The organism is Micromonospora sp. LOL_024 (assembly GCF_048060415.1).
In the GTDB taxonomy this organism is placed as follows: Bacteria; Actinomycetota; Actinomycetes; order Mycobacteriales; family Micromonosporaceae; genus Micromonospora.
In genome coordinates, this window is record NZ_JBHMIS010000012.1 from 55,201 (window position 1) to 112,871 (window position 57,671).

At 71.8% G+C, this 57,671-nt stretch carries 47 protein-coding genes and 2 pseudogenes (1 of these 49 running past the window's edge); 21 read left to right on the forward strand and 28 right to left on the reverse strand.

Going from position 1 to position 57,671, the window contains the following annotated elements:
• Window positions 1-273: 273 nt before the first annotated feature.
• Together ACFHWY_RS15145 and ACFHWY_RS15150 are read right to left on the reverse strand one after the other, a co-directional pair.
• Window positions 274-528 carry a hypothetical protein gene (locus ACFHWY_RS15145; protein WP_416580824.1) on the reverse strand — a complete coding sequence of 85 codons (255 nt, stop codon included), beginning with the start codon at window positions 526-528 and terminating at the stop codon, window positions 274-276.
• A 33-nt stretch (window positions 529-561) separates the two neighbouring features.
• Window positions 562-3,360, reverse strand: coding sequence for a BTAD domain-containing putative transcriptional regulator (locus tag ACFHWY_RS15150; RefSeq protein ID WP_416580825.1), 2,799 nt, complete (start codon window positions 3,358-3,360; stop codon window positions 562-564).
• Window positions 3,361-3,762: 402 nt separating this feature from the next.
• Between ACFHWY_RS15150 and ACFHWY_RS15155 the strand changes: the two genes are divergently transcribed.
• Complete coding sequence (locus ACFHWY_RS15155; protein WP_416580826.1) at window positions 3,763-4,404, forward strand: nitroreductase family protein; 642 nt, start codon at window positions 3,763-3,765, stop codon at window positions 4,402-4,404.
• Between the two features lie 74 nt (window positions 4,405-4,478).
• Here ACFHWY_RS15155 and ACFHWY_RS15160 read toward each other — a convergent pair whose 3' ends face one another.
• The 8 genes from ACFHWY_RS15160 to ACFHWY_RS15195 all read right to left on the reverse strand — a co-directional run bounded on the left by ACFHWY_RS15160 (window position 4,479) and on the right by ACFHWY_RS15195 (window position 15,631).
• Complete coding sequence (locus ACFHWY_RS15160; protein ID WP_416580827.1) at window positions 4,479-5,387, reverse strand: aminoglycoside phosphotransferase family protein; 909 nt, start codon at window positions 5,385-5,387, stop codon at window positions 4,479-4,481.
• Window positions 5,388-5,558: 171 nt separating this feature from the next.
• Window positions 5,559-7,127: a pectate lyase family protein gene (locus ACFHWY_RS15165; RefSeq protein WP_416580828.1), complete on the reverse strand. Its 1,569-nt coding sequence runs from the start codon at window positions 7,125-7,127 to the stop codon at window positions 5,559-5,561.
• A 111-nt stretch (window positions 7,128-7,238) separates the two neighbouring features.
• Window positions 7,239-8,639 (reverse strand): pectate lyase family protein, encoded by a 1,401-nt coding sequence (locus ACFHWY_RS15170; RefSeq protein WP_416580829.1) that lies wholly within the window; start codon window positions 8,637-8,639, stop codon window positions 7,239-7,241.
• Window positions 8,640-8,849: 210 nt separating this feature from the next.
• The gene (locus ACFHWY_RS15175) at window positions 8,850-10,052 is read right to left on the reverse strand and encodes a Gfo/Idh/MocA family protein (RefSeq protein ID WP_416580830.1); all 1,203 of its coding nucleotides are present in this window, start codon (window positions 10,050-10,052) and stop codon (window positions 8,850-8,852) included.
• A gap of 19 nt (window positions 10,053-10,071) precedes the next feature.
• The gene (locus ACFHWY_RS15180) at window positions 10,072-11,562 is read right to left on the reverse strand and encodes a mannitol dehydrogenase family protein (protein ID WP_416580831.1); all 1,491 of its coding nucleotides are present in this window, start codon (window positions 11,560-11,562) and stop codon (window positions 10,072-10,074) included.
• Complete coding sequence (locus ACFHWY_RS15185) at window positions 11,553-12,854, reverse strand: enolase C-terminal domain-like protein (RefSeq protein ID WP_416580832.1); 1,302 nt, start codon at window positions 12,852-12,854, stop codon at window positions 11,553-11,555. The genes ACFHWY_RS15180 and ACFHWY_RS15185 overlap by 10 nt, the downstream gene beginning before the upstream one ends.
• On the reverse strand, window positions 12,851-14,278 hold the full coding sequence (uxaC, locus tag ACFHWY_RS15190) for a glucuronate isomerase (protein WP_416580833.1): 1,428 nt from the start codon (window positions 14,276-14,278) through the stop codon (window positions 12,851-12,853). Before uxaC ends, ACFHWY_RS15185 begins: the two co-directional genes overlap by 4 nt.
• Before the next feature lie 24 nt (window positions 14,279-14,302).
• On the reverse strand, window positions 14,303-15,631 hold the full coding sequence (locus tag ACFHWY_RS15195; protein WP_416580834.1) for a Gfo/Idh/MocA family protein: 1,329 nt from the start codon (window positions 15,629-15,631) through the stop codon (window positions 14,303-14,305).
• A 235-nt stretch (window positions 15,632-15,866) separates the two neighbouring features.
• Here ACFHWY_RS15195 and ACFHWY_RS15200 point away from each other — a divergent pair, with 235 nt between their 5' ends.
• From ACFHWY_RS15200 to ACFHWY_RS15225, 6 genes are read left to right on the forward strand one after another with little or no spacing between them, the layout of a single operon-like run.
• A complete protein-coding gene (locus ACFHWY_RS15200) occupies window positions 15,867-16,997 on the forward strand; it encodes a LacI family DNA-binding transcriptional regulator (RefSeq protein ID WP_416580835.1) in 1,131 nt (376 codons plus the stop codon).
• Window positions 16,998-17,017: 20 nt separating this feature from the next.
• A complete protein-coding gene (locus ACFHWY_RS15205) occupies window positions 17,018-18,358 on the forward strand; it encodes an ABC transporter substrate-binding protein (protein ID WP_416580836.1) in 1,341 nt (446 codons plus the stop codon).
• A 30-nt stretch (window positions 18,359-18,388) separates the two neighbouring features.
• Window positions 18,389-19,372, forward strand: coding sequence for a carbohydrate ABC transporter permease (locus tag ACFHWY_RS15210; protein WP_416580837.1), 984 nt, complete (start codon window positions 18,389-18,391; stop codon window positions 19,370-19,372).
• Window positions 19,372-20,256 (forward strand): carbohydrate ABC transporter permease, encoded by an 885-nt coding sequence (locus ACFHWY_RS15215; RefSeq protein ID WP_416580838.1) that lies wholly within the window; start codon window positions 19,372-19,374, stop codon window positions 20,254-20,256. The genes ACFHWY_RS15210 and ACFHWY_RS15215 overlap by 1 nt, the downstream gene beginning before the upstream one ends.
• Window positions 20,240-20,872, forward strand: a complete 633-nt coding sequence (locus tag ACFHWY_RS15220; RefSeq protein WP_416580839.1) for a hypothetical protein — start codon at window positions 20,240-20,242, stop codon at window positions 20,870-20,872. The genes ACFHWY_RS15215 and ACFHWY_RS15220 overlap by 17 nt, the downstream gene beginning before the upstream one ends.
• A complete protein-coding gene (locus ACFHWY_RS15225) occupies window positions 20,869-21,717 on the forward strand; it encodes a PmoA family protein (protein ID WP_416580840.1) in 849 nt (282 codons plus the stop codon). The genes ACFHWY_RS15220 and ACFHWY_RS15225 overlap by 4 nt, the downstream gene beginning before the upstream one ends.
• Before the next feature lie 104 nt (window positions 21,718-21,821).
• Here the strand turns inward: ACFHWY_RS15225 and ACFHWY_RS15230 are convergent, their stop codons facing one another.
• Window positions 21,822-22,847: a LacI family DNA-binding transcriptional regulator gene (locus ACFHWY_RS15230; protein ID WP_416580841.1), complete on the reverse strand. Its 1,026-nt coding sequence runs from the start codon at window positions 22,845-22,847 to the stop codon at window positions 21,822-21,824.
• A 138-nt stretch (window positions 22,848-22,985) separates the two neighbouring features.
• On the opposite strand from ACFHWY_RS15230, the gene ACFHWY_RS15235 reads away from it, so the two are divergent.
• Genes ACFHWY_RS15235 through ACFHWY_RS15250 form a run of 4 tightly spaced genes read left to right on the forward strand, consistent with a single transcriptional unit; the run spans window position 22,986 to window position 28,527 of the window.
• Window positions 22,986-24,293, forward strand: a complete 1,308-nt coding sequence (locus ACFHWY_RS15235) for an ABC transporter substrate-binding protein (protein ID WP_416580842.1) — start codon at window positions 22,986-22,988, stop codon at window positions 24,291-24,293.
• Complete coding sequence (locus tag ACFHWY_RS15240; protein ID WP_416580843.1) at window positions 24,290-25,288, forward strand: carbohydrate ABC transporter permease; 999 nt, start codon at window positions 24,290-24,292, stop codon at window positions 25,286-25,288. Before ACFHWY_RS15235 ends, ACFHWY_RS15240 begins: the two co-directional genes overlap by 4 nt.
• A 2-nt stretch (window positions 25,289-25,290) precedes the next feature.
• Window positions 25,291-26,151 (forward strand): carbohydrate ABC transporter permease, encoded by an 861-nt coding sequence (locus ACFHWY_RS15245; protein ID WP_416580844.1) that lies wholly within the window; start codon window positions 25,291-25,293, stop codon window positions 26,149-26,151.
• Between the two features lie 36 nt (window positions 26,152-26,187).
• Entirely contained in the window at window positions 26,188-28,527 is a 2,340-nt protein-coding gene (locus ACFHWY_RS15250) for a glycoside hydrolase family 3 N-terminal domain-containing protein (RefSeq protein ID WP_416580845.1), read from the forward strand.
• Window positions 28,528-28,615: 88 nt separating this feature from the next.
• Here the strand turns inward: ACFHWY_RS15250 and ACFHWY_RS15255 are convergent, their stop codons facing one another.
• The 9 genes from ACFHWY_RS15255 to ACFHWY_RS15295 all read right to left on the reverse strand — a co-directional run bounded on the left by ACFHWY_RS15255 (window position 28,616) and on the right by ACFHWY_RS15295 (window position 37,025).
• Window positions 28,616-29,230: a hypothetical protein gene (locus ACFHWY_RS15255; protein ID WP_416580846.1), complete on the reverse strand. Its 615-nt coding sequence runs from the start codon at window positions 29,228-29,230 to the stop codon at window positions 28,616-28,618.
• Window positions 29,231-29,398: 168 nt separating this feature from the next.
• The gene (locus tag ACFHWY_RS15260) at window positions 29,399-29,851 is read right to left on the reverse strand and encodes a hypothetical protein (RefSeq protein WP_416580847.1); all 453 of its coding nucleotides are present in this window, start codon (window positions 29,849-29,851) and stop codon (window positions 29,399-29,401) included.
• Window positions 29,848-30,771 carry a hypothetical protein gene (locus ACFHWY_RS15265; RefSeq protein WP_416580848.1) on the reverse strand — a complete coding sequence of 308 codons (924 nt, stop codon included), beginning with the start codon at window positions 30,769-30,771 and terminating at the stop codon, window positions 29,848-29,850. Before ACFHWY_RS15265 ends, ACFHWY_RS15260 begins: the two co-directional genes overlap by 4 nt.
• Window positions 30,768-31,280 carry a phage tail protein gene (locus ACFHWY_RS15270; RefSeq protein ID WP_416580849.1) on the reverse strand — a complete coding sequence of 171 codons (513 nt, stop codon included), beginning with the start codon at window positions 31,278-31,280 and terminating at the stop codon, window positions 30,768-30,770. Before ACFHWY_RS15270 ends, ACFHWY_RS15265 begins: the two co-directional genes overlap by 4 nt.
• On the reverse strand, window positions 31,261-33,858 hold the full coding sequence (locus ACFHWY_RS15275; RefSeq protein ID WP_416580850.1) for a putative baseplate assembly protein: 2,598 nt from the start codon (window positions 33,856-33,858) through the stop codon (window positions 31,261-31,263). The genes ACFHWY_RS15270 and ACFHWY_RS15275 overlap by 20 nt, the downstream gene beginning before the upstream one ends.
• Complete coding sequence (locus ACFHWY_RS15280) at window positions 33,855-34,316, reverse strand: GPW/gp25 family protein (RefSeq protein ID WP_416580851.1); 462 nt, start codon at window positions 34,314-34,316, stop codon at window positions 33,855-33,857. The genes ACFHWY_RS15275 and ACFHWY_RS15280 overlap by 4 nt, the downstream gene beginning before the upstream one ends.
• Window positions 34,313-34,651, reverse strand: coding sequence for a hypothetical protein (locus ACFHWY_RS15285; RefSeq protein WP_416580852.1), 339 nt, complete (start codon window positions 34,649-34,651; stop codon window positions 34,313-34,315). Before ACFHWY_RS15285 ends, ACFHWY_RS15280 begins: the two co-directional genes overlap by 4 nt.
• Complete coding sequence (locus ACFHWY_RS15290) at window positions 34,651-36,246, reverse strand: phage baseplate assembly protein V (protein WP_416580853.1); 1,596 nt, start codon at window positions 36,244-36,246, stop codon at window positions 34,651-34,653. Before ACFHWY_RS15290 ends, ACFHWY_RS15285 begins: the two co-directional genes overlap by 1 nt.
• Window positions 36,243-37,025, reverse strand: a complete 783-nt coding sequence (locus tag ACFHWY_RS15295) for a hypothetical protein (RefSeq protein ID WP_416580854.1) — start codon at window positions 37,023-37,025, stop codon at window positions 36,243-36,245. Before ACFHWY_RS15295 ends, ACFHWY_RS15290 begins: the two co-directional genes overlap by 4 nt.
• 234 nt (window positions 37,026-37,259) lie before the next feature.
• Between ACFHWY_RS15295 and ACFHWY_RS15300 the strand changes: the two genes are divergently transcribed.
• Window positions 37,260-37,544 carry a hypothetical protein gene (locus tag ACFHWY_RS15300; RefSeq protein ID WP_416580855.1) on the forward strand — a complete coding sequence of 95 codons (285 nt, stop codon included), beginning with the start codon at window positions 37,260-37,262 and terminating at the stop codon, window positions 37,542-37,544.
• Window positions 37,545-37,853: 309 nt separating this feature from the next.
• Here the strand turns inward: ACFHWY_RS15300 and ACFHWY_RS15305 are convergent, their stop codons facing one another.
• Window positions 37,854-38,834 carry a LacI family DNA-binding transcriptional regulator gene (locus ACFHWY_RS15305; RefSeq protein ID WP_416580856.1) on the reverse strand — a complete coding sequence of 327 codons (981 nt, stop codon included), beginning with the start codon at window positions 38,832-38,834 and terminating at the stop codon, window positions 37,854-37,856.
• 157 nt (window positions 38,835-38,991) lie between these two features.
• Here ACFHWY_RS15305 and ACFHWY_RS15310 point away from each other — a divergent pair, with 157 nt between their 5' ends.
• A complete protein-coding gene (locus ACFHWY_RS15310; RefSeq protein WP_416580899.1) occupies window positions 38,992-40,257 on the forward strand; it encodes an MFS transporter in 1,266 nt (421 codons plus the stop codon).
• Between the two features lie 10 nt (window positions 40,258-40,267).
• Here the strand turns inward: ACFHWY_RS15310 and ACFHWY_RS15315 are convergent, their stop codons facing one another.
• Entirely contained in the window at window positions 40,268-41,026 is a 759-nt protein-coding gene (locus ACFHWY_RS15315; protein ID WP_416580857.1) for a class I SAM-dependent methyltransferase, read from the reverse strand.
• Between the two features lie 225 nt (window positions 41,027-41,251).
• Here ACFHWY_RS15315 and paaI point away from each other — a divergent pair.
• Together paaI and ACFHWY_RS15325 are read left to right on the forward strand one after the other, a co-directional pair.
• Window positions 41,252-41,614, forward strand: a pseudogene (paaI, locus tag ACFHWY_RS15320) (hydroxyphenylacetyl-CoA thioesterase PaaI); the annotation flags it as partial.
• Window positions 41,615-41,762: 148 nt separating this feature from the next.
• The gene (locus ACFHWY_RS15325) at window positions 41,763-42,329 is read left to right on the forward strand and encodes a dienelactone hydrolase family protein (protein WP_416580900.1); all 567 of its coding nucleotides are present in this window, start codon (window positions 41,763-41,765) and stop codon (window positions 42,327-42,329) included.
• A 708-nt stretch (window positions 42,330-43,037) separates the two neighbouring features.
• Here the strand turns inward: ACFHWY_RS15325 and ACFHWY_RS15330 are convergent.
• Window positions 43,038-44,174: pseudogene (locus tag ACFHWY_RS15330) on the reverse strand (adenylate/guanylate cyclase domain-containing protein); the annotation flags it as partial.
• A 192-nt stretch (window positions 44,175-44,366) separates the two neighbouring features.
• Between ACFHWY_RS15330 and ACFHWY_RS15335 the strand changes: the two are divergent.
• The 5 genes from ACFHWY_RS15335 to ACFHWY_RS15355 all read left to right on the forward strand — a co-directional run bounded on the left by ACFHWY_RS15335 (window position 44,367) and on the right by ACFHWY_RS15355 (window position 52,642).
• Entirely contained in the window at window positions 44,367-47,240 is a 2,874-nt protein-coding gene (locus ACFHWY_RS15335; protein ID WP_416580858.1) for a helix-turn-helix transcriptional regulator, read from the forward strand.
• A gap of 106 nt (window positions 47,241-47,346) precedes the next feature.
• A complete protein-coding gene (locus tag ACFHWY_RS15340) occupies window positions 47,347-48,117 on the forward strand; it encodes a DUF5995 family protein (protein ID WP_416580859.1) in 771 nt (256 codons plus the stop codon).
• 257 nt (window positions 48,118-48,374) lie between these two features.
• Entirely contained in the window at window positions 48,375-48,770 is a 396-nt protein-coding gene (locus tag ACFHWY_RS15345; RefSeq protein WP_416580860.1) for a hypothetical protein, read from the forward strand.
• 65 nt (window positions 48,771-48,835) lie between these two features.
• Entirely contained in the window at window positions 48,836-50,926 is a 2,091-nt protein-coding gene (locus tag ACFHWY_RS15350; protein ID WP_416580861.1) for an amino acid transporter, read from the forward strand.
• A gap of 168 nt (window positions 50,927-51,094) precedes the next feature.
• A complete protein-coding gene (locus tag ACFHWY_RS15355) occupies window positions 51,095-52,642 on the forward strand; it encodes a hypothetical protein (RefSeq protein WP_416580862.1) in 1,548 nt (515 codons plus the stop codon).
• Window positions 52,643-52,756: 114 nt separating this feature from the next.
• Here the strand turns inward: ACFHWY_RS15355 and ACFHWY_RS15360 are convergent, their stop codons facing one another.
• The 5 genes from ACFHWY_RS15360 to ACFHWY_RS15380 all read right to left on the reverse strand — a co-directional run bounded on the left by ACFHWY_RS15360 (window position 52,757) and on the right by ACFHWY_RS15380 (window position 57,086).
• On the reverse strand, window positions 52,757-52,963 hold the full coding sequence (locus tag ACFHWY_RS15360; protein ID WP_416580863.1) for a hypothetical protein: 207 nt from the start codon (window positions 52,961-52,963) through the stop codon (window positions 52,757-52,759).
• A gap of 549 nt (window positions 52,964-53,512) precedes the next feature.
• Window positions 53,513-54,226, reverse strand: coding sequence for a helix-hairpin-helix domain-containing protein (locus tag ACFHWY_RS15365; RefSeq protein ID WP_416580864.1), 714 nt, complete (start codon window positions 54,224-54,226; stop codon window positions 53,513-53,515).
• 219 nt (window positions 54,227-54,445) lie between these two features.
• Window positions 54,446-55,795, reverse strand: coding sequence for an FAD-dependent oxidoreductase (locus ACFHWY_RS15370; RefSeq protein WP_416580865.1), 1,350 nt, complete (start codon window positions 55,793-55,795; stop codon window positions 54,446-54,448).
• A gap of 11 nt (window positions 55,796-55,806) precedes the next feature.
• Complete coding sequence (locus ACFHWY_RS15375; protein WP_416580866.1) at window positions 55,807-56,154, reverse strand: TcmI family type II polyketide cyclase; 348 nt, start codon at window positions 56,152-56,154, stop codon at window positions 55,807-55,809.
• 122 nt (window positions 56,155-56,276) lie between these two features.
• A complete protein-coding gene (locus ACFHWY_RS15380) occupies window positions 56,277-57,086 on the reverse strand; it encodes an AfsR/SARP family transcriptional regulator (RefSeq protein ID WP_416580867.1) in 810 nt (269 codons plus the stop codon).
• Window positions 57,087-57,486: 400 nt separating this feature from the next.
• Here ACFHWY_RS15380 and ACFHWY_RS15385 point away from each other — a divergent pair, with 400 nt between their 5' ends.
• Window positions 57,487-57,671, forward strand: partial view of a TcmI family type II polyketide cyclase gene (locus ACFHWY_RS15385; protein WP_416580868.1) — the 5' portion only. Its footprint extends 142 nt past the window's final position; the window shows 185 of its 327 coding nt (coding positions 1-185); it begins with the start codon at window positions 57,487-57,489; its stop codon lies off the right edge, out of view.

The following is a 57,671-nucleotide window of genomic DNA, read 5'->3' on the forward strand; positions in this document are numbered from 1 at the left end:
GTGTCGTCGACCGCTCCGACGGTGATGTCGGGTTACCTCAGCGGAGCGTCTTAGCTGCTCGTACGGGCTTCAAGGCGACGATCCTCCATCAGCTCCCGCTCCCCGTTTATTGCGCCGTGAACCCAGTTCAAGGCTGGGCAATTCACCTGTCTCCTGATCTGGCCGGCCCTCCAATCGCACGATTACATGGCTATGTTCCGGCCAGGAGCAGACCGACTGAAGCGCCGCTTTATTCCGGCGATCCGGCCGGCGGCGCGCTGGGTAGGTGCGCACCTACGAGTTGGTGGAGCAGACGAGCGGGGCCGCACTGATCCCCGCCGCGGTCAGCGCCCGCGTGTACCTCGCGGCTGTCGCGTCGTCCACCACGCCGTGCACCAGCGGCCACCCGCGGCGACTCGTCCCGCAGTTCCCGGAAGGTGACCGTTCGTTCGTGCCGTCCTCGCGTAGGTGCGCGATGGCCTGGTCGGGTGTCCGGTCGGCGGCGTCGAGTAGCGTCCGTCGGTCGCCGAACCCGCTCGCTGCCCGCACGAGGCCAGTACGGACCGCCGCTGTCCTAGATCATCATTGGGGTACGAGGTCGAGTTCGGCGAGCCTGCGCCGGGCGTCGTCGGCAGCCGGGTCACCCAACTCGTCGTAGAGCGACGATGCCAGGTGCCAGGCCGCGGCGGCTGCGGCGACATCGCCCATCACGGCCCGGGTCTCGCCGAGTCGGGTGAGGGTCTCCGCCTGGTGGTAGCGGTCGGCGGAGTCCCGGAACAGCTCGACGGACTGTTCGTAGCAGGACACCGCCTGCTGGTGGTCGCCCAGCCGGTGGTGGGCGAAGCCGAGGCTGTCCAACGTCGCCGCCTGGCCGTTGCGGTCGTCGATCAGTCGTAGCTGGGTCAGGGCCGCCGTGCAGTCGGCGATGGCCTGCGCATAGTCGCCCTCGACCGCGTGGATGTAGCCGATCGCGTTCAGTGCCCGACCCTCTCCGGCCCGGTTGCCGGCCAGCCGGCACAGCCGCAGGGCCTCGCGGGCGTGCGTCAGCGCCTCGTCGCGGCGCCCGAGCAGGAAGCAGTGCTCGGTGTAGTTGTGCAGGGTCTGCGCCAGACCACCCTGGTCGCCGAGCTGCTCGTACAGGCTGATCGCCCGCAGCAGCCGCTCGCCGGCGGCGTCGTGCTGGCCGAGCCGGGAGGCGGCCCGCCCGAGCAGCCGGTTGGCGATGGCCTGCGCGTCGAGGTCGCCGAGGCGTTCGGCCGCGTCGAGCGCGGCCTGCTGGGCGGCCAGCTGGTCCTGCCAGAGTCCCCGGGGGGCGAGGAAGGTGGTCAGTGCCCAGGCCAGCTGCCAGGCGTACCCGTCGAAGCCGGTCACGGCCGCCTGCCGGATCACCCGCAGCAGCACGTGCCGTTCGGCGGCGAACCACACCAGCGCGGCATCCTGGTCGCCCAACGGCACGTGGATGTTGCCGGCAAGTGCCGGCGACGGCGTCACGGGTGTCCACTGCGGCTGGACCAGGCGGGCGGCCGGGTAGGCGCTGTGCAGGTAGTGGTCGTACAGCCGGCGGTGGGCCTGGTGTCCTTCGGCCTGATCGGCCTGCTGCGCCAGCTCGGCGGCGTACGAGCGCAACAGGTCGTGGAAGGCGTACCGGTCGGGGTGGTGCTCGGTCAACAGGTGCAGCCGGGTCAGTTCGCGGACCACCGGGGTGACGGCGGCACGAGGCCAGCCGAGCAGCGCGGCCGCGGCGGCACCGCTCAACTCCGGTCCCGGATGCAGACCGAGCAGGCGGAACAGGCGTGCCGCGTCCGGGCCCAGAGCCTGGTACGACCAGGAGAACACCCGTCGCACGTCGCCGTCGGCCAGCACCTCCAGTCGGGTTCCCGGCGGACGCAGCTCGGCGGCGATCGCGTCGAGCGGGAAGGTCGGTCTGATGGCCACCCGTGCCGCCACGATCGACAGGGCGAGGGGGAGGCGGCCGGCAGCCTCGATCATCTCGGCGACGGCGGTGGGCTCGGCATCCAGCCGGTCGGCGTCGACCCGGTTGCGCAGCAGGTGCATCGACTCGGTGTCGGTGAGCACGTCCAGGGTCAGCAGTCGGGCGCCCTCGGCGGCGACCAGGGTGCTGAGCTGGTCGCGGCTGGTCACGACGACGACGCACCGGCCGGCGCCCGGCAGCAGTGGACGTACCTGGTCGGCGTCGCGGGCGTTGTCCAGCACGATGAGCATCTGGCGGTTCGCCAGCAGGCTTCGGTAGAGGCCGATCCGGGCGTCCAGGCTGCTCGGTATACGGGCCAGCGGCACGTCCAGCGCCTCGAGGAAGCCGAGCAGGGCGTCGGCGGGGGAGACGGACTCAGCCCCGTCGTAGCCGCGCAGGTTGACGTGCAGCTGGCCGTCGGGAAAGCGGCCAGCCACCCGATGCGCCCAGTGCAACGCCAGCGCGGTCTTGCCGATACCCGCCATGCCGCACACCGCGGAGATGACCACCGTGGTCGGTCCGTCGGCTGGTTCTCCGATGGCCGCGTCGAGGCGGGCGAGCTGCGCGTGCCGGCCGACGAAGCCGGGCGCGGCGATCGGCAGCTGCTCCGGTCGAGTGCGGGGCGGGCGGGCCGCGGGTCGGTCGACACGCGGCGACGCGACGGTGGGCAGGAAACGGTGGTGCAGGATGTCGTCGTGCAGGCGGATCAGCTCGGGCCCCGGGTCCATTCCGGTCTCCTCGGCGAGGACCTGTCGGGCCCGGCGGAACGCCGCCAACGCGCCGGCCACGTCACCGCTGTGGTAGAGGCCGGTCATCAGATGCCCCCACGCGCGTTGTCGCAGCGGGTGCCGGTCGAGCAGAGCGCGGAGCCGGGGGATGACTTGCGCGGACGCGCCGAGCGCGACCTTCGTGCCAGCGTGGTCCTCCTCGGCCAGCAGCCGTCGCTCGGCCAGCTGTCCCACCCAGCGGGACAGCGGCCGGGGTAGCGGCAGCCCGGCCAGTGCGGGGCCCCGCCACAGGGCCAGTGCGTCAGCCAACTCGGCCTCGGCCCGCGCGGGGTCGCCACTGGTGAGAGCGTCCCGCCCGCGTGCGGCCGCGGAGTCGAACCGGTCGAGGTCGCGCTCGTCGGGCGCCATCCGCAGCAGGTAGCCGCCGGACGTGGTGGCGATCCGTCCGTCGTGGTCGAGCGCCTGCCGCAGCCCCCGCACGTAGGTGCGGATGTTGGCACCGGCGGAGGCCGGCGGCTGGTCGCCCCAGAGCGCGTTGACCAACTCGTCGGCGCGGACGGCCTCGCCCGGGCGGGCCAGCAGGAAGGCGAGCAGCAGCCGTTGCTTCACAGAACCGAGATCCAGCGGCTGGCCCTCCCGGGACACCGTCAGCGGGCCGAGAAGATCGAAGCGGAGCAGCATGACTCACTTGTACACCGATTGTGCACGGTTGATACGGCGGTGACCGTACCATCACCGCGAATCGGTGATCTTCCCAGATGGTGGCGGTCGAGGTGCTCATGCGGGAACGGATCCAGGCGTACGGCGGGCCCTCAGCGCCACGGTCGGTGCCAGCACGGGCACCACGCAGGCGCCGCTGGGCTGGGGGCAGCGCGTGTCCCGACGACGTACGCGTGGCCACGGTGCTTGATTTTCGGTGGACGGCACGCCTTTCGTTCACCCGCTGACCCGGTGCTCGGTTTACTTCCGAGCACCGTGACTGGCGTGCTGGTTCGGAGCGTAGGCGTCGGGATGGTCGACGCTCCGGACCAGCACGCTGCGCCGGGATCGCGTCGCCGCTTCTCGGGTGGCAGGATCCACGGCATGGAGTTCGCAGAGGTGATCCGTCGCCGTCGCATGGTGCGGCACTACGCCGACCGGCCGCTCAGCGCCGAGGCCGTCGAAAGGATCCTGGCCAGCGCGCTGCGGGCACCGTCGGCCGGCTTCTCGCAGGGCTGGGCTTTCCTCGCACTCACCAAGCGGGAGGATCGGGCCAGGTTCTGGCCGTTCGTCCCGACCCGTGTCGCGCAGACGCCGAGCATGCAGTACGCGCCACTGGTGGTGGTGCCGCTCGCACACCAGGCGGCCTACCTCGCCCGGTACGCCGAGACCGACAAAGGCTGGACCGATCGGTCCGCTGCCCGCTGGCCGGCACCGTACTGGTACGTCGACACGGGCATGGCCGCACTGATGATGCTGCTCACGGCCGTCGACGAGGGCCTGGGTGCCTGCTTCTTCGGCATCACGCCGGCGGCTGGGAACGATTACGATCCTGAGGTCGACGTCCCCGCGCACACCGCCGCCTTCAAGGCCGAGTTCGGAGTTCCCGACGAGTACTCGCCGATCGGTGGCATCTGCATCGGCTACCGTGCCGAGGATCTGCCACCCCAGAACCCGGCCGTCGCGGCGCGTCGACGCGACGGCGACGCGGTCATCCACCGCGGGCAGTGGGGTACCTCTTCTTGAACCGGCGCCCCGGTCGTTGCCCGGCGTGGTAGGCCGGACACCGGAACCAGGCGAACTGAGCGGGCCGCGGAGGTTCAGCGCGAGGCGGCGTCGGAGAGGATCGCGGTCAGGCGGTTTCGGCATTCGGCGACGAACGCGGGGTAGGTGTGCCAGTAGTAGGAGATGCCGGACGCGCCCACCGCGACGGCCCAGGCGCGGGCCCGGTGCCAGCCCTGGTCGTCGAGTCCGGCCGCCGCCCAGTAGGCGTGTCGGGCGGCGGGCGGCAGATCCCAGACCGTGGCGTGTTCGGCGTCGGGCAGGCCGACCGACAGGGCACCGAAGTCGATGACCGCGTGCAGCCGGCCGTGGCGCGCCAGGAGGTTGGTGGGCTTGAGGTCGCCGTGCAGCCACACGTGCGGCCCGGCGGATTCGGGCAGGGTCAGCGCCGCCCGCCAGATCCGTTCCAGGGCCTCGACGTCGATATCCTCGCCGACGGTGGCCCGGCAGTCCGCGAGCGACCTGCTGATCCATTCGTCGCAGGCGCGCAGGTCTCCACCGCGGTACCAGCTCAGGTCGCCGGTGCGGGTCGCCCCCATCAGGTCGCCGCGGTGCAGATCCCGCACGACGGCCGCCAGGTCGACGCCGAACGCCGCCCAGTCCCCGACGGTGCCCGGCCCGACCTCGTCGCCGTCGATCCACCGGTAGACCGCCCAGGGCAGCGGGAACGCGGCGGCGGGCCGGCCGGCGTGCCGCGGCTCCGGGATCCGGCACCCGAGCAGGGGCGCCAGCCGGGGAAGCCACTCCTGCTCCTTGTGCAGCGACCGCGCCTTGTCGGCGGTGCGCGGCAGCCGTACCAGCAACTCGTCGCCCAGCCGGTACATGGTGTTGTCGGTGCCCGCGCCGGCCGGCGACAGGGACAGCCGGGCCCACTGCGGGCACTGCTCCCGCAACAGCGATCGGATCGTCTCCTCGCCGACTGGGATCTCGTTCTGGTGTAGCGCCACTTTGTCATTGTTGCGCGCCGGCGCTGGCGGGCCAGCCAGTTTCTCTGCGGGACGGCGGCCCGGCGACGGCGGTGGGGACCGTCAGCTTCGACGGTCCCCACCCAGGGGATGCGACCCTGCGGTCACGTCGGGTCTGGCGGGACGGCAGACCCGACGCTACCGGTGGAGGTGTTACCCGGCGTAGGTCTCGAACTCGGCGACCCTCGGCGTGCCGGACGAACTGGTGATCTCGAACGTGACCTTGCGAAGTGAGGTCGGTGCGAAGGTGATGACGCCCGCCCCGGTGCCCGTGGCAAGTACCGCGCCGCTGTCGTGGTCGAGGACCCGCCAGTCGCGGATGTTGCCGGTGGCGCCGGAGGCCTCACGGATGTTGATCTGGGAGATGCTGGTGGCGGAACCCCACTTGATCGAGATGGAGCCGGTCGAGCCGTTCGGCGACCAGGCGGTGCTCATGTCGCCGTCGCGCACGTCGCCGTAGCTGGTCCCGCTGGCCTTGCTGGAGCCGTCGGAGCCGGCACCGATGCTGAGGTTGGTCCCGCTGGGCTGGCTCGGCGTCGGGGTGGGGCTGGTCGGCCCCGGGGTGGGAGTGGTCGGGCCCGGCGTGGGGGTGGTCGGCCCAGTGGTCGGGCTCTGCGGCGTGCAGTTGCCGTTCGACGTCCGGTTCCCCTTGTTGGCCCCGGCCGTCTGGCTGACGACGCTGGGCACGCAGCTAGCCGAGTCGAGGCTGAAGGAGTAGGGAATGCTGACGCTGGTGTTGGACGTCGGGTTGGGGCCGGCGGGGTTGGTGTCGCCGCTGCGGCTCGACCAGGTCACGTTGTCGAAGATGTTGCCGCTGACCTGCCAGTAGCCGGCCTGGTCGGTGTAGAACGTGCCCAGCACGTCCTTGGAGTTCTGGAAGTAGTTGTTGTCCACCTTGGCCTGCGCGCCGGCCCGGGAGTTGATGCCGGACTTGTTGAGCCGTACGTAGTGGTTGTTGTAGATGTGTGAGACACCGCCGCGCAGCAGGGGAGTCCGGGAGTCGATGTTCTCGTACAGGTTGTGGTGGAAGGTGACGAAGCCGTTGGACCGGTCGCTCTCGCTGGAGCCGATCAGGCCGCCCCGGCCGGAGTTCCGCAGGATGCTGTACGACAGCGTCACGTACTGCGTGTTGTTCTTCATGTCGAAGAGGCCGTCGAAGCCCGCCGACTCACCACCCGACGCCAGCAGGGTGACGTGATCGACCCAGACGTTGCGGACGGTGGCCTCCATGCCGATGGCGTCGCCGCCGTTGGACGTCGGTGAGCCCGACTTCTTGACGTTCCGCACCGTCACGTTCTGGATGATGATGTTGCTGGCCTCGCGGATGTGGATGCCCAGCTGGTCGAAGACCGCTCCGTTGCCGACCCCGAGGATCGTGACGTTGCTGATCTGCTTGAGTTCGATCACGTCGGCGGCGGTGTTGCAGCTCGACCCCGACACCTTTGTGGTGTTGCCGTGGTTGATGGTTCCCTCGACCTGGATGATGATCGGGGTGCTGCTGCTGGCCCGGTTGCAGAGGGCGGCATGGATCTGGGTACCCGTGGTGGCCCGCACCGTCTGCCCGCCCGCCCCGCCGGTGGTGCCGCCGTTACGGGTGGCGAAGCCGGTGGCGCTGCCGACCGCTGCCGATGCCTGGGGCGTCGTCAGGGCCACGCACACCGCGGCGCCCATGGCCGTCGCGGCCAACGTCGCCAGGAGTCGCAGGGTGACTGGTCGTTTCATCCTCGTCTCACCTTCCTTGCTGTCGGTGGTGGTACTGATTGCCGTCGGGAGTAAGGAAGGGCCCCGGTTGATGCTGGGGTGGAGCAGGGGCCCCCTGTCAACAGAGCCGGACTAGAGCGGCAGGCGGTCGGCGCCGGCGAGCGGGCCGACGACCAGCGGCACCAGAGGGGCTGGCAGCACCGGGCCGCGCCGCAGCGTCGGCGTCCAGCCGGCGTCCGGACTCAGCTGGGGCTCGTGTGTGGCGTTGTACGCGGCCACCAGGTCGACCGGGCGGGGTAGCCCGCCCGCCTGCCTGACCCAGTTGCCCCGGGTGGTGATCGCGGTGCCGCCCCAGTCGAAGAGCAGGTCGGCGGCGGCGACGCCGGCGCCGAGGGTGAAGTGGTTGTTCTCCGCGTACACGGCGGACTGCACGCCGACACCGATGGCGTACTCGAAGCCCTCGCCGTCGAGCCGGTAGGCGTTGTTGTAGACGTCGACCTGGCCGAAGCGGACCCGGGGCAGCCGCTGGAGTACCCGGTCGAACAGGTTGTGGTGCAGGGTGACGTCGAGCCGGCCGACATCGGGGCCGACGGTGTTGGACGAGCCGATCAGCATCAGCTTGTCCCGCCCGACGAAGCGGTTCCAGGAGGCGGTGACCAGGCTTGCGGTGTGCGTGATGTCCAACGAGCCGTCGTGGGCCTGGTACGGACGCCCGAAGTGGATCGGTTGGGCGCTGTCGGGGTTGTCGCCGTCGGTGAACGTGTTGTGGTCGATCCAGACGTTCTCGCTGCGACGCACCGACACCTGGTCGTACTGGGAGTTCCAGTTGCCGGTGTCGCCGTCGGTGGGGGACCAGGCGGGGAAGCAGTCGCGGGCGTCGTCGAAGGTGATGTTGCGGACGATGACGTTCGGCGCGCGGTCGATCATGAGGGTGAGGCCGGTCAACCGGGCACCGCGCAGCCCGATGATGGTGGTGTTCGGTCCGACGTTGATCTGGGTCTGCCGGGTCTGGTTGGTCACCGACCGCACCCGGGCCTGTTCCACCGGCCCGCTCGGCGTGACCCGACCCCACACCACCGGGTCGTACGCGGCCAGGTACGCCGTCAGCGAGTACCCGGGGTCGGCCAGGTCGGTGCAGTCGAGCAGTCGGCCGTCGGTGTCCTCGAACCCGTCGATGGTGCCCTTGACGTACACGATCTTCGGGGTGGTGTTGCTGGCGTTGCTGGCGTTGTCGCCGCCGAGGGCGGTGACCAGCTCGGTGCGGCTGCCGACCAGGTGGACCTGGTCGGCGGTGGCGGTGGCGCCGCCGGTGGTGCCGGGCCCGGCGGCGGCCCAGCCGTCGCCGGTGGGCAGTGTCTGTCGGCCGAGCTGGCGGGCCAGCGGTGACGGGCCGGTCCCGCCACCGGGCGCGGTGCGGGTGGTCGACAGTGTGACCCCCCCGCCGTTGCCGGTCGGTGGATGTGCCGCCGCCGGGGTGGGGGCGACGGTCAGGGTAAGAGTGATCAGTGCCGCGCCGGCGGCGATTCTGCGCATCGGCTCATTCCTTCGTCGTTGTTTCGTATCAATGACGAAGGTTACGGTTATGCTTTGATGGAGGTCAATATAAACGATGTGCAGAATTGTTGCAGTAAATGGCTTCGGGTGGCATCGTCCCGACCTGTTGCGGTCGGGAAACCGCTGGTCATCGCATCGGCCTCGGTCCTGGCCGAATCGGGGATTTGCAGTCCGTTGCGGCGATGCCTCCTATTCTGGCTTGGTCAGGTCGATCCGCCAGGGAGCAACCGCCCACGGCACCCCGAGCTCCGACGGCAGCGCGCCCGCCACCGCGGCCCGCCGCAGCACCTCGTTGACCCCCGGTATCCGCAGCACCCGCTGCGGGCCGGCACCGACCGTGTCGAGCAGGTCGTCCCCGAGCAGCGTCGGCTCGGGTGCCGCCTGTAGGGCGGTCAGCACGGCGGTGAACGGCGCGGTCCGGGCCAGCGGCACGATCAGCGGTACCCGGGGATCCGCCCGGTGGGCGAGCAGATTCTCCAGCAGTCCGCACCGGCCCGGCAGCTTCTGCGCGGCCGCCTCACCGGGCAGCAGCAGCCGGTCGGTCGGGTACTCCAGCACGGCCTGCCCGGCGTCGCCGGCAACCAGCACCTCTCCGGCGACGAAGTCCTCGCCGACCAGCGTCACCGCCGCCACGATCGGCGGACCCCGGCGTGGCCGTACCCGCAGCACTGCGGTGTCGTCGACCTCGATCGGCCGTAGGCGGTACCGCTCCACCTCGATCGTCGCCAGTTCCACCGGCCCGCCGCCGACGGCCTCGGCGACCGCCAGGCACTGCATCACCGCGTGCGCGAAAGGATTGGCCAGTGCACCGTCGAGCACCGGTCGGCCGTCCAGCAGACGTCGCCCGGCCCAGGGCGCGCGGACGTAGTAGGCATCCGGGCGCTGCCACGCGGCTACCGCGGCGATGCCGCCAACCGCACCCAACCGGCCCGCGGACACCGCGTCGGTCAGCGCCGTCAACGCCGCCGAACCGAGTGCCTGGAATCCGACCTGCGCCACCCGGCCGGTGGCGGCCAGCACTCCGGCCAACTCCTCGTGTTCGGCGGTGGACAACACCGGCGGCTTCTCCAGCAGCACGTCGGCGCCGGCAGTGACCGCATCCCGTGCGATCGTCAGGTGCGTGTGCGGCGGCGTGCAGATGACCACCACGTCCGGCGCGACCTCGCCGAGCATCGCCCGGTGATCGGTGAACATCCGCACGTCGGCCGGCACCGGCGCCGCCGGCTCGGGCTCGATCGGTCGGGTGTCCACCAGCGCGACCAGGCGTATCCGGCCCGCGTCGTGCAACGCGCCGATCACCCGACGGTGCCATCGCCCGTGCCCGTTCGCGCCGACCAGGGCCACGCGCGGAACGTTGAGCGAGGTCCCCTGCTCACCCGCAGGCGTCAACACAAGGAGCCCCTCCCTACTGTCATGACGCAGCGGCCAGGGTGGCGGGGACGCCGTGGCGGTGCAGGGCGGTGAGCCAGGTGACCACGTCGGCGCGTACCTCGGCGTCGGTGGCCACCTCGGGTGGGACGACCTCGTCGAGGGCGAACACCGCGTCGACCGCACCGGCGGGGGTCTGCGGCGCGGCGGCGAGCGCCACCCTGATCCGCCCGGCCAGCGGATCGTCCAGCGGCAGCGACCGGCCGTCGTCGGCGGTGCCCTGGGCGAAGCGGATCCAGGCGGCGACGGCCAGCGCGGCCCAGCGGGCGGGCCGACCGGCCGCCCGCAGGTCGCCGACGGTGTGCAGGATCCGCTGCGGCAGCTTCTGTGACCCGTCCATCGCCACCTGCAGGGTGCGGTGCCGGATCGCCGGGTTCTCGAAGCGCTCCAGCACCTGTTCGCCGTAGTCGACCACGTCGACGCCGGCGGGTGGCACGAAGCTGACCGCCACGTCCTCGGCGATCAGCCGACGCAGCACGGTGGCCAGGTGCGGCAGCGCGAGCGCGTCCGCGATGGTTTCGCAGCCGGCCAGGGCGCCGAGGTACGCGGTGGCGGAGTGCACGCCGTTGAGAGTGCGCAGCTTCAGCCGTTCCCAGGGACCCGCGTCGGCGCACAGCACCGCTCCGGCCCGCTCCCAGGCGGGTCGCCCGGCGGGGAAGTCGTCCTCGATGACCCACTGGGTGTACGGCTCGGCCGCCACGGCCGCGAGGTCCTCGACGCCGAGCGCCCGCTGGGCCGCCACCAGGGTCTGCGGAGTGCTGGCCGGTACGATCCGGTCCACCATGGTGCCGGGGAAGCCGACCTGCGTGGCGACCCAGTCGACCGCCGGCTGCGGTGCGCCCGCGTACGCCAGGGACTGGGTGACCAGACCGCGTAGCCGGCGGCCGTTGGCGGGCAGGTTGTCGCAGCTGACCAGGGCGATCGGCCCCGCCTCGGCGGCGGCCCGGGCCAGCAGTCCACGGACCAGCAGCCCCGGCACGGTGGCCGGGGCGCGGCCGGTGGTCAGGTCGGCGACCAGTTCGGGGTCGGGACGCAGCGTGCCGGCGGCCGGATCAAGCTGGTACGCCTTTTCGGTGACCGTCAGGGTGACCACCCGGATCGTCGGGTCGGCCAGCAGTGCCACCACCGCCTGCGGGTCGGCGGCGGCCAGCCGCACCCCGGCCAGGGCACCGATCACCCGGGTCCGTCGGTCGGCGGCGGAGAGCGTGCTGACGCTGAACAGGTTGTCCTGCGCGGCCAGTGTCCGCACCAGCTCGGCGTTGCGCGGAGCGACTCCGATGATGCCCCAGTCGCCGCCGGCCAGTGCGATCGCCTGCTCGGTGTAGACCGCCTGGTGGGCGCGGTGGAAGGCACCGAGCCCCAGGTGCACCACGCCGGCGGCGACGGCGCCCGGGCGGACCAGGGGGCGGGCCTCGGCGGGCAGCCGACGCACCGCGTCCAGGTCGAGCCGGGACGCGCCCACGGTCACCGCCACGCCGGACCGTCCGGGAAACGGAAGGTCGCGATCGACTCCGGGCGCATGGTGGCGCTGTAGCCCGGTGCCGTCGGCAGCAGGTAGCGCCCGTCGCGGGTCCGCACCGGGTCGACGAAGTGCTCGTGCAGGTGGTCGACGTACTCCACCATCCGCCCCTCAATGCTGGTGCCGACCCGCAGGTAGTCGAAGATCGCAAGGTGTTGCACGTACTCGCAGAGGCCGACGCCGCCGGCGTGCGGGCAGATCGGCACGCCGAACTTGGCGGCCATCAGGATCTCGGCGAGGACCTCGTTGACCCCGGCGACCCGGCAGGCGTCGATCTGCATGACACCGATTGCCTCGGCCTGCAACAGCTGCTTGAAGATGACCTTGTTGGCGGCCACCTCGCCGGTGGCGACACGGCACCGTCCACCGGTCAGCTCGGCCATCGCGCGGGCGACGCGGGCGTGACCGAGGATGTCGTCGGCGTGCGTCGGCTCCTCGATCCAGTACGGGTCCACCTCGGCCAGGGCGGTCATGTTGGTGATCGCCTCGTCGACGTCCCACACCTGGTTGGCGTCCATCATGAGTAGTGCGTCCGGGCCGATCTCCGCCCGAATGATCCGGGCGCGACGCAGGTCGTCGGCGGGCGGGCCACCGACCTTCATCTTCATCGCCCGCCACCCCTGGGCGTACGCGTCCCGGGTCAACGCCCGCACCTTGTCGTCGGGGTAGCCGAGCCACCCCACCGACGTGGTGTACGAGGGAAAGCCGTCACGCTCCAGCAGCGCCAGCCGGTCGGCCAGCCCGTCGCGCCCCTTGTCGAGGATCGCCGCCGCCTCGTCGGCGGTCAGCGCGTCGGTGATGTGCCGGAAGTCGACGTTGGAGACCAGCTCGTCGGTGGGCAGCTCGGCGAGGTAGCGCCACATCGGCTTGCCGGCCAGCTTGGCCCGCAGGTCCCACACGGCATTGACCAGCGCGCCGGTCGCCATGTGGATGACCCCCTTCTCCGGGCCCAGCCAGCGCAGCTGCACGTCGGCGACGAGCGAGCGCCAGAAGGCCACCGGCTCGGCGGTGATCTCCCGCACCGTACGGCCGACCACGTGGTGCCGCAGGGCGCGGACCGCGGCACAGGTGATCTCGTTGCCGCGGCCGTTGGTGAAGGTGAACCCGGCACCGGTCGGACCGCCGTCGGTGCCCAGCTCTACGTAGGTGGCCGAGTAGTCGCCGCGGTTGATCGCGTCGGAGCCGTCGCCGCTGGCGGCGGTGGGAAACCGCACGTCGTGCACGGTGACGTCGGTGATGGTGGTCATGAGCTCTCCCCGAACTTGAAGACCTGCTTCGGCAGCCGGTAGGCCAGGTCCACGATGGTCTCGGCGGCCTCGTCCATGGGTAGCCGGTGCTCGGCGACCAGCCGGGCCAGGAATCCGGCGTCGATGCGACGCGCCACGTCGTGGCGGACCGGGATGGAGCAGAACGCCCGGGTGTCGTCGACGAACCCGGCGGTGTTGTAGAAGCCGGCGGTCTCGGTGACCGTCTCCCGGAACCGGCGCAGCACCTCGGGGGAGTCCAGGAACCACCAGGGCGCGCCGAGCAGCAGGGCGGCGTACCCGCCCGCCAGCGGCGCCAGCTCCCGGGTGAAGGTGTCCTCGTCGAGGGTGTAGAGCACCACCCGCAGCCGCGGATCGTTGCCGTAGGCGTCCAGCAGTGGCGCCAGCGCGTGCACGTACTCCGTGACCTGCGGGATGTCCCCGCCGACGTCCCGGCCGTGCCGGGCGTGCAGCCACCGGTTGTGGTTGCGTACCGCGCCGGGGTGTAGCTGCATGACCAGGCCGTCGTCGAGCGACATCCGGGCGAACTCCAGCAGCATGTGCGCCCGGAACGCCTCCGCGTCGCCCGGCTGCGCCGCGCCCCGGCGAGCCCGGTCGAATAGCGTGGCCGCGTCGGCACCGAGGTCGCAGGTGCGGGCCGTGGGGTGGCCGTGGTCGGAGGAGGTGGCGCCGGCGGCGATGAACGCGGCCCGGCGCGAGCGCAGCGCGGCCAGGTAGCCGGCGTACGTGCCGGTGTCCTCCCCGGCGATCTCGCCGAGCCGGTCGACGTTGGTCGACCAGTCGTCGAAGTCGAGGTCCACCACGTTGTCCGGGCGGAAGGTGGTGACCACCCGCCCGCCCGGGCCGCCCCACCCGTCGACGGCGAGTTTCGCGTGGCGCCCCAGATCGTCGAGCGGTGACTCGGTGGTCGCGAGCACCTCGATGTTGAACCGTTCGTACAGCGACCGGGGCCGGAAGTCGGGCTCGGCGAGCTTTGCCGACAGGGCGTCGTACACCTCGTCGGCGGTCTGCGGCGTCAGCCCTGTCTCGACGCCGAACACGCCGGTGAGGGTCTGTTCCAGCCACAGCCGGGAGGGGGTGCCCCGGAACAGGTGCCAGTGCTGGGCGAAGCGCCGCCAGATGCGTCGCCCATCGGTCTCCACGGGCGTGCCGTCGCGGGTGGGTACCCCCAGCTCTGCCGGGAGCACGCCCTGGCTGAACAGCATCCGGGTGACGTAGTGGTCGGGCACGATGAGCAGCTGGGACGGATCGGGGAACGGTTGGTCCTCGGCCAGCAGCGCCGGGTCGACGTGTCCGTGCGGGGAGATGATGGGCAACCGCGCCACCAGCGCGTACAGCTCCCGGGCCAGCGCGCGTTGGCCGGGCTCGGCGGGGAGGAGCAGGTCGGGTCGGGTCGAGGTGGGCACGGGCTGCGGCTCCTGTGGTCGAGATCAGTCGAGGGTGAGCAGGTCGGCGACCCGCACGGGGGTGCCGGTGTCGAAGGACCGGTTGGCGGCCAGGCCGGTGAGCAGGGCCAGCGCGCCGTCGCGGGCGCTCGCGGCGCGGTGCAACGGATCGGGTACGCCGCCGAACAGCACCTGGGTCATCCGGGCGTCGGCGCCGCCGTGGCCGTGGCGGCTGTAGCCGTCGACCTCGATGAGCTGCGGCGGGGACCAGAAGGGGCGCAGGGTCAGCGTGGCTCCGCCCCCTTCGGCGGCGGCTTCCGTGCCGTGTAGCGCGGCGCCCTTGAGCGCGCCCGCCGCGGCCGGGCTGACGAACTCGCTCTCGGTGACTTCCAGCTCCAGCCGGCCGCGGCTGCCGTTGACCATCACCCGGTAACCCTCCCAGGGCGCGTACGCGGTGAGGTGGTAGCTCATGGTGGCGCCGGTGGAGTAGGTGGCCAGCACGGCCATGTCGTCCTCGATGCTCACCCCCGGGGCGAAGACGTTGCGGTCGCGGTGGTAGCCGTCGGAGACCTCCGCGTCGAGGTACAGCTCACGTAGGCGGGGGTGCTCGGCCAGCCGCAACGCGAACGGGTCGTTGTCGGCGGCCGGGCTGCCGTGGGCCCGGTCGTAGTCGCGGGCGTAGCCGTGCCGGCGGCCGTCGGCGCCGTAGAAGAAGAGCCGGCCGGCGGCGTACACCTGCACCGGCGTGGCGTCCAGCCACCAGTTGACCAGGTCGAAGTGGTGGCTGGCCTTGTGCACCATCAGGCCGCCGGAGCTGGCCTTGTCGCGGTGCCAGCGGCGGAAGTAGTCGGCGCCGTGCCGCACGTCGAGCAGCCACTCGAAGTGCACCGAGCCGATCTCGCCGACCGCGCCCTCGGCGAGCAGTCGTCGAAGCTGTTCGTGCAGGGGGTTGTAGCGGTAGTTGAAGGCCACGGTCACCCGCCGGCCGGTGCGTCGTACCGCGTCGAGGATGCGTTGGCAGCGCGGCGCGTCGGTGGTCATCGGCTTTTCGGTGACCACGTCGCAGCCGGCCTCCAGGGCGGCCACCACGTACTGGTCGTGCGTGACGTCCACGGAGGTCACCAGGACGACCTCGACTCGCTCCTTGGCCAGCATCGCGGTGAAGTCATCGGCGTGGTACGTCGGTACGGGCGGATGGCCCAGCTCGCCGAGCCACCGGTTGTGGGCGTCCATCCGGGCCTGGTTGAGGTCGGCGAACGCGACCAGTTCGGTGGTGTCTGCGTGGTCGCGGACCAGTGCCCGGACGAACATCTCGGCGCGGGCGCCGGTGCCGACCACGGCGTGCCGGACTCGCTTGCCGGGTTGCGGTGACACAGACCGATCCTCCTCGATCTTTATGCAAACCTTTGCACTGAAGTAACCACGGTCGATCCAGCGGAGTCAACGGGGCGCAACAAACCGGTGGCCTTTGCCCCCTTTGATGGCTGTTCGGCACACAAAAGGAGCGTCTCCGCAACACAGCTGTAATCATTCGTCGTTGACACTGAGGCAACCGTTTGCATTAATTGGCGGCACCGTGACCGCCGACACATCGATGAGGGAGGCCTGAATGCCAGTCACCATCCGGGATGTGGCACGAGCCTCCGGCGTGCACATCTCCACGGTCTCCCGCACCTTCTCCGCGCCGCACCTGGTCAACCCCGAGACCCGGGTGCGGGTACTGGCGTGTGCCGAGGATCTGGGCTACCGGCCGAACCGGGCCGCCCGCGCACTCATCACGGGTCGTACCCACAACATCGGCCTGATCATCGCCGACATCGCCAACCCGTTCTTCCCGCCCCTGATCAAGGCGGCGGAGAGCCAGGCCCGGCATCGCGACTACCACGTCTTCGTCGCCGACACCAACGAGGACGCCGCAGCCGAGGAAGAGCTGGTCCACGCCCTGGCCAAGCAGGTCGACGGGGTGCTGCTGTGCAGCCCACGCATGAGCAACAGCCTGATCGAGCAGCTCAGCCGGGAGGTGCCGTTGGTGGTGGTCAACCGCCAGTTGGCCGGCCTGCCGTGCGTCCTGATGGATGTCGGTCAAGGTGCCCGCTGCGCCATCGAGCACCTCGCCGGACTGGGGCATCGGGAGATCGCGCTACTCGCCGGCCCACGGGGCTCCTGGACCAGCCGGGAGTTGCGCCGGGCAGCCGGTGTCGCCGCCCGGGCAGCGGGCGCCGACCTGACGGTACTCGGCCCCAACCCGCCGACGGAGAACGGCGGTTTCGCCCAGGCGGAGCAGGTGCACCGGGCCGGCGTCACCGCCGTGCTCGTCTACAACGATCTGATGGCGATCGGCCTCCTCGAGGGGCTCGACGCACTCGGGATCCGGGTGCCGCAGGAGATCAGTGTCGTCGGCGTCGACGACATCTCCCTCAGCCGGCTCACCCGCCCCAAGCTGACGACGGTGGCCACGCCAACCGCGGCCGCCGGCCGGACGGCCGTCGACATGTTGCTGCAACATGACACCGACTTTCCCCGCTCCGGGCGCGGGGGCGGTGCCACCGTGGCTGTCGGCGTCCGTCGCACCACCGCACAGGTAATGCTCCAGACCGAGTTGGTCATCCGCGACTCCACCGCGCCGGGCCCCCATGCCGGCCGGGAACGTTCCGGTGCCGCTGCCGCTGGCCCGGGTCCGCATCGCCGTGCGGACCCGGGCGACCCGATCGTGGCCGCCGGTGACGTCGTCGCCTCCTAACGCCAAGGAGTTGAGCGCACATGCACCCCGCAACGCACCCCACCGTCGACGCGCCTGACCGGCGCACCCACCGTACCTCCCTGTTCCGCCGCCGGTTGTTGCGCGGCCTGCTCGCCGCCGTCGTGGCCCTGCCGCTGGTCGGCGCGGCCGCGGCCTGCGGCGATGATGCCGCCTCCGACGGCACGACCAAGATTTCGATCTTCTGGTGGGGAGGCGAGGCCCGGGCCCAGCTCACCGAGCAGGCTCTTGATCTCTACACCCAGAAGAACCCGGACGTCATCTTCGAGAAGACCTGGCAGGCCAACCAGGGCTACTTCGACAAGCTGGCCACCCTCACCGCCGGCGGAAACCCGCCGGACATCTTCCAGATCGACGACAACTTCCTCGCCGAGTACGCCGCCCGCAACACCACCCTGGACCTCAAGCCGCACCAGGACTCCGGTGACCTGGACACCACCAAGTTCCCGCCCAGCCTGCTGCAGTACGGCGTGGTCGACGGCAAGCTCGCCGGCCTGGCGGCCGGGGAGAACACCCAGGGTCTGGTCTACAACAAGACGCTGCTGACCAAGAACGGGCTGCCCGAGCCGACCACCGGGATGAGCTGGGAAGCGCACATCGCCTGGGCCGAAGAGGTGGCCAAGAAGACCAAGGTGCCCGGCACCCAGGACCCCAGCGCCGACTACAAGGCGTTCTGGGTCTGGCTACGCCAGCAGGGCAAGGACCTCTACGCCGGCAACGACCTCGGCTTCACCGCCGAGGACGTGACGAAGTGGTTCGAGCTGTGGAAGGGCGCCCGGGACCGGGGTGCCACCCCGACCCCCGACGTGATCCACGAGGGCAACGCCACCGACATCACCAAGCAGCTCGTGGTGACCGGCAAGTCGGCCACCTCCTGGGTCTGGGTCAACCAGATGCCGGAGTTGAAGAAGAACACCGCCGACGAGCTGGGTGTCATCGCCTACCCGGGTGATCCCAGCGGTCAGTGGGCCCGTGCCTCGATGTACTGGTCGGTCTTCCAGGGCAGCAAGAACGCGGAGATCGCGGTCGACGTGATCAACTTCCTGGCCAACGACCAGGATGCGGTCAAGCTGCTCGGCACCGACCGGGGCCTGCCGTCCAACCTCGACCTGCGCCGGGTGGTCAGCGACGACACCACCGACGAGGCCATGAAGCAGTCCATCGCGGTCGAGACCGAGCTTGCCGCGTCGTTCGGCGAGTCGCCCCAGGTGCCGATCAAGGGCCACAGCAAGGTCCGCGCCGAGTTGACCAAGGCCGCCGAGAACGCCCAGTACGGCCGGGCCACTCCCGCCGAGGCCGCCGCCCAGTTCGTCGAGGCGTGCAAGGCAGCAATCGCCTCCTGATCCGCCGCAGTACCCGGAGAGGAGCAGTTCGTGGCACCGACCACGGCGCCCGACCCGACCCGCCGCGGCACCGGATCCGTCCGGCCCGACGCCACCAGGCGCGGGACCGGACGGATCCGGCACGGGGAAGGTCTGGCCGGTTACGTCTTCCTGTCGCCCTGGCTCATCGGTCTGATGGGCATCACGGCGATACCCATGCTGTTGTCGCTGTACCTCAGCTTCACCGACTACGACATCCTGACCCCGTTCTCCGAGGTGCAGTGGGTGGGGCTGACCAACTACGAACGGATGTTCACCAGCGATCCGTCGTGGTGGCACTCGGTACGGGTCACTCTCAGCTTCGCCCTGATCGCGGTGCCGTTGAAACTGGCCGCGGCGCTCGGGGTGGCCCTGCTGCTCAACCGGGCCTGGCGCGGCGTCGGGCTGTTCCGCGGCCTGTTCTATCTGCCGTCGCTGCTCGGCGGCAGCGTGGCGCTGGCCATCGTGTGGGTGAACATGTTCAACCGCGAGGGGGCGTTCAACTCCTTCCTCGCCTTGTTCGGCATCGAGGGCAAGCCCTGGGTCAACGACCCGGACTGGGCGCTGGAGACGCTCATGGTGCTGGCCATCTGGCAGTTCGGCGCACCGATGGTGATCTTCCTGGCCGGGCTCAAGCAGGTGCCGACCGAGCTGTACGAGGCCGCCTCGGTCGACGGCGCCGGCAAGTTCCGGCAGTTCGTCAACGTGACCCTGCCGATGCTCTCCCCGGTGATCTTCTTCAACCTGGTGCTGGAGACCATCAACGGATTCCAGGGGTTCACCGCCGCGTTCGTGCTCAGCAACGGCACCGGCGGGCCGGTCGACTCGACCCTGATGTACACGCTCAACCTCTACATCACCGGCTTCACCGACCTGGAGATGGGCTACGCCTCCGCGATGGCGTGGGTGTTCCTGATCGCCATCGCGAGCATCACGGCCGTCTTCTTCAGCACCGGCCGGTTCTGGGTGCACTACTCCGACGGAGAGGACCGCTGATGGTGGCGAGCACCGTGGCCCCGCCCGTGGCGACCCGCCCGCAACGCCCGCGCAGCCGCTCCTGGCTGCGGCTGATCGTGCTGCTGGCCATCGTCGCGGTCGTGCTCTACCCGCTGATCTGGATGATCGGCACCTCCTTCAAGTCGCAGGAGGAGATCGTCAACAACATCGGCCTGCTGCCGGAGCGGTTCACCCCGGGCAACTACACCAACGGGTGGGGCAACTTCGACGTCAGCTTCGGCAGGTTCTTCCTGAACAGTGTGATGGTCAGCATGCTCACCGTGGTCGGCAACGCGGTGAGCTGCCTGCTGGCCGCGTACGCCTTCGCCCGGCTGAGATTCCGGCTACGCGGGATGTGGTTCGCCGTCATGATCGGCACGCTGCTGCTGCCGGGGCACGTGCTGATCGTGCCGCAGTACATCCTGTTCCGCAGCCTCGGCCTAGTCGGCGGCGAATGGCCCTACCTGCCGCTGCTGATCCCGCAGTTCCTCGCCACGGAGGCGTTCTTCGTCTTCCTCATGGTGCAGTTCATGCGGAGTATCCCGCGCGAGTTGGACGAGGCGGCGCGGATCGACGGCGCCAACGCGTTCGGCATCTTCCGGCACGTCATCCTGCCGCTGAGCCGTCCCGCCCTGGTGACCACTGCGATCTTCTCGTTCATCTGGACCTGGAACGACTTCTTCCGGCAGCTTGTCTTCCTGTCCAGCCTGAGCGACTACACGGTCCCGGTGGCGTTGACCCTGTTCATCGACTCGACCAGCCAGAGCGCGGTCGGACCGATGTTCGCGATGTCGGTGCTGTCCCTGCTGCCGGTCTTCGTGTTCTTCGTCGCCTTCCAACGGATGCTCGTCGAGGGGATCAACACCAGTGGACTCAAGGGCTGACTCTCCCCCCGGGCGGCGTGAGCCGGCTCGGGACTGGCGGGACACCGTCCGGGACGCGGCCGACCTGGCGTTGCTGGGCATCCTGACCGTGCTCGCCGCGGCACCGGTGCTGACTGCCGGCGCCGCGGTCGGCGCCGCCAGCGCGGCCGTGCACGACTGGCTCACCACCGGCAGTTGGCCGACGGCGCGGCGTACCGTGTCGCGGTTCGGTCGGGGCCTGCTGCCGGGCCTGCCGGTGGCCCTGATCGTGCTGGCCACCGTGGGCCTGCTCGCCGCCAACCTGACCGCATTGGCCGCCGGTCGAGTGCCGGGCGGGGCGGTGGCGTCGAGTCTGACCACCGCCGTCGCGGCGGGGCTGCTCGGGTACGCCGCCGCGGTGGTGGTCGAGGTGGGCCGGACCGGCGGCATCGGATGGCGGACGGCGGCCGTCCAGGCCGCCCGGGTCTGCCTCGATCATCCCGGGCACTGGGCCGGACTGGCCGGCACCACCGCGGTCGCGGCGCTGCTCGGTGTGCTGGTCACCCCGGTCGCGGTGCCGATCCTCGCGGGGTATCTGCTGGCCGCCGTGCACGCCGTGGCCCGCCGCCGGCCGGTCGTCCGGGCGGAGTTGCCGTGACCGACGGCGACGCGGATCTGCTGGTCGGTGGTGTGCCGGTCGCCCGCTACGTGCTCGCGCCCGACCTCGACGCCAGGCACGGACCCCGGCCCTACCTGCACCCGGTGCGTACCCTGGCCGGCACTCCGGTGACCGAAGCGCTGCCCGACGACCACGTCTGGCACCTCGGTGCGTCCCTGGCGGTGCAGGACGTCGACGGCACCAACCTCTGGGGCGGGCGGACGTACGTGCGCGACGTCGGCTACACCTGGCGCGCCGACCACGGCCGGATCAGCCACGCAGGTTGGCGACACCGCGCCGACGATCGGCTCGACCACCTGCTGCACTGGTGCGATCCAACCGGGTCGGTGCTACTGACCGAGCGACGTCGGCTGACCGCCACGGCGGTGCCCGGTCATCCGGACGCCTGGCGGCTCGACGTCGACAGCACCCTCACCGCTCCGATCGGGCGGGACGTGACGCTGGGCAGCCCGGCCACCAACGGCCGTCCCGGAGGTGCCGGCTACGGCGGGTTCTTCTGGCGGGCGGTCGCGGCCGAGCCGCCCGAGGTGTTCACCGACTCGCTTGACGGTGAGGTGGCGGTCAACGGGTGCGACCAGCCGTGGGTGGCGTTACGCGGGCGGGCGCCGCAAGGGGGGGCGTACACCCTGGTCTTCTCCGGCTTGGGCGCTGACGACCGGTGGTTCGTCCGGACCACCATGTATCCGGGGGTCTGTGTGGCCTTCGCCTACGAGCGGACCACGGCCGTCCCGGCCGGCACCAGCCGGCACGGCCGTTATCGGGTCGTCGTCGCCGACGGGACTTTGCACCGCGACACGGCCGCCGTCCTCGCCGGCACCTCCTGACATTCTGCTGGTGCCGCTGCGGCTCGCCGCACGTGGCTCGTCGGCCGCCGCCTCGTCACGAATGCCGGGAGGCGCCGCATCTCGCGAACGCCGTCCGCCAGGACCTACGCGGTGGGAACCTCGGACGGGGCGAGGGGGCGGCAGGAGGCGCGGACGACCAGTTCGGTGGGGAGCCGGATGTGGATGTCGCGTTCGACGCCGGCGATCAGGTCGACGAGTAGGCGAAGCGCCTCGGCCCCCATCTGTTGCAGCGGCTGCATGATCGTCGTCAGCGGCGGGTTGACCAGCGCCGACTCCGGGATGTTGTCGAAGCCGATCACCGAGAGGTCGTCGGGAACGCACAGGCCCATGCCCCGGGCCACATCTACGGTGGAGATGGCGGAGAGGTCGTTTCCGGCGAAGACGGCGGTGGGTCGGTCGGGGAGCACGAGCAGCTCGGTGGCCGTGCCGGCGGTGCTCTCGACCCGGAAGCCGCCGACGCGCACGAGCCGCTCGTCCACCGGCATCCCGGCGTCGGCCATGGCCTGGCGGAAGCCCGCCTCACGCAGCCGGGACGACTCGAGGTCGGGGCGTCCGCTGATGTGTCCGATGCGGCGGTGCCCGAGGGACAGCAGGTAGTTGGTCGCGAGCACCGCGCCGGCGAAGTTGTCGGAGTCGATGGTGGGCAGGCCCGACGGCCCGGTGTGCGGGTCGACGGCCACGACGTGGAAGCCCTGTTTGGTCTCCACCACCGTGGGCGTGACGATCACGGCCCCGTCGATGAGGGTTCCCGACAGGCGGGCCAGTGACCGCCGCTCCCAGCCGACCGCCCGCCCGGCGCCGTCGCCGCCGGAGTAGGCAAGCAGTTGGTAGCCGGTGCCGGCGACCTGCGTGGAGGCGCCCTTCAGCAGCTCGGTGGAGAACGGCTCGAACTCGGCGACCAGGATGCCCAGGACGTTGGTGCGGTGACTACGCAGACTCTGCGCCCCCAGGCTGGCCTCGTATCCGAGCTGGTGGATGACCTGCTGGACCCGTTCCACGGTCGCCTGTGCGACGCCGTAACGGCCATTCACGACCTTGGATACAGTAGCCACCGAGACGCCGGCCGTGCGGGCCACGTCCGACATCTTCACACGCTGCGGGAACACCACGCCGACGATGATAGAGGGCCGTCCGCCCCGCGTTGCAGGCGAGTCGAAAACGTTATCGACACCGATTGACACTTAGTTACAGGGCTGTAAAACTCGCCGTCAGGCCGAGCACCCGACTGACTGGTCGAGGAGAAACCCATGGCTATAAAGCGTCGCGTAACCACCGTCCTGGCACTGTCCATCACCACCGCACTGCTCGCCGCCGGCTGCGGCGGCGGCGACTCCGAAGCGCCTTCCGAGAGCGAGCTGTTCAAGAACCCGGTGACCCTGACCTGGTGGCACAACGCCTCCCAGGACGGGGCGGGCAAGACCTACTGGGAGAAGGTCGCGAAGGACTTCAACGCGCTGCACCCCACGGTCACGATCGAGATAGAGGGCATCGAGACCAACCAACTCCAGCGCACCCGGCTGCCCGCCGCGCTGCTGAGCAACGACCCGCCGGACATCTTCCAGGCGTGGGGCGGCGGCGAGATCCGCGAGCAGGTCGAGGCCGACTACCTCAAGGACATCACCGAGCAGGTCAAGGACGAGGCTGCCAACATCGGCAGCGCGGTCGAGATCTGGCAGGTCGACGGCAAGCAGTACGGCCTGCCGTACCGGATGGGCATCGAGGGCATCTGGTACAACAAGGACATGTTCGAGCGGGCCGGCATCGCCGCTCCGCCGGCCACGTTCGACGAGCTGAACGATGCCGTCACCAAGCTCAAGGCGATCGACGTCATTCCGATCGCTGTCGGTGCCGGTGACAAGTGGCCCGCCGCGCACTGGTGGTACAACTTCGCGCTGCGTGCCTGCTCGGTCGACACGCTGCGGAAGGCGTCCCTGGAGAACGTCTTCGACGACCAGTGCTTCGTGAAGGCCGGCCAGGACCTGAAGGCCTTCATCGACACCGAACCGTTCCAGGACAACTTCATCGCCACGCCGGGCCAGAACGACCCGACCAGCGCCAACGGCCTGCTGGCCAACGGCAAGGCCGCGATGGAGCTGATGGGCGACTGGAACAAGGGCAGCCTGGACACCATCACCACCGACCAGGCGGCGCTGAACAAGTTCATCGGCTGGTTCCCGGTGCCGGCGATCACCGGTTCCGCTGGTGACCCGAAGGCGGCCCTCGGCGGTGGCGACGGCTTCGCCTGCGCCAAGAACGCCCCGGCCGAGTGCGTCGAGTTCCTCAAGTACATCGCGAGCACCGAGGTGCAGAAGGGCTACGCCGAGACCGGCACCGGCCTGCCGGTCGCCAAGGGTGCCGAGGAAGGCGTCAAGGACCCCGCCCTCAAGTCCATCCTGGAGGCCACCACCAGCGCGACCTACGTGCAGCTCTGGCTGGACACGGCCTTCGGCAGCACCGTCGGCAACGCGATGAACGACGCGATCGTTGCCATCTTCGCCGGCAGCGGCACGCCCGAGCAGGTGGTCGAGGCCATGAAGGCGGCCGCGCGCAAGTGACCTCCACCAACCCAACCGTGGACCCCGCCGGCGGCGCAGCTGCGCCGCCGGCGGGCCCGCGGCCCGCTCGGCGCCCTTCTTCCCGGGCCGCCGAGACCCGCCGCAAGTGGTACGAGATCATCGGCCTCACGACGCCAGCCGTGATCGTCTACGTGATGTTCGTGCTGGTACCGATGGGCTTCGCCTTCTACTACAGCCTCTTCCGCTGGCGCGGCGTCGGACCGCCCACCGACTTTGTCGGCTTCGACAACTACGTCCTGGCCTTCCAGGACCCGATCTTCCTCGACGCGCTGCGCAACAACGGGATCATCGTGTTCGGGTCGCTGCTGATCCAGGGGCCCATCGCCCTGGGCGTGGCCCTGCTGCTGAACCGCAACTTCCGCGGGCGCACCGTGTTCCGCCTGTTGGCATTCGTGCCGTACGTGCTCGCCGAGGTCACCGTCGGCATCATGTGGAAGCTGCTGCTGTCCGACGCCGGCACGGTCAACGCGTTCATGCAGTCGCTGGGCATGGGCGGCCTGGTGCAGGCGTGGCTCGCCGACCTCGACCTCGTCATCTGGACGCTGCTGTTCATCCTCACCTGGAAGTACGTCGGCTTCGCCATCATCCTGCTGCTCGCCGGCCTGTCGAACGTTCCGCAGGAGTTGAACGAGGCCGCAGCCATCGACGGCGCCGGTTGGTGGCAGACCCAGCGTCACGTGACCCTGCCGTTGCTGGGCCCGACGATCCGGATCTGGATGTTCCTGTCCATGATCGGTTCGTTGCAGGTCTTCGACGTGATCTGGGTGACCTCGGTGCCGGCGGTACGGTCGCTCGGTGCGTCGGCCACCATGGCGACGTACATGGTGGACAACGGATTCTTCGCCCGGTTGTGGGGTTACGGGAACGCGGTGGCGGTCATCCTGTTCGCCATCTCGTTCGTGGCGGCGGTGCTGTTCCAACGCTTCCTGCTGCGTCGTGACATCGAGGGCGCCATCACCAGAAAGGCGAACTGACCGTGACCGCGAACGCCGTCCTGTCAACGCGCGCGAAGCGCCGCCCGGTGTCGTGGGGTAACCCGCTCACCTACGCGCTGGCGCTCGCGGTCGCGGCCGTGTCGATCACCCCGGTGGTCTACGTGATCATCGGAGGTTTTCGCACCACGCCGCAGATCGTCGCGGACCCGGCCGGGCTGCCCGACCCTTGGGTCTGGGACAACTATGCCCGGGTGCTGACGCAGAGCGATTTCTGGCGGCAGGTGTTCAACAGCGCGGTGGTGTCGTTGGGCACGACGCTCGGCGTCGTGGCGCTCGGCGTCAGTGCCGCGTTCGTGCTCGCCCGCTACAGTTTTCGCGGACGGGAGGTGCTCTACACCTTCTTCACGCTCGGCCTGCTCTTCCCGGCCGGGGCGGCGATCCTGCCGCTCTACCTGATGCTGCGCGACCTCAACCTGATCAACTCGTACTACGCGGTGATCCTGCCGCAGGTCGCCTTCGCGCTGCCGCTGACCATCGTGATCCTGCGGCCGTTCCTGACCGCCGTCCCCCGCGAACTGGAGGACGCCGCCGCGATCGACGGCACCGGCCGGCTGGGCTTCCTTTGGCGCATCATGCTGCCGTTGTCCCGGCCGGCGCTCGTCACCGTCGGCATCCTGGCGTTCGTCACCAGCTGGAACGCGTTCCTCCTGCCGCTGCTGGTGCTCGGCGACGCCAGCCTGCACACCCTGCCGCTCGGCGTGCAGAACTTCTCCAGTCAGTACACCTCCGACACAGCGGGCATCCTCGCCTTCACCTCGCTGGCGATGTTGCCGGCACTAATTTTCTTCACGTTCGCCGAGAAGCAGATCGTCGGTGGCCTGCAAGGTGCGGTCAAGGGCTGAGCGGTAGCGGCATGAGCAACAGAGGGGTAGTTCAGCATGACTGAGGTCCGCGAGGTCGTGAGCGGGCCGGCGCCAGCGCCGGCCCGGACAGATCCGGCTCACGACGGTCCGGACGGGCGCCACGGGCCGGACGGCGAGGCGCGGGTACGTGAGCTGCTCGGCCGGATGACGATCGAGGAGAAGGTCGCGCAGCTTGTCGGCTTCTGGGAGAAGGCAGACGGCGAGGCCGTCGCACCGTTGCAGGGTGAGTTCAGCGAGGTCGTCAGGATCGAGGACTTCTCCCGACACGGGCTTGGCCACCTGACCAGGGCCTACGGCACCCGCCCCGTCGAGACCGCCGCCCGCGCCGCCTGGCTGTGGAAGTTCCAGTCGGACCTGGTGACGGGCACCCGGCTCGGCATACCGGCGATCGTCCACGAGGAGTGCCTCACCGGGCTCTCGGCGTGGAAGGCGGCCACCTTTCCCACCCCGCTGGCGTGGGGCGCCGCGTTCGACCCCGACCTCGTCACCGAGATGGCCGCGTCGATCGGCGCGTCGATGCGGGCCCTGGGCATCCACCAGGGACTCGCCCCGGTCCTCGACGTCATCCGTGACCCGCGCTGGGGGCGGGTCGACGAGTGCATCGCCGAGGACCCCTACCTGGTCGGCACGATCGGCACGTCGTACGTGCGCGGCCTGCAGTCGCAGGGGGTGCATGCCACGCTCAAGCACTTCGCCGGCTACTCCGCCTCGCGTGCCGGGCGCAACTTCGCGCCGGTGCACGCCGGCCCGCGGGAACTCGCCGACGTGCTGTTCCCGCCGTTCGAGATGGCCCTGCTCGACGGTGCCGCGCGTTCGGTCATGCACTCCTATGCCGAGATCGACGGCGTGCCCGTGGCCGCCGATCCGACGATGCTGACCGGCGTGCTGCGGGACAGGTGGGGCTTTGACGGCACAGTGGTGGCCGACTACTTCGGCGTGGCCTTCCTGAACCTGTTGCACCACGTCGCGGGCGACCACGGCGAGGCGGCCGTGCAGGCGCTGACCGCCGGTGTCGACATCGAGCTTCCGACGGGCGACGCCTACCTGACCCTGCCGGAGACGGTGCGGGCCGGAAAACTCGACGAGGCGGTGATCGACCGGGCGGTGCTGCGGGTGCTTCGCCAGAAGCTCGATCTGGGGCTGCTCGACGCCACCTTCACCGACGGACCGACCGCGTCGGTCGACCTGGACTCGCCCGAGCACCGGGCGATCGCCCGCCGCCTCGCGGAGAAGTCGATCGTCCTGGTCGCCAACCAGGGAACGCTGCCGCTACCGGCGGGTCGGCGGGTGGCGGTGATCGGCCCGAACGCCGACCGGCAGAGCGCGCTCTTCGGGTGCTACTCGTTTCTCAACCACGTGCTCGTGCAGCACCCGGGCGTAGAGATCGGCATCGAGGTCCCGACGGTCCTCGACGCGATCCGGGCCGACTTCGGTGCCGAGCGCGTCAGCTGGGCGCAGGGTTGCGACCTCGACGACGACGACCGGTCCGGCTTCGACGAGGCGGTCGCCACAGCGTCCGCCGCGGACGTCGCGGTCCTGGTCGTCGGCGACCACGCCGGCCTCTTCGGGCGCGGCACGGTCGGCGAGGGCTGCGACCGCGACGACCTGGAACTGCCCGGCGTCCAGCGCGAACTCGTCGAGGCGGTGCTGGCGACGGGGCGCCCGGTCGTCCTGGTGCTGCTGACCGGCCGACCGTACGCGGTGGACTGGGCGCTGGCGCGGTGCGCGGCGGTGCTCCAGTCGTTCTTCCCCGGTGAGGAGGGCGCGGGCGCGATCGCGGGCGTGCTCTCCGGGCGGGTCAACCCGTCCGGCCGGCTGCCGGTCAGCCTGCCGGCGTCGGCGGGGGCGCAGCCGTACTCGTACCTGCATCCCACGCTCGGTGAGGGCAGCGAGGTGACGAACCTGTCGGCGACGCCCGCTGCCCCGTTCGGCCACGGCCTGTCCTTCACCACATTCGAGTACGCCGATCTGATGGCACCCGCCACAGTGCCGACCGACGGTGCCCTGCCGGTGACCGTACGTGTCACCAACACCGGCGCGGTCGCCGGCGAGGACGTGGTCCAGCTCTACGGCCGCGACCTGGTGGCGTCGGTGACCCGGCCGGTGGCGCAGCTGCTCGGGTACCGGCGGCTGAACCTGGAGCCGGGCCAGTCGGTCACGGTCGAGTTGACGGTGCCCACCACCCGGCTGGCGTTCTCCGATCGCACGCTCACCCGGGTGGTGGAGCCCGGTGACGTCGAGATCTGGGTGGGCTCCAGCGCGCGCCGCGACACCCAGACCCTCGTTACCCTCACCGGTGACACCACCCCGATCACCACCGCCTCCCCCCGCTGGACCACCTCCGTAGTCAGCTGACCCCACTTCGCGTCGATCTAGGAGTTTTCGTCGTCGTTGGAGATCGACTGACGACGAAAACCCCTAGATCGACGCGGGTGGCCGCTGGCTAGTGGTGAGGGTCGGGTTCGGCGCGGAGGGCGGCGGTGGCCCGGATCGCCTTGACGATCGCCGGGATCGAGCCGATGAGCAGCACCAGCGCCCAGATGATGGCGACTACCGCGAAGACGATCGCGCCGACGTCGTCGAGGATGCTCGTCACGATCACCGGCACCACGTTGTGCAGGAATTCCAGGACCACCGTGCAGAGCAGGCTGGTCAGGATCAGCAGGACCAGGCCCTTGTTCTGCAGAAACCCCGGCTGGGCCAGGATCAGCAGTCCGGCCCAGGTCAGCTTGAGCAGCAGCACCAGGCCGAGCAGCACGGCGGCGTCGCCGACCGGGAAGAAGCCCCACAACGCCAGGTACGCCAGTGTGCCGAACGGCGGCGCCAGGAACAGGGACACCATGATCATAAGCTCGACGAAGGCGATGATCAGCGCCACGAGGGCCACAATGATCAGAATGATGGAGAAGATCAGGGTGGCGACGCCCTGGATCCGCCCGTGGAGCCGGTCGGGTAGCAGCAGGCCGAGACAGAACAGCCCGGTCGTCCAGAGCGCCACCACGTCGACCAGCGCCAGGTAGCCGGTGCCGCGGCCGGATGGCTCGCGTACCCCGCTCACGTCGTCGACCTCGACGCCGAGGTCGGCGGCCCCCCCCGACCAGCGCCGCTCCGGCGTCGCCGCCGCCCAGCAGCAGCCCGGCCCCGGCCTCGACGCCGACCGCCAGCACCAGGGCGAGCATCGCCAGCACCAGGAACGGTTTACGCAACGCGCCCATCGCGGCCTCCCTCAGTCCCGCGCGACCGTGACGAGGCATTCGCCAGGGCAGCTCACCAGCACCGTGCCGGCCCGGTCGACGGCGATACGGGCCACCGCGCCGCTGCCGTCGTCGGCTGTCGTGACCTCGTCGGTGACGGTGAGGTCGGCGTCACCGGGGGCGCCGGCCCGCACGGTGAACGCGTCCCGGCTGCGCAGGACCAGCGTGCGCAGCCCACCCGGATCTGCCACCCGCAGCGCGCAGCGGCCGGCGACGACCATCCGGCCGGGCGCCTGCGCGCAATCCGCGTCCACGGTCGCCGGGTCGACCGTGTCGCGTCCGCCGCCGGCCCGGCCGAGCAGTTCGACCAGCGGGTTGCGGGCCGACGGGTCGCCCCGGTCGCCTCGCCCTGCGCCGACCGCCACCGCGAACACCACCACCAGTACGCCGAGTGCGGCCAGCAGGGCCTTCTGCTGACCGCTCACCGGCTGTCCTCCGGGCGGACCACGCTGAACCGGATCATGTCGACGCCGGCGAAGTAGCGGTCCGTGCTCTGCGTCTTGCCGACCGTGACCAGGGTGACCCGGTGTGCTCCGGCGCCGAGCCGCACCCGGCCCACGTCGACCCAGTCGGTGACCTGCACCGTGGGCGTGAAACCGAGGAACGGGTCACCGACCTGCCGGTCGTCGATCAGGAACACGATGTTGGCGTAGTCGAAGGAGGTGGTCAGCACGGCGGAGAACTGCCACGTCGCCTCCGCGGGCAGCTCCACCGTCACGGTCACCCTGTCGTTGACCGCGCGGCCCTGGAAGAACAACTGGGTGTCCTGCGACCAGGTCACCTGGCAGCAGTTCCGCTGCGCGACCACGGTCGCCGCGGAGCCCGCCGGCGACTCGACCCGCGCCCCGGGAACCAGGACCTCCGCCTCGATGGTCACCACCGGCAGCTGCGGTGGCGGCTCGTCGTCGCGGGCGACCAGGAACACCACCACCGCCGAGACCACCAGCACCAGCGCCGCTGCCGCGGCTATCCACGACCAGGGCGTACGCGTCGGCGGCGGCACCGCCCGCACCTCGTAGGTGACCCGACCGCTGGAGCGGGAACTCTCCTCGGGGGCGGTGTTGGCCGAGTACGCGAATCCGGTCATGTCGTAGCGTCGGGGTGGTGTCCCCGGCGGCACGGCCAGGCGGACCAGGAACGACACGGAGCCCTGCCCGGGGACCACCCGCTGCGGCTCGGTGACGGTGAACCACGACCGTTGGGTGCCGTCGCCCGGCGCCACGTCGAACACCACCGTGTCCGGCGCGACACCCGGGTTGGAGACGGTGAAGGTCAGCTCACCGCCGTTGCGGGTGTCCAGGGTGAACTGTTCGGCGGCGGCGACGACGGTCCATTCGGTGGTCATGACGGCTCCTCGATGATGATCTCGGCGGTGACGGCGACGGGCTTCTCCGCCTCGACAATGCGGCTGACCAGGGCCAGTTGGTCGGCGGCGGTCGCGGGCACCCGGACCACCACGTGGAAGGGCCGTTCGGCCGGTTCGTCGAGGACGAAACCGGTGACCCCGGTCGCCAGCTCCAGGGCGGTGCGCAGCCCGTACGGGGTGCCCCGCCAGGCCGCCAGCGGCGCGCCGTGCGCCACCAGGTCCCGTAGCCGGCTCAACGGCAGCGGCAGTGGCGCGTCCCGCCGGGGTACGGCGACCACGTGGTCCATCGCCATCCAACGGGCCAGGTAGGACACCATCGGGCCGGGCGCCCGGTATGGCGCGAACAGTGCGTCGACCTCGGCCAGCAGCGCCTCGTCCGGGGCGTGCAGCGACTCCATCACGTCCAGCAGCGCCCGTAGCACGCTGCCCGGCACGTCGGCCCGTTGGTAGGCCGCCGGCAGCAGCCGCTCAATTCCCGCTCGACGCATCCTGTCGCACCACCTCGATGTCGTGCTCGCCGGAGCAGAGCAGCCAGGTGTCGGGAACCGTCACCACGTCGGCGGTGGCCTGGTTGGCGCTGGCCGACCAGTCCGCCGCGTCGGCGCTGCGGTACACCCCGTGTTCGCCGCCGGCCAGCACCAGTCGCTCCGGCCCGGCGGTGGTGGCGACCGCGTCCACCGGCACGAACCGGGTGCGGTCGCGCAGCGGCAGCCCGCAGTTCACCGACACCGGCGACCACTGCGGCTGCGCCGCCAGGGTGTCCAGGCGCAGCACCCCGCCGCTCTGCGTCGCGGCCAACGCGAGGGTGCCGCTGAAGGCGAGCTCCCGGCAGGTGCCGCCGATCCAGCCCGCCTGCACCGCCTGCCACTTCACGTCGGACTCGAACAGCCGGGCCCGGAAGCAGCCCTGTCCGGGTTTTTTCGGGTCGGGCTCACCGGCGCCACTCCACAGCAGGGTGGCCGGGCCGTCGTACTGCACGGTGAGCACCCGGTTGTCGACGTTGGCCAGGCCGACGTGGTGGAAGCTGCCGGGGCGGCCGGCGTTGCCGGACAGGTACACCCCGAAACCGGCCTGGGCCGCCACCGCCACTCCGGCGCCGCCGCGCTCGGAGACGAACGCCCGCACCGCGTAGAAGCCCCGGTCGGCGTCGGCCGGGTCGACCAGGATCTGCAACGGCACCGCGCCGGGCAGCAGGGACACCTCGTACAGGCCGGTGTCGGTGGCGACCAGCAGCGTTCCCGCACCGTCCCGGTCAATCCACGCCAGGTCGCTGATCCGCGAGTCCAGGTCCGTCAGCAACGACCAGGTCTCACCCAGATCAGTGCTCAGGTGTACCCGGGAACCGCCGCCTTCGCGGGCGGTGGCCACCGCCACCGAGCCGGGACGGGGCACGATGCCCGGGCGGAGCGGAGCGGGGGCGGGCGCGACCCGCTGCACGGTCTCCCGGTCGAAGCGTCCCGCCGGCTCCCAACCGGCGCCCGCGTTGGTCGACCGGAACAGCACCGCGCGGCTGCCGGCGTACCAGGTGCGGGGCTGGTACTCGTCGGCGGCGAGCGTACGCGCCTGGTTGTCCGGCGCCTCGTCCACCACGAACCGCACGGACTCGACGTAGCGCACCCCCGGTTCGGCGTGCTCCAGCAGCCGGTACACGTTGGACGCCCGCAGCGGCTCGCCGAACGCCCAGCCGGTCGGGTTGTGTGCGGTCGGCAGCGGGCTGAGTGTCTGGTGCAGCCGGTCGTGGATGCGCCGGCGTACCGCGTCGATGTCCTCCTCCCGGCGGACCACCACCCGGGCCCGGATCGAGACCGCCTTGTACCGCGCCCAGGAGGCCCGGCAGGTGGTGCCCAGCGAGCGGCGGCGTTCCAGGTCCGCCTCGACCCGCAGCCGAGCCTCCCGCACCTCGTGTTCACGCAGCACCGCGACCGGCAGTTGCCCGCCGGGCCGTGCGTCGGCCGGCACGTACGGCACCAGCACCACCTCCACCTCGCCGGGCCGGGCGAAGCTGTAGACGGCGGCGCGGGTGAACGCACGGGCCCGGCTGACCCCACCGGCGGCGGTGGCCAGCACCTCGAAGTCCCGGGCGGTCACTGCCCGCTGCTGGGCGACGAACGCGTACGGCCCGCGCAACAGCACCGACTCCATGACTTCCATCTCCCGGCCGCCGACCGCCGGCCGCGGGTTGACCGCCTTCACGCCGGGCAGCGGGTCACGCAGGCTGGTCAGCGTGCCCGCCGCCACGTTGCCGGTGGGTCCGCCACCGGCGCGGTACCACAGCCGCACCTGCCGCCCGGCGGGTGGCACCGCCGCTACCGGACCGTCCGCGACGGCCGGCGAACTGTCGGCCGGCCCCCGCAGGTCCAGCGCGGGGGCGAAGGTCACCGTGCCCGAGCACCGGTCCACCAGGTACGTCTTGTCCTGCGGGCCGAGGCCGGCGAAGCTGTCCACCGTCCGCCAGATCTCGAAGGTGTGCCCGTCGTGTTCCCGGGCCGCCGCACCCAACTCCACCGACCCGGCCGGCACCTCGACGCCGAGCAGCAGGTCCAGCGCTTCGGCGGTACGCGCCAGCGGCGTCCGCCCGGCGCGTAGCACCTGCCCCGGCTGCCCGGTGCCCACGCCCAGCAGCTCCGCCTCGACCGGCTCGCAGTGGTGCATCCGGACGGTGACCTCACGTTGCCCGGCGGCGAGCAGCGCCGGCTCGCAGGTGACGAAGACGACCGGCCGCGGGTCGGCACCCCGGGCCGCGGCCACCCGGGTGCCGGCCGGGATCCGCAGCGGGGCGTCGTCGGCGCCGGTGCGGGTGAACCTGACGTCCGCCCAGGCCGCTGCCGGCGGGTGCCGGGTCACCCCGAGCAGGTTGAGGAAGGAGACGTACGCCTTCTCCGGCAGCTGGTTCAACCGATAGATCATCACCTCGGTGAGGTGGGCGAACGCCTCCAGCAACGCGACACCGGGATCGTGCGCGGACAGGTCGGTCCAGCCCGGGCAGGACTGCCGGATCCGGTCCCGGGCCTCGGTCACCAGGTCGAGGAACGTCCGGTCGTCCAGGTGCGGCACGGGCAGCGTCATCGCGCCTCCTCGGCGTCGGGATCGGGTGTCGGCCCGGTGGGCGGCTCGTCGTCGCCGGGCAGCAGGTCGACGGAGAGGACCAGCTGACCGGGGGTGAGGCTGGCCCGGATCCGGTAGTCCAGCCGGATCACCAGGCGCCACGGGTCGTCCGGGTCGGGACCGGCGTCGACGTCGAGCACGTCGATGCGTGGCTCCCAGCGGGCGATGGCCGCGCGGACGTAGTGGATGGCCAGCCCGGCGGTGGTGTCGTCGTTGGGGGCGAAGACGAGCCGGTGCAGGCGTGAGCCGTACCCGGGTCGCATGAGTCGTTCGCCCGGGGTGGTGGACAGCAGCAGGAACAGCGCCTGGCGTACCGTCTCGTCGCCGTCGGTCATGGCCAGCCCGCCGGCAGCGGTCAACCCCAACCCGCCGCCCTGGCCCGGGTCGAAGCCGGCGCCGAGGAAGCGGATCGCCCTCACCGGTCGGCTCCCACGAAGCGCTGCCGGGGATCGCGTACCCGGTAGGTGAACTGGCCGGGCGGGCTGCCGTTGGTGAAACCGGACAGGTGGGACAGCACCACCCGCCGGCCACCGACGCGCACCCAGTCGCTGTAGCCGGCGCGTACCGGCTCGGTGCTGGTGCACGGCTTGACCGTGGTGCCGTAGTTGGGGCACGCGACAATCGGCCGGCCCTTCGGGTCGTCGGCCACCAGCACCGGCACGCCGGCGACGGTGACCCACTGCTGGGACGCCTGGTTGCGGACCCGGCCGTCGTGACTGCACCTGATCACCGAGTCGCGATGGATCCAACGCATCAACCGCCTCCTTCGTGGTGGGCGCGGGCGAGGACGCGGGCCCGCTCGGCGGCGGTCTCCGGATCCTCGACCGCCTCGGCGTGCAGGAAGTCGACGCTGCGGGCCCGGATGACCATCGCCCGGCCGGGGGCGGAGAGCACCATGTCGGTGGCGGCGTGCAGGGTCGCCAGTTGCGGGGTCAGTTCCAGCCAGCTGCCGGCGTCGGTGCTCAGCCGCAGGCTGCCCGCCACGTCGTCGATGACCACCTGCTGGCCACCCGAGGTCCGTAACGACCAGCGCCGGGCCCGCCCGTCGTGCACCCCGGTGTCGTACGGCTCGACCGTGCCGAACAGCGAGCCGAGCACCACACCGGAGGCGGGTTCACCGCCGGGCAGCGCCACCAGCACGTTGTCCTGCGGATCGGGTAGCGCCACCAGCCCCTTGCCGTGGCCCGCGCCGGGGCACAGCACCGCCAGCCAACCGGCGTCCGCCCCGCCGTACGCCGGTAGTCGCACCCGTATCCTCCCCAATCCGTCGGGGTCGGTGACGTCGGTGACCGTGCCGAGGGTGACCACTGCGGGGGTGGGTTGCCCGGCGGTCGGTTGCGGAGGCGGCACAGTGGAGAAGCGGCTCAGGTGGCCGTCGGCGTCGACGGTGTGCACCACCTCGGTCAGCACGTACGTGCCGGCCACCGCGTCGGCGACGCCGGTCAGGTGGATCCGGCGGCCGGGTCGTAGCGCGGGGTCGCCCTCGGCCGTTCCCTCGGCGGTGACCAGGGCGGCGGCCCGGCAGTCGAGCCGGGCCTGGGCCAGCGCGGCGATCTCGTCGCCGCTGCGTCCCGGCTGGTCCAACGCGGTACGGGGGCCCTCCGCACCCACGTCGGCCGGGTCCGGCCGGACCGCCGTGTCCCGTCCGCACCGGGGGGTGGTGGCGCTCTGGTTGATCGGTTCGGCCCGCTGCGGGTGCCAGCCCAGCGCCGTGCTCTCCCCGATCGTGGTGTCGGAGTTGACCGACAGGCGCAGGCCGTGCACGTCGCGGCCCAGTTCGAGGGGGATCGGCTCGCCGTGACCGTCCAGGGTGACCAGGCGCAGCACCGCGCCGTCGACGCACAGGTGCAGCCCGGCCCGGCCGGTCACCTCCAGCAGCAGGTCCAGGTCGCTGGGCCGGTGGTGCGGCAGCCGGTCCAGTCGCGGCCCGTCGACCTGCGCGTCGACCCGCAGCCCGAGGTCGGCGCAGAGTTCCCGGGCCAGCTCGGCGGCGGTAATCGACTCGAAGACCCGCAGCCGTTGCCGCTTGCGCAGCCGGTGCAGCGCGTCGTACCCGCGTACCCGCACGGTTGCGGCGCCGTCGGCGGCGTACTCGACCTCGACGGCGGTGACCTCGCCGGTGAACAGCGCCTCCGGGTGCCCGTCGAGGTGGACGTCGAGGCTCGCGCCGACCCGGACCGGCCCGGTCAGCGCGGCGCTGCCCGGGTTGACGTCCAGCGCCACCTCGCACTGGGTGGGCCGGTCCAGCCGGGCGGCCACCCGCAGCGAGCTGACCCGGCCGCGCAACGTGTCGGGCAGCGGCGCTCCGTCGAGCAGCACGGTCAGCGCCCGGGGCGCGGCGGCGGTCACGGCCCGCTCCCGCTGAAGACACCGGACCGCGGTGGCACGGCGAGCGCGGGCGTGGCCGGTGCGGCGCCGGGCAGCGGCGGCACGGCCAGGGCGGTGCCGGCGGGTACGGCGAGCGGGTTGGTGATCCGGTTGTGTTCGGCCAGCAGCCGCCAGCGCAGCGGGGAGCCCAACGCGTCGTGGGCGAGCAGGTCGAAGCGTACGCCCGAGGAGTCGGCGGTGGTGGTGCCGTCGCCAGCGGCGACGACGGCCGTGCCGGGCGCGACGGCCGGGGTCTGTGCGACGGACAGCTCCTCGGCGAAGCCTTCCCGTGCCCGGTTGGCGTCCTCCGCGACCCGGACCAGTTTGAGCCGGAGCCAGGAGCGGCGCGGTGATCCGGTGGCGGTGAAGGCGTCGAAGCGTTCCGCGACGGCGACGATCACGCCCGGCACGTTCCACGTCTTGCCCCAGACCAGCCGGACCGGTGGTGGTCGCAGCCAACCGTGTTCGACCGTCGAGTTCTCCGCCAGCATCCACAGCGGGCGGGTGAGGGCCCGTACGTCGGCGGGGCGGACCTGGCCTTCGGCGAAGTCGGTGTCGAAGAGCAGGTCGAGGACGAGTTCGGTGCGGCCACCGCCGGTGAAGACCAGCGGGTCGTCGGCCAGCCCGGCGCCGGTGAGTTGGCTGCCGGCGCTGCTCCGTGGCCGGATCCCGGCGAGCCGGGTCACCTGGACGGTCTCGGGATTGAGCAGGCAGTCGATCCGCTCGCCGGTGGTGTCGATGAGGAATGCGACGCGTTCCATCAGCCACCGGCCTGCTCACTGTCGAGCCGGCGCAGCCGTTCGGCGTCCGGGCGGCCCGGGTCGGGTGGCGAGCACCGGGTCCGGTCGTCGGGCAGAGCGGGCCACGGATCGGGTAGCTTCCAGCCATCTCGTGGGGGCTGCGGTTCCACCTTCGGCCAGGACGGGTTCGCCGTCGGGTCCCGGCGTCTGTCCTCGGCCGGAGGTCTGCCGTCGGGTCGGTGCCCGGCAGTACGGGTGGGCGGTCGGGCGGAGACCGGGTTGCGGGTGACTCCGGACGGGCTGTGGGCGTTCGCCCGCCAGGAGGTGCCCGAGCAGGGCCGGGTGAAGCACTACTTCTGTGCCGCTACCCGGGCCGGGCAGCGGGACGTGGTGCTCGGCGAGGGCGCCGCCCTGGTCTTCCTCCCGGCGGCCGAGATCCTTGACGGTCGTCCATACACCCCCGGCACGATGGAGGTGTTGACCCGATTCCTCGGCTCGGCGGAGTACTCCCGTCTCACCGCGTTGGCCGCGCCCGACTGAACCGCCCGCCCGGGAGCGTGGGCTGTGGCGGGTGAGCGGCTGCCCGTGCGGTCGCGTGTGACCGGACCGGCTGCGATGGGTGCCAGTGGACGTGCCGGGCCAGCTCGCAACGCGGTCCGGCTCGGCGTCATCCGCAGCACCTCGGGCAGGCGCCTGCCCGAGGTGCGTTGACCCGCCAGCCCCCCGTCGGTGCAGCGCGAGGGCGGCGGCCAGCCTGCCGACCTCCCCGCCGCGAGCCGCGCCGACCTCACCGCCGCCGTCCGTGACCTGCTGCGCGCCTTCGCCGGCTGACGGTGTTCGCCCCCCGCGTCAGGCGCTGTCGCGAAGGACCAGCGCTGACGGGAAGACGGTCGTCGCCGGTGTCGGGCGTTGCTCCAGCACCATGGTCGCGGCCGTGGTGATGATCTGCCGAACCGGATGGCTGGCGGTGGTCAGCGCCACCGTCGAGGCCAGTGGGATGTCGTCGAACCCGGTGACCGCGACGTCCTCGGGCACCCGGAGGCCGTCGGCGCGCAGCCGGCCGATCACCCCGAGCGCGGTCGCGTCGCTGATCCCGACGATGGCGTCGGTGTCGGGCCATCGTCGCAGTACCTCCCGGGCGGCGGCCTGCCCTCGGGCCGCGCTGAAGTCGCCGACCACTTCCCGGGTCGGCAGGCCGGCGTCGCACAGCAGTTCCCGGTACGCCTGCCGTGAACGGTCGGCGCAGGCCAGCCAGCGCGGTCCGGTGACCATGGCGATCCGTCGGCGTCCGGTGGCGTACAGGTGACGGACGATCGCCGCGGTGCCGCCGCCGTTGTCGATGTCCACTGACGGCACCGTTGCCGAGCCGATGCCGATCGACACTGTCCGGCCGCGCAGCCGGCGTGGCACCAGCGCCAGCAGTGACGGGGTCGTGTTGAGCAGAACCAGGCCGGCCACGCCCCGGTCCTCGGCCAGCTGGGTCAGCCGCTCCGGCGCGTCCAACGGCAGCCACTGCAGTGCGACTCCCAGGTCGTGCGGTGCGCAGGCCCGTGCCACCGCGGCGACCGCCTGGTCGACGTATGGGTCGTCGAGGGCGGCCGGGCCGGTGCCCGCCACCGCCACCAGCAGCCGTACCCCGGTGCCGTGCACCAGCGCCCGGGCCGCCGGGTTCGGCAGGTAGCCGAGCAGGTTTGCCGCTGTCCGTACCCGCTGCCGTGCGGTGGTGGAGGCGAAGCCCGTACCCGCGATGACCCGCGACGCCGTCGAGCGGGACACCCCGGCGGCGCGGGCGACGTCGTCCAGGGTTGCCGGCCTGCGTGCCGTCGTCATGATCGTCTCCCCGTCATGTGGAACCCGCCGGAGTGGCGTGCGCCCATCCGCATCATGCCGCCCCGGACGGCGGACGGTAAGGACCCAAATCGGTTGTGGTGGTAGCGCTCCCAGGTGTCTGATCGTGTCAGTGCTTGAAGAGAGGACCGGAACGTACGTGGACCCCGCTGTCACCGCCCCCACCACACCGTCGAACAGCCCGGTTCCAGCGCGGGCGGTGCTGGCCGCCCGCAACGGTGTCGCGGTGGTGTTCGCGTTCAACGGGCTGGCCGTGGCCACCTGGTTTTCCCGGGTGCCGGCGGCCCGCGACGGGCTGGAGCTCAGCCCCGGCCGCCTCGGCCTGCTCCTGCTCGCCATGTCGGTCGGCGCGATCCTTGCCATGCCCACCGCGGGGCTGGTGACCCAGCGGCTCGGTGCGGCCCGCGCGGTGGCGCTGTCCACCCTGCTGGTCGCGCTCGGGCTGACCGTCGCGGGGGTGTCGGCCGGGGTCGCCGGTTCGTTGGCCGGGGTGGCGGTGGGCCTTTTCGCCCTCGGCTACGGCTCTGGCAGCTGCGACGTGGCGATGAACATCGAGGGAGCCGCGGTCGAACGGCGGCTCGGCTGGACCGTGATGCCCCGGTTCCATGCCGCCTGGAGTCTCGGCTCGGTGGCCGGTGCCGGCCTCGGCGCGGGCGCCGCCCGGCTAGGTGTGCCGGTGGGCGTGCATCTCGGCGTGCTGGCGGCGATGGTGTTCGGCGGCACCCTGCTCGGGGTGCGCGCATTCCTGCCGGCCGCGCTGGAGTCCGCAGGCACCGCCGCCGCGCGCCGGGGCCGGCTGCTGACCGCCTGGCGGGAACCCCGGACTCTGCTCATCGGCCTGCTGGTGCTGGCGGCGGCGTTCGCCGAGGGCAGCGCCAACGACTGGGTCGCGGTGGCCTTCATCGACGGTTACGGCTTCAGCGAGGCGGCCGGCGCGGCGGTCTTCGGTGTCTTCGTGGTCGGCATGACGCTTGGCCGCACCCTCGGCACGGTGGCGCTGGACCGGTGGGGCCGGGGGCCGGTGCTGACCACGACGATCCTGCTCGCCGCCGGCGGTGCCGGCCTGGCGGTGCTCGCCAACTCCGGCCCGGTCGCGGTGGCCGGCGTCGCGCTGTGGGGCATCGGCGCCTCGCTCGGCTTCCCGGTGGGCATGAGTGCCGCCGCCGACGAGGAGGAGCACGCCCACGTCCGGGTCAGCGTGGTCGCGGTGATCGGTTACACCGCGTTCCTGGCCGGCCCGCCGCTGCTGGGCCTGCTCGGCGATCAGGTGGGCACGCTGCGGGCGCTGCTGGTCGTACCGCTGCTGCTGCTGCCGACTCTGTTTCTGGTCCCCGCGACGCGGCCGCCCGCCGCCGGCAACACGGGGGTGCCGGCGCGGGCGGGCTCAGTGGACCCACCCGCCTAGCGGACCGGCGTCAGCGGAGGGCGACCACCGCGGCGTCGCCGCCGCCGCGCCACAACGTGCCCACCTCGCGGAAGCCTGCTCGGGTGAGGGCGTCCAGGTGCCAGGAAGCCGGCGGGGTCCACTCCGGGCTGTGGCCCGAGGGGTAGATGGCGTGCCGTCGCTCGACCAGTGGGCGCAGGGTCTGATCCTGTGCCGCCTGGTCCCACCACTGTGACCAGGACAGGGCGGCACCGGCGGAGTGCCGCGCGACTCGGCGTTGTTCGGCGCGGGCGAGCAGGCGTTTGGTCAGCTCCGGCAGGGTGTCCTCGGGCATGTGGTCGGCGTTGACCAGCAGGCCGCCGGGCCGGAGCAGGTCACGGAGTTCGGCGTAGAGAGTGGTCAGCCGGTCGGCGGGCAGCCAGTGCAACGCGGTGGCGGTGAGCACCGCGTCGTAGCTGCGGAGCGGCAGGGCGGCGTGCCAGTCGGGCTGCTTGAGATCGGCGGTGACGATGGTGGCGCGGTCGCCGAGCGAGGCGACGGCGAGGGCGAGCAGGGCGGGGTCGAGGTCGACCAGGGTCACCTCGGCGTCAGGGAAACGGCGCAGCGCGCGTAGCGAGATCGTGCCGGTGCCGCCGGCCAGGTCGAGCAGCCGTAGCGGCGCGGTCTCAAGGGCCGCGTCGACCGCGTCGAGCATGGCGGTGAACCGGTGCTCCCGATCCGGCAGGTACGCCTCCTGCTGTCGGTCCCAGCTCTCCTGCCAGGCGTCCGGATCGGTGATGTAAGGAGTCATGCCTAGAAGGCTACTTACCGACCGGCCTTCCTGTCCAGCCTTGTTGCCTAGGTCTTGCAATTGCACAAGTATGGCAGAGCGGTGATCGGGCCGGGGGTGGATCGGGACGCCGATCCACCCCCGGCTTTCGCTGACCGGCGGTGACATGATGTCCGTCCGAGGGCGACGCCCTGCCGAGACGGCCCCGGGAGTCAGGTGGACCCGCAGCGCACCGCCGCCCACGAGATGTTCGACGCCGACGCCGCGTCCAACCGGCTGGGCATCGAGCTGGTGAGCGCCGCCGACGGTGCCGCGGTCGCCCGGATGCGGATCACCGACGGCATGGTCAACGGTCACCGCATCGCCCACGGCGGTTTCGTGTTCCTGCTGGCCGATACCGCGTTCGCGTTGGCCTGCAACAGCCACGGTCCCGCGACTGTCGCCGCTGGCGCCGACATCACCTTCGTCCGCCCGGCCCGGCAGGGCGACGTTCTCGTCGCTCGTGGGACCGAACGTACCCGGTACGGCCGCAGCGGCATCTACGACGTCACGGTGACCCGCGAGGACGGGGAGGTGGTCGCGGAGTTCCGTGGGCAGAGCCGCGTCCTGCGCCCGGTTGTCGCGCCCGGACACGGCAGATCGGCGCCGGAGGATCGGGACGGCCCGGCAGCCGGCGACCACGACTGAGCCGGGCGGCCGGCGCAGAACCCGCGCGTGCCGGTCCGGTCTGGTCCGCGGCGTCCGGCACGATGTGCCGATGCGACACGTCGTGCTCTTCCACTCCGTCTACGGGCTGCGACCGGCCGTGCTGGCCGCCGCCGACCGGCTGCGCGCCGCCGGGCACCGGGTGCACGTGCCCGACCTGTACGGTGCGCCCGGCGTCGACACCGTCGAGCAGGGCTTCGCGCTGCTGGACCGGACCGGCCGGCAGAACGTGCTCGACCGCGCCCGCGCGGCCCTCGACGGGTTGCCGCCCGAGACCGTGCTCGCCGGGTTCTCGATGGGCGCCGGGGTGGCCGGCGCGCTGCTGGCCGATTGTCCCGACACCGCCGGGCTGCTGCTGTTGCACGGCACCGGAGCCTCCCCCGAAACGGTCCGCCCCGGACTGCCGATCCAGCTGCACCTGGCCGACCCCGACGCCTACGAGCCGCCCGAAGAGGTCGATCAGTGGCAACGGGAGATGAACTCCGTCGGAGCCGACCTCGCCGTGCACCGCTACCCGGGAGCAGGGCACCTCTTCACCGACCCGGCCGTCGCCGACCACGATCCGGCCGTCGCCGAGCTGGCCTGGGGCCGGGTTCTGGCCTTCCTGACCCACCGCTGACCCGGCCTGCCGTGGCCGGTAGGCCGGGGTGTGTCGGGGCCGGCGATCCGCTTCGACGCCCGGCGTCGCGCCCGCCGCGCAGGTCCGGACGAGCCGTCCAGGGCGCGCACCGGCCTCCGCCGAGGTCCCGGGGTCGGCACGGCGGGTGAAGCTGGCCCGCACTGCCCGGGGCAGCCGGGCCGCGGCGACGTGCCGCACCAGCGGGTCCCGGACCTCGTACCCGCCGGCCGGGAATGGCACGAGAAAGCCCGAGCAAGTCAGCGCGGCCAGCTCCGCCGCCGTCTGTGCGGCCGGCCAGCCGAGGACCCGGGCCAGCTCCCGCGCGGTGCGGCCCGGCGGGAGCGCGGCGACGGCCATCAGGGCCGCCCGGCGCGTACCGTCGATGCGGTCCAGGCGGGCATCGACGACCCGACGGATGCTCTCCGGTACGGGAAGCTGCGCCGGATCGCCCCCGCAGAGCGAGTGCACGTACGCCACCGCGTGCCCGGGAACGCCACCGACCAGCGGGATCAGCGGCCCGGCCAGCCTGACGGGCTGGCCGGCCCGGCGCAGCAACCGGCGCAGCAGCCGGCCGGTGGTCATCGGGTCGAGTGGACCCAGTGGCACCCGCACGGCCGTCCGGCTGGGACCGCTGGTGTCCGGGCTGCCGGTCGCGACCAGCACCAGCGGCAGGCCGCTCACGTTGGCCAGGTCGACCAGGGTGTCCAGGTGGCGTCGCAGTACTGGTGCCGCGCGGTCGAGGTCGTCCACCGCCAGCACGACCGGCTGCCGCCGAGCCAGGCTCAGCAGGACCGCCTGCCAGTGCGCCATCGCCCGGGCAGCGGCCGGCGCGCCGGCCGTACCGGACAGGTCATCGACGGTGTTCAGCGCCGGTGCCAGCAGATCCGCCGGGACCAGGGCCCCCAGCGCGGCGGCCAACCGTCCGCGTACCCGGTCGGGGTCGTCGGTGGGACGGGCCCCGGCGAGCCCGCGGACCAGCTCCGCGGCGGGCTCCAGCGATCCGTCGGGGCAGGGTGGGCAGGCGGCCCGGCACCAGCGCACCGGGACACCGTCCACGGTGGGTGTGCTCCGGACCAGTTCCCGCAGCAGCCGGCTCCGTCCGCTGCCCGCCGTGCCGAGGATCAGCAGGCGCCGCGCGCCGCGGTCGCGTACCGCCTCGGTGAGTCGGTCCCGGGCGACGGCCAGTTCCCTTCGCCGGCCGAGCAGCGGATCGTCGTGCTGCGGCTGCCGGGGCCGAAGGGTGCCGGTGGCGTGCCAGATCTCGACCGGCAGCGCCTTGCCGGTCACCGGCACCGCTGGCGCCGGGCGCTGCGCGATCAGCCCGGCGACGGCCCGGCGGGTGGTGCCGCATACCGCCACCCCGCCGGGCGGAGCGAACTCCTGTAGCCGGGCGGCGAGCGTGATGACCGCTCCGCTGGCCATGCCGTGCCCGCCCTCGTGGCTGACCGCCAGGTCGACCACGGCCTCGCCGGTGGCGACCCCGACCCGGACCCGCAGCTCTGGTGCGCAGGCCAGCGGACGCCGGTCGAGGGCATCCTGGATCTCCAATGCGGCCCGCACCGCCCTGTACGCCTCCCACCCGTCGCCGCGACGCGCGCCGAACAGGGCCATCACGGCGTCGCCGACGTACTTCTCCACCACGCCCTCCCACCGGCGCAGCACCTGGGCGACCGTGTCGAAGTAGGCCCGTTGCAGGGCGCGGACGTCCTCGGGGTCCAGCCGATCTATCAGCCGGGTCGATCCGACGATGTCGACGAAGAGGACGGTGACGGTCCGTCTCTCCTCCGCCACGGGCCAGGTCGGCCGCCTGACGGGGTCGGGAGCTGCGACAACAGACATGGGCATGGAGATCCCACCCGCCTCACCCCCCGTGTGTTCTGACTGTGTTCGGAGCGTGTCACCCCTGGTCTGACGGCGGATCGGCAGAACGACGTATGTCGGCCAAACGCAACCTTTGGTCGCAATGTCGACGCGATGAGTAGGAGAGGCGGGTGGTCGCGGTAGAAGGGGGGCGCCGCCTGTGACTAGGCTGCGAGCATGGCCAGCGATGTGGACACCACACCGCTCGTCGGTCGGGCCGACCTGCTGGTGACGGTGCGCGCCGCACTGCTCGACGACGTGGCGCCCGGACACACGGCGGCGGTGTTCCTGACCGGCGAGAGCGGCGTGGGCAAAACCCGGCTGCTGCGCGAGGTCGGTGACCGGCTCAGCGACAGCGGCGCCCTGGTGCTCTACGGCTCCTGTCTGGACATCGGCGACGCCTCGCCGTTGCACCCGCTGCGGCAGGCGCTGCGTCGCCTCGACGCCGGTCCGGCCCCGACCGCCGAGGCCTCGGTCCGTGCCCTGCTCGCCGTGTTCGCCGAGGACGGTGCCGGTCCCGACGGCGCGGGGGCGCTGCTGGAGCGGGTCTCCCGTGGGTTGAGCGTGATCGCCGGTGGTCGTCCGCTGGTGCTGGTCCTCGACGACCTGCAGTGGGTCGACCGGACGACCCGCCAGCTGCTGCTCTACCTGCTGGCCGGCCTCGGTGACCTCCAGCTGTCGGTGCTGGCGGCGGTGCGGTCGGAGTCCCTGCAGGGGGCGCATCCGCTGCGGCGGGTGCTCACCGAGCTGCGCCGGCTGCGGTCGGTGCGTGTGCTCGACCTCGCGCCCCTGGGCCGGGCGGGCACCGAGCAACTCGCCGCGGCGGTGACGCGCCGTCCCCTCGCCCCCGAGGCGGCCGAGCAGTTGTGGCGGCGCAGCGGCGGCAACCCCTTCGTCATCGAGGAACTCTCCCGGGATCTGCGCGACGGGCGGGACGGGCTCTCCGACACCCTGCGTGAGGTTTTCCTGGCCCGGGTGGACGCCCTGCCCCAGCCGGCCCACCGGGCGGTGCACGCGGTCGCCGCCGGAGTGGAACCGGTCGAGCACTGGCTGCTCGCCCGGGTGGTCGAACTGCCCGAACAGGAGCTGCTCGCGGCGGTCCGGGCGGCAGTCTCGCACCGGTTGCTGGTCGGTACGAACGACGGCTACCGGCTGCGCCACCGGCTCGTCGCCGAGGTGCTGGAGGACGAGCTGCTCCCCGCCGAGCGGGCGTTGCTGCACCGTCGTTACGCCGAGGCGTTGACCTCGGTGCCCGCGGAGCTGCACCAGGCCCGGCTGGCGCACCACTGGCGGTTGGCCGGCCAACCGGAGCGGGCGTTGCCGGCGGCGGTGGCCGCCGCCGAGGAGGCGGAGCGGCTGTACGGCTACGCCGAGGCGCACCGGCACTGGTCGGTGGCGGTGGACCTGGCCGAGGGGCTACCCGGAGCGGACCGGGCGGCCCTGCTGGGGCACGCGGCGGAGGCCGCCCACCACTGTGGTGAGTACGCCCGGGCGCTGGCGCTGCTTGAGGAGCTGGCGGGCGCCGACACCGGCCTCCCGGCGTGCGAGCTGCACATCAGGCGGGCCCGCTACCTGGCCGCCGCAGGCCGGTCCGCGTTGGCCGAGGTGGAGTACCAGCAGGCGCTCGACGTCGCCGACTGCACACCCGGGCAGCGGGCCACCGCCGCTGCCCGCCTGGCGGAGTTGTTGCTACAGCTCGGCCGGTACGCCGACGCCGGCCAGCGGGCGCGGGAGGCGCTGGCACTGGCCGAGCAGGTGGACGGTGCCACCACGGAGGTGGTGCTGGCCAGCGCCGCGCTGGGCTTCTCCGAGGCGTACCGCCAGGACCCGGACGCGGGCCTGGCCGTGCTGCGCCGGGCGCTGGCCACCGCCGAACGCGCCGGCCGCCCGGAGGACGTGGCGTTGGCCTACCTGCACCTGGCCGAGCTGCTCACCGGACCGCTGAACATCCTCGAGGAGGGGGTGGTGGTGGCCCGCCGGGGTGCCGAGCGGGTGGCCGAGCTGGGACTGGGTCGCTCCTACGAAACCCGGCTTTTGGCCATCGCCACCAACGGCCTGTTCCGGGTGGGGCAGTGGGCCGAGGCGGAGAAAGTCCTCGCGGCGGCACTGCGGCACCGCCCCTCCGGCGCCGACGCGGTCGAGTTGCTGCTGGCCCGCTGCCGGCTCTCGGTCGGCTACGGCGACATCGAGGCGGCCGACCGGGACCTCGACGCGGTGGCGACGATCCTGGCTGGCGGCGGGGCCCGGCACGTCATCCCGCTGCTCACCCTGCGCGCCGGGCTGGCCATGTGGCGGGGGCAGCACGACGTCGCGCGGCACGCCGTGCAGCGGGGGCTAACCGAGACCCGCTCCGACGACCTGGTCATTCTCGCCGTGCTGGTTTGGCATGGCCTGCGCGCCGAGGCCGAGGCGCACGCCAGCCGCACCGTCGCGGTCGACGAGAGCGCGGTGCGCCGGCTGCGTGAGATCGCCGACCGGGTCGCCAGCCGCAGCGAGCGGGCGGCTCGGCCGGTGCGTTACGTGGTCGACGGATACCTGGCCCTGTGTGCGGCCGAGGTGAGCCGTCTCGACCGGGCGGACCCGGAGTTGTGGGCGCTGGCCGCCGCGGAGTGGGATCACCGCAACCATCCATACCCGGCGGCATACTCCCGGCTGCGCCAGGCAGAGGCGTTGCTGGCCAGCCGCCGAAAGACCGCGACCGCCGGCAAGCTGCTCCGGCGGGCGTACCAGATGGCGCAGGGGCTCGGGGCGGTGCCGTTGACCGACGAGATCCGTGCGCTCGCCGGCCGGGCCCGGGTCGCGCTGGAGGACCGCGTCCCGGCGGTGGCGGCGGGGTCGACGGGGCCGGGCGGCGAGGAACTCGCCGCGCTGACCACCCGGGAACGCGAGGTGCTGGCCGCGGTGGCCGAGGGGCTGACCAACAAGGAAATCGGCCAGCGGCTGTTCATCAGCGAGCGGACGATCGGTGTCCACGTCTCTCACATCTTCGACAAGCTTCAGGTACGTACCCGCGTGCAGGCCAGCGCAATCTTCCTACGAAGCCACGGTTAGGCCCCGGATACGTTGTTCTACTGATGTCCGTCGGCGTCACGGCTGAGAGGCTGGCTGCGGCGTCGGCACGCGACGACGGCGTCGGCGAAGCAGAGTGGAGGCGGGCGTGAGTGAGCTGGTCTGGGGGCCTGTGCACCGGGACATCGTCGACCTGCTCGCCGATCATCCGGCCGACGTGCCCGCCGTGGTCGACCACCTGACCAAGCTGCAGGACATGCTGGTCCGCCTGCCTCCGCTGCTGGACAGTTGCCCGCTGGCCGACTTCAACAAGCTGTATCTCACCATCACCACCAGCGTGCTGGATGGGCTCTATGCCGACCGGTTCGTCGACCCGGTCTTCCTGTCCCGGTTGGACGTGGAGTTCGCGGCCCGCTACTTCGACGCTCTGCGCATGTGGAGCGATTCCAGTCCCAGCCTGCCGAGGGCCTGGGCGTGCCTGTTCGAGCGGATGCAGGGCCCCGACGCCCGCCCGCTGCCCTCCGCGGCGGCCGGCGTCAACGCGCACATCAACTTCGACCTTCCGTTCGCGCTGGTCACCACGTTCGACCACCTCGAATCCGAGCCGGTCGACGGCAGCGACCAGCACCGCGACTACCTGGAAATCAACAAGATTTTCGCCGACAAGATCCCGGGGCTGCGCCGGGGCTATCTCGAGCAGTGGCAACTGCTCATCGACATGCTCAACGGCGACATTGACGACTGGTACCAGGGTGAGCTGATCGGGTACACCCGCGATGTCGCCTGGCGCAACGCGCAGCGGATCTGGCGGTGCCGGCACGACCCGCACCGCCACGAGCGCGAGCGCAGGCGGCTCGACGACACGGCCGCCGCACTCGGTCGGTTGCTGCTGTCGCCCCTCGGGGCGTTCCTGCAGTAGCCGCGACGGGGGGTTCCCGCGCTCCGCCACGGGGGCGGAGCGCGGGGGCAACCGACTCGTCCGGGCGATATCGCCCGGACGAGAGCACGGGGGAACAGGGGCCGGCCGGCCCGGGGGGTGTCGGCCGGCCCCCGCGGGGTACGCCCCGGCATGACCGTAGTACCCCGGCGTCGCCCCACCGGCCGGCCTCGACCGCGTCCCGCCACCCCGCACCGTCCCGCGCGGCCGGGAGAGCGCGCCCGCCGGGGAGGCCGGGGATGACGGCGCACCTGTTCGGCTTCCGGTTCGACCCGCTGTTCCGCCCCGCGCTGGCCGTGCTCGGCGTCCGGCCGTCGACGGCCTGGGTGCGCGTCGACGCCGATGACCTGGCGGTCGGGTTCGGGCCGTGGCGGCTGCGGACCGGGCGGGAGAACATCGCCGACGTGCAGGCCGGCGGCCCGTACCGCTGGTGGCGGGTGATCGGTCCGCACCTGTCCGTGTCCGACCGGGGGGTCACCTTCGGTAGCAGCACGGCTGCGGGGCTCTGCGTCCGTTTCGTTCGTCCGGTGCCCGCCCTGCTGCCCGGTGGCTGGCTGCGGCATCCAGGGATGACGGTCACCGTGGTCGACCCCGCTGCGCTGGCCGGGGTGTTGACGTCGCCGGGCGGTGGCTGAGCCCGAGGGTGCGGTGGCCACGGCCACCGTCTGTGGTTCTGTTCGGCAGCGGCGAGGGCGGGGGCATGGGGGACGGGTCCAGAGCACGGCGAGGCCGGGGCCGGCGTCGTCCGGCCCCCGGGGCGCCCGAACCCGCGCTGCGGGCGGCGCGGGATCCGACCCGCAGGGGTGAGCGGGCGGGCCGAGCGGTCACCGTACCCGAGCATGTGGCGGTCCCGACGGGTCCGGTCCGGGCGGAGAGCCGGCTACGCCGGTGGCTGCTGGTCCACCGGGTGCAGCCGGTCGGCCCGGAGACCGCCGAGGGGCAGGCCCGCTCGCATGCCTGGTGGCGGGTGATGTGCCTGACCGGCGTCGACTACTTCTCCACCCTGTCCTACCTGCCGGGTATCGCGGCACTGGCGGCCGGGGCGCTGTCCCCGGTGGCGACGTTGCTGATCGTGGCGCTGACCCTGTTCGGGATGCTGCCGATGTACCGCCGGGTGGCCCGGGACAGCCCGCACGGCCAGGGTTCGGTGGCGATGCTGGAGCGGCTGTTGCCGTTCTGGCGCGGGAAGATCTTCGTGTTGGTCCTGCTCGGTTTCGTCGCGACCTCGTGGATCGTCACGATCACCCTCTCCTCGGCTGACGCGACGGTGCACATGCTGCAGAACCCGTACCTGCCGGAGGCGTTCGGCGGGACGGCCGTGGCGGTGGGCGTGACCGTGGTGCTGCTGCTCATCCTCGGCGGGGTGTTCCTGCTCGGCTTCCGGGAGGCGGTGGCGGTGGCCGTCCCGCTCGTCGCGGTGTTCCTGGCGCTGAACGCGGTGATCGTCGGGGTGTCGCTGGTCGAACTCGCCGATGATCCGCGTCCACTGACCGGCTGGACGGCGGCGCTGACCGCAGGCGGCGGGCCGGGTCAGGTGGCCCTGACCGCGGCGCTGGCGTTCCCGCTGCTGGTGTTGGGTCTGTCCGGCTTCGAGACCGGCGTGAGCATGATGCCGCTGGTCGCCGGTGACGGACCGGACGCGCAGGCCAGGCTGGCCGCACGGATCCGCAACACCCGGCGGCTGCTCACTCTCGCCGCGCTGATCATGTCGGTCTACCTGCTCTCGACCACCTTCGTCACCACGGTGCTGATCCCGCCCGAGGAGTTCGCCCCAGGAGGTGCCGCCAACGGACGGGCGCTGGCCTATCTCGCCCACGAGCGCGTCGGGGAGGCGTTCGGTACCGGTTACGACGTGAGCAGCGTCCTGATCCTCTGGTTCGCTGGTGCCTCGGCGATGGCAGGTCTGATCAACATCGTGCCCCGTTACCTGCCCTCCTACGGCATGGCGCCGGAGTGGGCGCGGGCGGTCCGACCCGTGGTGATCGTCTACACCCTGGTCTGCGTCGTGCTGACCGTCGTGTTCCGCGCGGACGTCGACGCGCAGGCGGGGGCGTACGCCACCGGGATCCTGGCGATGATGGTCTCCGCCGCCGTGGCGGTGGCGATCGCCGCGGTCGGCCGCCGGCGGCGAGGCGTCGCCGCCGGCTTCACCGTGCTCACCCTGGTCCTGTTGTACGCGCTGGTGGAGAACGTGATCGCCAAGCCGGATGGGCTCGCCATCTCGGGGCTGTTCATCCTCGGCATCATCGCTGTCTCGCTGGTGTCCCGGGTCAGTCGGACCACCGAGCTGCGGGCGGAGCGGGTCGAGTTCGACCAGGCGGCACGGCGGTTCGTCGCCGACTCGGTGGCTCACGACGGCCGGCTGCACGTGATCGCCAACAAGCGGCACAGCGGTGCGGTGAAGGAGTACACCATCAAGGAGCGGGCGCAGCGCGGGTTGAACCCGGTGCCGGGAGCGACCGACGTGCTCTTCCTGGAGATCGACGTGATCGACCCGTCCGGGTTTCGCCACGTGCTGCGGGTGCGGGGTGTCGACGTGGGCGGCTACCGGGTGCTGCGGGCCAGCAGCCCGGCGGCTCCCAACGCGATCGCCGCGATCCTGCTGGCGCTGCGCGACGCCACCGGGGTACGCCCGCACGCGCACTTCGAGTGGTCGGAGGGGAACCCGATCGCGCACCTGTTGCGCTATCTGATCCTGGGCCGGGGGGACACCCCGCCGGTGGTCCGGGAGATCCTGCGCAAGTCCGAGCCCGATCCGAGTCGTCGACCCGGGATTCACGTCGGCGGGTAGTACGACCTCCTTTGCTGTACATGAAGGCGAACGGCTTACTTGTTCATATATGCCTGATTTGTTCTTTCTGTCACCGTACGGTGGCCTCTGGTGGCTGAGGCGACGTCAGCCACTCCGCGCCCGTTTCGGCGTGGCCGTGTTTCGCAAGCACGAGAGGCAGGAACCCTGATGTCCACGTACCGAGGGAGCCCCGTTTCGGCGTGGCCCGGACGCCGATCCCGCTGGTTGGCCGGCGGTCTGGTGGCGGGCAGCCTGGTGGCCGGAGCGGCCGGGCTGAGCGCCGTCACCGCCTCGGCTGCCGACCGTGATCCGGCGGCGGCGAATCCGAGCCGGCCCGCCGCGATGTTGCAGCACGACGTGCCCGGTGTCGAGGAGACGCCGGCTGGCGGCCAGCCGGACCGGCAGCGGGCCGAGTGGCGGCACGACGACGGCGGCGCCCCCGACCGACCCACCGAACGCAACGGCCGCCCGCCGCAGCACGCGGTGCTGCCGGTGCCCTGTGACTCGGCGCAGCTCATTGCCGCGCTGGTTCGGGCCAATGCCGAGGGTGGTGCCACGCTGCGGCTGGCGGACAAGTGCACCTACCCGCTGACCCACGCCTTCCAGCAGGCCGACGAGTACGACGGCGGTATCCGCGACGCGCGGGAGGCCGCCGACGCCGCCGAGAACCCCGGCGACGCCGAGGCTCCGCCGCGCAACCCGGCCGACGACAAGGCCGGCCTCCCGGTGATCTACCACGGCATCACCATCGAGGGTTCCGGCGCGACCATCGTGCGTGGTGTGCACGCCGACGAGTTCCGGTTCTTCACCGTCCGCGACGGCGGCGAGCTGACCCTGAAGGACGTCACTTTGCGCAACGGCCGGTCGGCGGCGGAGGGCGGCAGCATCCACGTCGTGCACGGCGCCTCGGCGGTCGTCGAGGGCGTAACCGTCCTCGGCAGCACCTCCCGGTCGGCGGAGGGCGGCGGTGGCGCCATCTTCAACGACGGCAACCTGCTGATCAGCGACAGCAAGCTGATCGGCAACCGGGCCGCCGGTGCCCAGGGCAAGGGCGGCGGCCTGCTCAACGGGGGTGTTATGACCATGCACCGGACCGAGTTCCGGCACAACAGCGCGGTCAGCTACGGCGGTGGCCTGGCCAACTTCCGGGCCGCGGGTGAGGTTCACTCCTCGACCTTCGTGCAGAACAACGCCGCCCAGGGCGGTGGCCTGGCCAGTTTCTCGGCCCGCACCAAGGTCTTCGACAGTCTCGTGGCGCACAACGACGCCGAGGTCGGTGGTGGCCTGGCCAACTCCGACGCGGTGCTCATCGCCCGGCAGTTGACCGTGCGGGACAACGCCGCCAGCGTCTCCGGCGGTGGCATCTCCACCTTCCAGGGGCTGCTGCCACTCGACGACAGTGTGGTCAGCGGCAACACCACGCGGGGCAACGGGGGCGGCATCCACAGCGAGAAGTCGAACCTGCTCGTACGCGGTAGCGACGTCGAGGGCAACGACGCGGTGGGCAAGCGCTCCCAGGGTGCCGGCCTGTTCGTGACGGCCGGCTCCACCTCGCTATACCGGAGCCGGGTGACCGGTAACCAGTCCACCGTGAACGCCGCCGGAATCCAGGCCGAGCGGGCCCAGGTCAAGATCGACGATGAGAGCGTCGTCATCGAGAACAACCCCACCAACTGTGAGGGAAGCAAGGTGCCGGTGGCGCACTGCTTCCGCTGAGCGGCACGGCTGACCGTCACGTGTGGCCTCGCCTCCTCCGGTCAGGAGGAAGGCGGGGCCATACGGCTCTGGGGACACGTCGGGTGCGGGCAGGACGCTCAGGCCGAGATGGCGTTACTGGGAGGGCTGGGGCAGTTCGCAGTCGACCTTCGGGTTGGCGCCCGCGTAGTTCAGCGGACCGGCGGCGATGGTCACCAGGATGGTGCCGATCTCGGCACAGTTGGTCTCCTCATCGCTGTAGTAGCCGCGCTGTCCGCCCGCGACGGCGCCGATGATGAGCCAGATCACGACGAGGACTCCGAATATCGACGTGCCACGCATGGCTTCCTCCACGGGTTCGGGATGAGTTGCAAGGTGTCAGGCCCTGTACCCAACCGGACCGAGCGGCTAACGGGCCGGTCGGAGCGGCCTGTCGCGGCTGCGGGCCAGCGTCCGCTCATGCTGCGACGCACTCGTCACGGACGGCCACTTCGGCATTGTGCTGACGGCCGGTCGTGGGCTTTCAGTCGACCACGCCGCGTGGGTTACGTAGGAAGCCGGCACCGATCCACCAGTCCGGTAAGCCAAGGTCGGCCGTAGCCCGAAGGACTCTGATTGCTCCCGGGTCTGACCCGATCACGCCTACGATATCCCGCGCGCCCATGACCACCCCAGAGACCCTGGACCTGTTCGAGGCCAGCCTCGTCGGCGGCGCGTGCGACGGACCGGAGGCACTCGGGCGTTGGCATCGGAGCCACATGTCTGGGGGGCGGGCGTCTCGGGCGGTTCACCGAGGCTGCGCGGAAATCGCGCAGGGCCACTGCGGTGCGGACCAGTGGGCCACTGTCGCCGGTGCCCGGATGAGCACCGGCGACAGCGGCGCAGGTCCGGTCAGGCGTTGTCGTCGGCCTGGGCGGCCAGCACCTTCGCCTGCTGGGGCCAGGTGACGAGGCTGGCGGTGGCGCGCAGCCCGGCGCTCTTGACGGTGTCCCGCAGCGTGGCCTCGTCGAGCTCCGCCAGTTGCCGGTAGGTGCGGATACCCGCGCCGTGCAGCGCCGCGGCCATCTTCGGCCCGACGCCCTGGATGCGTCGGAAGTCGTCCGCGCCACCCTCCGGGGCCACCGCGACGGCGGCGGGCTCCGGGGCGGTGACCGGCTCCGGGGCTGGTTCCGCGACGACGGCCGGCTCCGCGGCGACCAGGGCGGGTTCGGGCGCCGTGGTGGGCTCGGTGGCGGCGCTGGGTCGTACCGGCGGGACGGCGACCGCCGGGCGCGGCGTGGGGGTCGCGTCCTCGGCCGGTCCGTCGAGGGCGGACACGGCGGCGGCGTCGGTCGGCGCGTCGGTCGGCTCGGTCCCGGTGGCTTCCGTACCGGCGGCTTCGGCGCCCGCCCGCGCGGACTCGTCGGTCGGCGGCTGCGCCTCGGCGGCCGGCTGATCGGTTCCAGCGGTGGCCGCCGGGGCCGCTTCGGTGGTCCCCTCGCCCGTCGTTCCGGTCGTCGGCGCCGGGGGTTCGTCCCGCCGGCGGCGCAGCAGCACCCAGCCCGCCGCCAGGCCCACCAGAAGCGCCACGAGCAGTATCAGCCAGCTTCCGAAGGACTCGCCCACGGTAAACCTCCCTGGAGTTCACATCTGGATCGTCGCGAGAAAAACTCGCCGCAGCTTCGCACACGTGCGGCCGGGGCAACAGACGGGCCAGGTAACAGTCCGTACGGGTCGCACGGGAGCTACGGCTGGTGTTCGACGCGGGACGGACGGTGTGGATGGACCGGACGGACACCACGAACCCGGCGCAGGTGTCGGCGCCGGGGTCGTGGGTGCGTCGGATCAGTCCTGTTCACCTCGGTAGGTGTAGAAGTCGTCGACGAACTTGCGCCGCAGCCGGGGAACCCGGCTGGTGACCCGGAAGTAGCCCCGGGCGCCGAGCAGCGCGAGCCGGCCGAACACCGGCTGGTACATCCGGTCGTCGCCGTTGGTGCCGCTGCGGCCCAGCGAGTCAGCGACCCGGGCGAAGCCGTAGGGCGCCATCACCGCCTCGTAGTCGGCGACGGCCTGGACCAGGGTCTTCTCGCTGGAGGTGGCGAGGATCAACTGTCGTCGCAGCAGGTTCGCGTCACGCAGCGCGGTGTTGGCGCCCACTCCCCGGCCCGGCGTCATGGTGTGGATCGCGTCACCGAGGAGGGTGACGTTACTGCTCTTCCACGGTGGCACCGGCTCCGAGGTGGACACCCTGATCGGCAGCGCGCTGTCGGGGTCGGCGAGGCTGAGCAGTTCCCGCAGGTGTGGGTGCCAGTTGGCGGTCAGGTCCAGGGCCACCTGGATCAGCTCCGCGCCGCGCCGACACATGACGTCCGGCGGGAAGCGGCGGGCGGTGCTCCAGACGACGAGGTTGATGTTGTCGCGGGTGGGGTCGTGGCGTAGTCCCGACCAGCCGGCGAGCAGCGCCGCGGCGGCGGGGGCGATGTCCGGCTTGAGCTGGCCGGCACGGTCCCATTTGAACTCCATCACGTGCAGCACGCCCATCACCCCGCCGGTACCGAAGATCAGCGAGATGCCCCGTTGTACGGTCTCCGGGAGCAGCGCCCGGGTGTGATCGGTGAGCGGCACCCGGGTGGCGATGTTGACGGTGCCGGCGTCCCGGATGGCCGCGTGCGGCAGGTACTGGCGGCGGACCGTGGAGTGCGTGCCGTCCGCGGCCACGAGCAGGTCACCGGTGGCGGTGCCGCCGTCGGCGAAGTGGGCGGTGACCGTCGCGTCGTCGTGCTGCTCGTACCGGGTGAAGGTGCGGTCGAAGTGCACGGCGTCCGCGATGTCGGTGAGCAGCACCTGGCGCAGCGTCATCCGGGCCACCGACCGTTCCGAGTCGACCGGGTGGGTGTCCGGCCGCAGCGGAAAGGACGCTGTGTGGCGCATCTTCTGGTTGAGCACGTTGAAGTAGCGGGGTGAGCGGGCGCAGGTGGCCAGGTAGATCTCGAACAGTTCGGGCGGCAGGCAGTCGCGCAGGGCCCGGCTGCCGGTGGGGCCGATGCCCACCCGGTAGCCGAGCAGCCCGTCGCCTCGGCCGCGGTGCCGTTCGTAGACGGCAACGCTGATCCCGGCCCGGCGCAGGCCGTGCGCCAGGCAGAGGCCGCCGGTGCCCGCGCCGACGATCAGGACGTGCGGTGCTCGGGTGGCCACGGCGTCGCCCGTCAGCCGGCCACACGTGGGGCCGGCACGCTCGTGTCGTCCCAGCTGTAGAAGCAGTTGGCGATCGCGTCCCGCGGCGAGCGCCAGGTCGGCAGGTACGGCGAGGTGTGCGCCGAGAGTCGCTCGTTGACCTGGCGGTAGAGCGGGTGGTTGCGGGCCGCCGCGAGGGCGTCCGCACCCACGTCGTCGGTCTCCATGAGGTGTACGCACAGGTCGTGCAGGCAGTACAGGGACCGGTGGCGTACCCCGGTCAGGCCGGGCAACTCGGACGTGTCGGACTCGGCGAAGATCTGCGCGACGCGGCTCTCCGCGCCCGGGATGATCCTGTTGACGATCACTAGACGGCTCATCGGACCCCTCTCACCGGTGGTCCGGCCCGGCGACGCCGGGTCTCGGACCGCTGTCCTGCCAACCCTGTCCGCAGCGCAGTCACCTGTCCGTCAATGTCCGGGCGGGGTGCGGTGACGCACGGTCAGCGGGTCTGGAACGTGGTCCGCTCGACCAGGTGCCGGCGGGGCCCGCTCGTCGGCCGGCTCGCCCGGCGGATCGGTTCGAGGGTTTCGGCGAGCAGCGCGCTCATCGCCGGTGACGGTTCCAGCCGCAGTTCCCGCAGCAGCAGGTCGCGGTAGATGTAGTAGGCGTGCACCGCCTCGAAGGCGTTGCCCTCGGCGAGATGGATGCGGACCACCAGCCGGTGCGGGGTCTCGCGCAGCGGCTCGGCGGCCATCGCCTCCAGTGCCGCCTCCAGTGCCTCGCCGTGGCGGCCGGCGTTCAGGTGGTGGCCTGCCACCTGTTCCAGCATGTGCAGCCTGAGTTGGCGTAGCCGCTCCCGGTCGGCCAGCACCCAGTCGTCGTACCAGCCGGGAAGCAGGTCGTGTCGGCCGGCGGCGAACACCTGTGCGGTGTCGGCCGGCGGCCGGCCGTGGCGGACCCGGGCGGCTGTGTCCACCAGCTGGTCGACGTCGACGCGAACCAGCGGGTCGAGGCGGACGGTGTCGGCGGCCGTGGTGAGCGGGCAGTAGGGATCCTGGCGCAGCCGCCACAGCGCGGTGCGTAGCGAGGAGAGAGCCCGTTCCTCCGACGTCTCCGGCCAGAGCAGCCCGGCGAGGTGGGTGCGGGTGGCGCCGGGGCGTAGCCCGATCAGCGCGATGATCCGTTGCAGGCCCCGGGGCACCGCGACCGTCGTGCCCCCGTGGGTCAGTCGGAATCCGCCGAGCAGGTGCAGGCACACGTCGGCGTCGCGGCGCTGGCCGGTGGTGGGCGTGGGTGAATCGGCAGCCACGGCGGCACCCCCCTGCGGAACGCGTCGGTTGCGGGTCCATCTCCGGCCCCGGCGCGGCCGCCGTGACGCCACTGTCGACTCGCTGGGGCCGCCGCACGTCGTGTGCGGAGCCCGGTCTGACTGCCGCGAAGATTATCAATAGCAGTTACTCTGAGTCAACGATGTAGTCGGTATTGCAACACGCCCGCATCCATGAAAACGCCTCTGAACTGCGAAAGAATCTTGGTCGAGCAAAACCCTGCCGTTCAGCTCACGCACAGGATGCGTCAACGCACCGTCACCACAGCAGGGGTCGATCAGGAGGCGCCGGTGACGCTCGGATGACGCCGTGCTCCGCATCGTGTCGGCAGCCGTCGGGGCATCCCGGTGGTCTCGCCACCGGCCATGGGGGAGGACCAGCATGGACCGAACGCTGATCGTCGCGAAGGTGGTTCCGACCGCCGAGGCGGCGGTCGCCGAGATCTTCGCCGAGTCCGATACGACCGACCTTCCCCGACTGGTGGGTGTCCGGCACCGGTCGCTGTACCGCCTGCACGACCTGTACGTGCACCTGTTGGAGACCGGGTCCACCGGCGACGGCGCGGT

Bases quoted from the DNA above. Each gene is read 5' to 3' on its own strand.
- ACFHWY_RS15275 (WP_416580850.1), bottom strand. From the start codon at position 33,858: ATGACGCTGCCCGTGCCGCACCTGGACGACCGGACGTTCCTCGACCTG.
- ACFHWY_RS15355 (WP_416580862.1), top strand. From the start codon at position 51,095: ATGTCCACGTACCGAGGGAGCCCCGTTTCGGCGTGGCCCGGACGCCGA.
- ACFHWY_RS15185 (WP_416580832.1), bottom strand. From the start codon at position 12,854: ATGACCACCATCACCGACGTCACCGTGCACGACGTGCGGTTTCCCACC.
- ACFHWY_RS15170 (WP_416580829.1), bottom strand. From the start codon at position 8,639: ATGCGCAGAATCGCCGCCGGCGCGGCACTGATCACTCTTACCCTGACC.
- ACFHWY_RS15375 (WP_416580866.1), bottom strand. From the start codon at position 56,154: ATGAGCCGTCTAGTGATCGTCAACAGGATCATCCCGGGCGCGGAGAGC.
- ACFHWY_RS15345 (WP_416580860.1), top strand. From the start codon at position 48,375: ATGACGGCGCACCTGTTCGGCTTCCGGTTCGACCCGCTGTTCCGCCCC.
- ACFHWY_RS15215 (WP_416580838.1), top strand. From the start codon at position 19,372: ATGGTGGCGAGCACCGTGGCCCCGCCCGTGGCGACCCGCCCGCAACGC.
- ACFHWY_RS15150 (WP_416580825.1), bottom strand. From the start codon at position 3,360: ATGCTGCTCCGCTTCGATCTTCTCGGCCCGCTGACGGTGTCCCGGGAG.
- ACFHWY_RS15360 (WP_416580863.1), bottom strand. From the start codon at position 52,963: ATGCGTGGCACGTCGATATTCGGAGTCCTCGTCGTGATCTGGCTCATC.
- ACFHWY_RS15315 (WP_416580857.1), bottom strand. From the start codon at position 41,026: ATGACTCCTTACATCACCGATCCGGACGCCTGGCAGGAGAGCTGGGAC.
- ACFHWY_RS15235 (WP_416580842.1), top strand. From the start codon at position 22,986: ATGGCTATAAAGCGTCGCGTAACCACCGTCCTGGCACTGTCCATCACC.
- ACFHWY_RS15250 (WP_416580845.1), top strand. From the start codon at position 26,188: ATGACTGAGGTCCGCGAGGTCGTGAGCGGGCCGGCGCCAGCGCCGGCC.
- ACFHWY_RS15350 (WP_416580861.1), top strand. From the start codon at position 48,836: ATGGGGGACGGGTCCAGAGCACGGCGAGGCCGGGGCCGGCGTCGTCCG.
- ACFHWY_RS15205 (WP_416580836.1), top strand. From the start codon at position 17,018: ATGCACCCCGCAACGCACCCCACCGTCGACGCGCCTGACCGGCGCACC.
- ACFHWY_RS15285 (WP_416580852.1), bottom strand. From the start codon at position 34,651: ATGCGTTGGATCCATCGCGACTCGGTGATCAGGTGCAGTCACGACGGC.
- ACFHWY_RS15165 (WP_416580828.1), bottom strand. From the start codon at position 7,127: ATGAAACGACCAGTCACCCTGCGACTCCTGGCGACGTTGGCCGCGACG.
- ACFHWY_RS15305 (WP_416580856.1), bottom strand. From the start codon at position 38,834: ATGACGACGGCACGCAGGCCGGCAACCCTGGACGACGTCGCCCGCGCC.
- ACFHWY_RS15200 (WP_416580835.1), top strand. From the start codon at position 15,867: ATGCCAGTCACCATCCGGGATGTGGCACGAGCCTCCGGCGTGCACATC.
- ACFHWY_RS15265 (WP_416580848.1), bottom strand. From the start codon at position 30,771: ATGACCACCGAATGGACCGTCGTCGCCGCCGCCGAACAGTTCACCCTG.
- ACFHWY_RS15155 (WP_416580826.1), top strand. From the start codon at position 3,763: ATGGAGTTCGCAGAGGTGATCCGTCGCCGTCGCATGGTGCGGCACTAC.
- ACFHWY_RS15335 (WP_416580858.1), top strand. From the start codon at position 44,367: ATGGCCAGCGATGTGGACACCACACCGCTCGTCGGTCGGGCCGACCTG.
- ACFHWY_RS15270 (WP_416580849.1), bottom strand. From the start codon at position 31,280: ATGCGTCGAGCGGGAATTGAGCGGCTGCTGCCGGCGGCCTACCAACGG.
- ACFHWY_RS15325 (WP_416580900.1), top strand. From the start codon at position 41,763: ATGCGACACGTCGTGCTCTTCCACTCCGTCTACGGGCTGCGACCGGCC.
- ACFHWY_RS15295 (WP_416580854.1), bottom strand. From the start codon at position 37,025: ATGGAACGCGTCGCATTCCTCATCGACACCACCGGCGAGCGGATCGAC.